Origin of the sequence: Vibrio sp. Scap24 (assembly GCF_013394185.1) — a bacterium.
Lineage (GTDB): Bacteria > Pseudomonadota > Gammaproteobacteria > Enterobacterales > Vibrionaceae > Vibrio > Vibrio pomeroyi.
In genome coordinates, this window is sequence record NZ_CP041332.1 from 57,672 (window position 1) to 115,342 (window position 57,671).

General features: G+C 42.9%; 60 protein-coding genes and 1 pseudogene (2 of these 61 cut by a window edge). 33 read left to right on the top strand and 28 right to left on the bottom strand.

Going from position 1 to position 57,671, the window contains the following annotated elements:
• Window positions 1-967, bottom strand: the 5' portion of a protein-coding gene (gene ccoN / locus FLM53_RS00260) for a cytochrome-c oxidase, cbb3-type subunit I (protein WP_050645360.1). It extends 461 nt beyond the left edge of the window; the window shows 967 of its 1,428 coding nt (coding positions 1-967); its start codon is at window positions 965-967; its stop codon lies off the left edge, out of view.
• Window positions 968-1,225: 258 nt separating this feature from the next.
• Between ccoN and FLM53_RS00265 the strand changes: the two genes are divergently transcribed.
• From FLM53_RS00265 to FLM53_RS00275, 3 genes are all read left to right on the top strand, one after another.
• A complete protein-coding gene (locus FLM53_RS00265; protein ID WP_176681178.1) occupies window positions 1,226-1,591 on the top strand; it encodes a hypothetical protein in 366 nt (121 codons plus the stop codon).
• A 115-nt stretch (window positions 1,592-1,706) separates the two neighbouring features.
• Window positions 1,707-2,891, top strand: a complete 1,185-nt coding sequence (locus FLM53_RS00270) for an FIST signal transduction protein (RefSeq protein ID WP_176681177.1) — start codon at window positions 1,707-1,709, stop codon at window positions 2,889-2,891.
• A complete protein-coding gene (locus FLM53_RS00275) occupies window positions 2,891-4,615 on the top strand; it encodes an ATP-binding protein (protein ID WP_176681176.1) in 1,725 nt (574 codons plus the stop codon). The genes FLM53_RS00270 and FLM53_RS00275 overlap by 1 nt, the downstream gene beginning before the upstream one ends.
• A 247-nt stretch (window positions 4,616-4,862) precedes the next feature.
• On the opposite strand, the gene FLM53_RS00280 is transcribed toward FLM53_RS00275, so the two are convergent.
• Window positions 4,863-5,135, bottom strand: coding sequence for a helix-turn-helix transcriptional regulator (locus FLM53_RS00280; protein ID WP_176681175.1), 273 nt, complete (start codon window positions 5,133-5,135; stop codon window positions 4,863-4,865).
• A 225-nt stretch (window positions 5,136-5,360) separates the two neighbouring features.
• On the opposite strand from FLM53_RS00280, the gene FLM53_RS00285 reads away from it, so the two are divergent.
• The gene (locus tag FLM53_RS00285) at window positions 5,361-5,546 is read left to right on the top strand and encodes a hypothetical protein (protein ID WP_176681174.1); all 186 of its coding nucleotides are present in this window, start codon (window positions 5,361-5,363) and stop codon (window positions 5,544-5,546) included.
• Window positions 5,547-5,552: 6 nt separating this feature from the next.
• Complete coding sequence (locus FLM53_RS00290) at window positions 5,553-6,161, top strand: hypothetical protein (protein WP_176681173.1); 609 nt, start codon at window positions 5,553-5,555, stop codon at window positions 6,159-6,161.
• A 543-nt stretch (window positions 6,162-6,704) separates the two neighbouring features.
• On the opposite strand, the gene FLM53_RS00295 is transcribed toward FLM53_RS00290, so the two are convergent.
• From FLM53_RS00295 to FLM53_RS00305, 3 genes are all read right to left on the bottom strand, one after another.
• Window positions 6,705-7,667, bottom strand: coding sequence for a DUF4062 domain-containing protein (locus tag FLM53_RS00295; protein WP_176681172.1), 963 nt, complete (start codon window positions 7,665-7,667; stop codon window positions 6,705-6,707).
• Window positions 7,668-7,713: 46 nt separating this feature from the next.
• A complete protein-coding gene (locus tag FLM53_RS00300) occupies window positions 7,714-7,962 on the bottom strand; it encodes a hypothetical protein (protein WP_176681171.1) in 249 nt (82 codons plus the stop codon).
• A 103-nt stretch (window positions 7,963-8,065) separates the two neighbouring features.
• Window positions 8,066-9,115 (bottom strand): hypothetical protein, encoded by a 1,050-nt coding sequence (locus FLM53_RS00305; RefSeq protein ID WP_176681170.1) that lies wholly within the window; start codon window positions 9,113-9,115, stop codon window positions 8,066-8,068.
• A gap of 225 nt (window positions 9,116-9,340) precedes the next feature.
• On the opposite strand from FLM53_RS00305, the gene FLM53_RS00310 reads away from it, so the two are divergent.
• From FLM53_RS00310 to FLM53_RS00395, 18 genes are all read left to right on the top strand, one after another.
• Complete coding sequence (locus tag FLM53_RS00310) at window positions 9,341-9,550, top strand: XRE family transcriptional regulator (protein ID WP_176681169.1); 210 nt, start codon at window positions 9,341-9,343, stop codon at window positions 9,548-9,550.
• Window positions 9,547-9,801: a hypothetical protein gene (locus tag FLM53_RS00315; RefSeq protein ID WP_176681168.1), complete on the top strand. Its 255-nt coding sequence runs from the start codon at window positions 9,547-9,549 to the stop codon at window positions 9,799-9,801. Before FLM53_RS00310 ends, FLM53_RS00315 begins: the two co-directional genes overlap by 4 nt.
• A complete protein-coding gene (locus FLM53_RS00320) occupies window positions 9,798-10,157 on the top strand; it encodes a hypothetical protein (protein WP_176681167.1) in 360 nt (119 codons plus the stop codon). The genes FLM53_RS00315 and FLM53_RS00320 overlap by 4 nt, the downstream gene beginning before the upstream one ends.
• A gap of 14 nt (window positions 10,158-10,171) precedes the next feature.
• Window positions 10,172-10,678, top strand: coding sequence for a hypothetical protein (locus FLM53_RS00325; protein ID WP_176681166.1), 507 nt, complete (start codon window positions 10,172-10,174; stop codon window positions 10,676-10,678).
• Between the two features lie 125 nt (window positions 10,679-10,803).
• A complete protein-coding gene (locus FLM53_RS00330; protein ID WP_176681165.1) occupies window positions 10,804-11,460 on the top strand; it encodes an ATP-binding protein in 657 nt (218 codons plus the stop codon).
• Between the two features lie 251 nt (window positions 11,461-11,711).
• Window positions 11,712-12,515 carry a major capsid protein P2 gene (locus tag FLM53_RS00335; RefSeq protein ID WP_176681164.1) on the top strand — a complete coding sequence of 268 codons (804 nt, stop codon included), beginning with the start codon at window positions 11,712-11,714 and terminating at the stop codon, window positions 12,513-12,515.
• Between the two features lie 11 nt (window positions 12,516-12,526).
• Window positions 12,527-12,805: a hypothetical protein gene (locus FLM53_RS00340; RefSeq protein ID WP_176681163.1), complete on the top strand. Its 279-nt coding sequence runs from the start codon at window positions 12,527-12,529 to the stop codon at window positions 12,803-12,805.
• Between the two features lie 9 nt (window positions 12,806-12,814).
• Window positions 12,815-12,967, top strand: a complete 153-nt coding sequence (locus tag FLM53_RS00345; protein WP_176681162.1) for a hypothetical protein — start codon at window positions 12,815-12,817, stop codon at window positions 12,965-12,967.
• The gene (locus tag FLM53_RS00350; RefSeq protein WP_176681161.1) at window positions 12,964-13,173 is read left to right on the top strand and encodes a hypothetical protein; all 210 of its coding nucleotides are present in this window, start codon (window positions 12,964-12,966) and stop codon (window positions 13,171-13,173) included. The genes FLM53_RS00345 and FLM53_RS00350 overlap by 4 nt, the downstream gene beginning before the upstream one ends.
• A 68-nt stretch (window positions 13,174-13,241) precedes the next feature.
• Window positions 13,242-13,586, top strand: coding sequence for a hypothetical protein (locus FLM53_RS00355; protein WP_256867712.1), 345 nt, complete (start codon window positions 13,242-13,244; stop codon window positions 13,584-13,586).
• The gene (locus FLM53_RS00360; protein WP_176681159.1) at window positions 13,579-14,274 is read left to right on the top strand and encodes a hypothetical protein; all 696 of its coding nucleotides are present in this window, start codon (window positions 13,579-13,581) and stop codon (window positions 14,272-14,274) included. Before FLM53_RS00355 ends, FLM53_RS00360 begins: the two co-directional genes overlap by 8 nt.
• A complete protein-coding gene (locus tag FLM53_RS00365; RefSeq protein WP_176681158.1) occupies window positions 14,271-14,876 on the top strand; it encodes a hypothetical protein in 606 nt (201 codons plus the stop codon). Before FLM53_RS00360 ends, FLM53_RS00365 begins: the two co-directional genes overlap by 4 nt.
• Entirely contained in the window at window positions 14,873-15,142 is a 270-nt protein-coding gene (locus tag FLM53_RS00370; RefSeq protein WP_176681157.1) for a hypothetical protein, read from the top strand. Before FLM53_RS00365 ends, FLM53_RS00370 begins: the two co-directional genes overlap by 4 nt.
• On the top strand, window positions 15,139-15,927 hold the full coding sequence (locus tag FLM53_RS00375) for a hypothetical protein (protein WP_176681156.1): 789 nt from the start codon (window positions 15,139-15,141) through the stop codon (window positions 15,925-15,927). The genes FLM53_RS00370 and FLM53_RS00375 overlap by 4 nt, the downstream gene beginning before the upstream one ends.
• Window positions 15,928-16,085: 158 nt before the next feature.
• Window positions 16,086-16,250 carry a phage tail assembly chaperone gene (locus FLM53_RS00380; protein ID WP_370780769.1) on the top strand — a complete coding sequence of 55 codons (165 nt, stop codon included), beginning with the start codon at window positions 16,086-16,088 and terminating at the stop codon, window positions 16,248-16,250.
• Window positions 16,251-16,267: 17 nt separating this feature from the next.
• The gene (locus tag FLM53_RS00385; RefSeq protein WP_176681155.1) at window positions 16,268-16,687 is read left to right on the top strand and encodes a virion protein; all 420 of its coding nucleotides are present in this window, start codon (window positions 16,268-16,270) and stop codon (window positions 16,685-16,687) included.
• 91 nt (window positions 16,688-16,778) lie between these two features.
• Complete coding sequence (locus tag FLM53_RS00390; protein ID WP_004739097.1) at window positions 16,779-17,000, top strand: hypothetical protein; 222 nt, start codon at window positions 16,779-16,781, stop codon at window positions 16,998-17,000.
• Entirely contained in the window at window positions 17,000-17,149 is a 150-nt protein-coding gene (locus tag FLM53_RS00395; protein WP_004739099.1) for a hypothetical protein, read from the top strand. Before FLM53_RS00390 ends, FLM53_RS00395 begins: the two co-directional genes overlap by 1 nt.
• A gap of 154 nt (window positions 17,150-17,303) precedes the next feature.
• Here FLM53_RS00395 and FLM53_RS00400 read toward each other — a convergent pair whose 3' ends face one another.
• The 3 genes and pseudogenes from FLM53_RS00400 to FLM53_RS00410 form a co-directional block, all read right to left on the bottom strand.
• Entirely contained in the window at window positions 17,304-17,744 is a 441-nt protein-coding gene (locus FLM53_RS00400) for a DUF3653 domain-containing protein (RefSeq protein WP_176681154.1), read from the bottom strand.
• Window positions 17,745-18,004: 260 nt separating this feature from the next.
• Complete coding sequence (locus tag FLM53_RS00405; RefSeq protein ID WP_102388154.1) at window positions 18,005-18,286, bottom strand: single-stranded DNA-binding protein; 282 nt, start codon at window positions 18,284-18,286, stop codon at window positions 18,005-18,007.
• Between the two features lie 8 nt (window positions 18,287-18,294).
• Window positions 18,295-18,841, bottom strand: a pseudogene (locus tag FLM53_RS00410) (phage/plasmid replication protein).
• Window positions 18,842-18,961: 120 nt separating this feature from the next.
• Here FLM53_RS00410 and FLM53_RS00415 point away from each other — a divergent pair.
• The gene (locus FLM53_RS00415; protein ID WP_032546585.1) at window positions 18,962-19,351 is read left to right on the top strand and encodes a helix-turn-helix transcriptional regulator; all 390 of its coding nucleotides are present in this window, start codon (window positions 18,962-18,964) and stop codon (window positions 19,349-19,351) included.
• Window positions 19,352-19,616: 265 nt separating this feature from the next.
• Here the strand turns inward: FLM53_RS00415 and FLM53_RS00420 are convergent, their stop codons facing one another.
• Complete coding sequence (locus FLM53_RS00420) at window positions 19,617-20,006, bottom strand: hypothetical protein (RefSeq protein WP_176681153.1); 390 nt, start codon at window positions 20,004-20,006, stop codon at window positions 19,617-19,619.
• 1,175 nt (window positions 20,007-21,181) lie between these two features.
• Here FLM53_RS00420 and FLM53_RS00425 point away from each other — a divergent pair.
• Together FLM53_RS00425 and FLM53_RS24120 are read left to right on the top strand one after the other, a co-directional pair.
• A complete protein-coding gene (locus tag FLM53_RS00425; protein ID WP_176681152.1) occupies window positions 21,182-21,781 on the top strand; it encodes a porin family protein in 600 nt (199 codons plus the stop codon).
• A gap of 338 nt (window positions 21,782-22,119) precedes the next feature.
• Window positions 22,120-22,722, top strand: coding sequence for a DUF2971 domain-containing protein (locus FLM53_RS24120; RefSeq protein WP_176681151.1), 603 nt, complete (start codon window positions 22,120-22,122; stop codon window positions 22,720-22,722).
• 85 nt (window positions 22,723-22,807) lie between these two features.
• On the opposite strand, the gene FLM53_RS00435 is transcribed toward FLM53_RS24120, so the two are convergent.
• From FLM53_RS00435 to matP, 4 genes are all read right to left on the bottom strand, one after another.
• On the bottom strand, window positions 22,808-24,028 hold the full coding sequence (locus FLM53_RS00435; RefSeq protein WP_176681150.1) for a hypothetical protein: 1,221 nt from the start codon (window positions 24,026-24,028) through the stop codon (window positions 22,808-22,810).
• A 144-nt stretch (window positions 24,029-24,172) separates the two neighbouring features.
• A complete protein-coding gene (locus FLM53_RS00440) occupies window positions 24,173-24,487 on the bottom strand; it encodes a hypothetical protein (protein ID WP_176681149.1) in 315 nt (104 codons plus the stop codon).
• 105 nt (window positions 24,488-24,592) lie between these two features.
• The gene (locus FLM53_RS00445; RefSeq protein WP_176681148.1) at window positions 24,593-24,901 is read right to left on the bottom strand and encodes a DUF3634 family protein; all 309 of its coding nucleotides are present in this window, start codon (window positions 24,899-24,901) and stop codon (window positions 24,593-24,595) included.
• Between the two features lie 25 nt (window positions 24,902-24,926).
• On the bottom strand, window positions 24,927-25,382 hold the full coding sequence (matP, locus tag FLM53_RS00450; protein ID WP_017630014.1) for a macrodomain Ter protein MatP: 456 nt from the start codon (window positions 25,380-25,382) through the stop codon (window positions 24,927-24,929).
• A gap of 189 nt (window positions 25,383-25,571) precedes the next feature.
• Between matP and FLM53_RS00455 the strand changes: the two genes are divergently transcribed.
• The gene (locus FLM53_RS00455) at window positions 25,572-27,224 is read left to right on the top strand and encodes a Lon protease family protein (protein WP_176681147.1); all 1,653 of its coding nucleotides are present in this window, start codon (window positions 25,572-25,574) and stop codon (window positions 27,222-27,224) included.
• A 70-nt stretch (window positions 27,225-27,294) separates the two neighbouring features.
• Window positions 27,295-27,810: a bifunctional 3-hydroxydecanoyl-ACP dehydratase/trans-2-decenoyl-ACP isomerase gene (fabA, locus tag FLM53_RS00460; RefSeq protein WP_017059675.1), complete on the top strand. Its 516-nt coding sequence runs from the start codon at window positions 27,295-27,297 to the stop codon at window positions 27,808-27,810.
• A gap of 270 nt (window positions 27,811-28,080) precedes the next feature.
• On the opposite strand, the gene rmf is transcribed toward fabA, so the two are convergent.
• The 9 genes from rmf to FLM53_RS00505 form a co-directional block, all read right to left on the bottom strand.
• Complete coding sequence (gene rmf / locus FLM53_RS00465; protein WP_010440780.1) at window positions 28,081-28,254, bottom strand: ribosome modulation factor; 174 nt, start codon at window positions 28,252-28,254, stop codon at window positions 28,081-28,083.
• 161 nt (window positions 28,255-28,415) lie between these two features.
• Window positions 28,416-30,122: a DUF3466 family protein gene (locus tag FLM53_RS00470; RefSeq protein ID WP_176681146.1), complete on the bottom strand. Its 1,707-nt coding sequence runs from the start codon at window positions 30,120-30,122 to the stop codon at window positions 28,416-28,418.
• A gap of 9 nt (window positions 30,123-30,131) precedes the next feature.
• Complete coding sequence (locus FLM53_RS00475; protein WP_176681145.1) at window positions 30,132-32,048, bottom strand: ABC transporter ATP-binding protein; 1,917 nt, start codon at window positions 32,046-32,048, stop codon at window positions 30,132-30,134.
• On the bottom strand, window positions 32,026-32,286 hold the full coding sequence (locus FLM53_RS00480) for a glutaredoxin family protein (RefSeq protein ID WP_019823251.1): 261 nt from the start codon (window positions 32,284-32,286) through the stop codon (window positions 32,026-32,028). The genes FLM53_RS00475 and FLM53_RS00480 overlap by 23 nt, the downstream gene beginning before the upstream one ends.
• Window positions 32,287-32,311: 25 nt before the next feature.
• Complete coding sequence (gene rlmKL, locus FLM53_RS00485) at window positions 32,312-34,432, bottom strand: bifunctional 23S rRNA (guanine(2069)-N(7))-methyltransferase RlmK/23S rRNA (guanine(2445)-N(2))-methyltransferase RlmL (RefSeq protein WP_176681144.1); 2,121 nt, start codon at window positions 34,430-34,432, stop codon at window positions 32,312-32,314.
• Between the two features lie 507 nt (window positions 34,433-34,939).
• Window positions 34,940-35,488, bottom strand: coding sequence for a cell division protein ZapC (locus tag FLM53_RS00490; RefSeq protein ID WP_050642973.1), 549 nt, complete (start codon window positions 35,486-35,488; stop codon window positions 34,940-34,942).
• A gap of 206 nt (window positions 35,489-35,694) precedes the next feature.
• A complete protein-coding gene (gene pyrD / locus FLM53_RS00495) occupies window positions 35,695-36,705 on the bottom strand; it encodes a quinone-dependent dihydroorotate dehydrogenase (RefSeq protein ID WP_123301690.1) in 1,011 nt (336 codons plus the stop codon).
• A gap of 312 nt (window positions 36,706-37,017) precedes the next feature.
• Entirely contained in the window at window positions 37,018-41,859 is a 4,842-nt protein-coding gene (locus tag FLM53_RS00500) for an NAD-glutamate dehydrogenase (protein WP_176681143.1), read from the bottom strand.
• Window positions 41,860-42,087: 228 nt separating this feature from the next.
• On the bottom strand, window positions 42,088-42,306 hold the full coding sequence (locus FLM53_RS00505; protein ID WP_086711486.1) for a DUF2835 domain-containing protein: 219 nt from the start codon (window positions 42,304-42,306) through the stop codon (window positions 42,088-42,090).
• Window positions 42,307-42,354: 48 nt separating this feature from the next.
• Between FLM53_RS00505 and FLM53_RS23965 the strand changes: the two genes are divergently transcribed.
• Window positions 42,355-42,480, top strand: coding sequence for a hypothetical protein (locus tag FLM53_RS23965; protein ID WP_256099361.1), 126 nt, complete (start codon window positions 42,355-42,357; stop codon window positions 42,478-42,480).
• Window positions 42,481-42,523: 43 nt separating this feature from the next.
• On the opposite strand, the gene pepN is transcribed toward FLM53_RS23965, so the two are convergent.
• The 5 genes from pepN to FLM53_RS00530 all read right to left on the bottom strand — a co-directional run bounded on the left by pepN (window position 42,524) and on the right by FLM53_RS00530 (window position 49,575).
• Entirely contained in the window at window positions 42,524-45,130 is a 2,607-nt protein-coding gene (gene pepN / locus FLM53_RS00510) for an aminopeptidase N (protein WP_176681142.1), read from the bottom strand.
• A gap of 218 nt (window positions 45,131-45,348) precedes the next feature.
• Window positions 45,349-46,032, bottom strand: a complete 684-nt coding sequence (locus FLM53_RS00515; protein ID WP_017630022.1) for a hypothetical protein — start codon at window positions 46,030-46,032, stop codon at window positions 45,349-45,351.
• Between the two features lie 318 nt (window positions 46,033-46,350).
• Window positions 46,351-48,345 carry a carboxy terminal-processing peptidase gene (prc, locus tag FLM53_RS00520; protein ID WP_176681141.1) on the bottom strand — a complete coding sequence of 665 codons (1,995 nt, stop codon included), beginning with the start codon at window positions 48,343-48,345 and terminating at the stop codon, window positions 46,351-46,353.
• 17 nt (window positions 48,346-48,362) lie between these two features.
• Window positions 48,363-48,986 (bottom strand): RNA chaperone ProQ, encoded by a 624-nt coding sequence (gene proQ / locus FLM53_RS00525; RefSeq protein ID WP_017057223.1) that lies wholly within the window; start codon window positions 48,984-48,986, stop codon window positions 48,363-48,365.
• Window positions 48,987-49,083: 97 nt separating this feature from the next.
• Window positions 49,084-49,575, bottom strand: coding sequence for a GAF domain-containing protein (locus FLM53_RS00530; protein ID WP_017630025.1), 492 nt, complete (start codon window positions 49,573-49,575; stop codon window positions 49,084-49,086).
• Window positions 49,576-49,664: 89 nt separating this feature from the next.
• On the opposite strand from FLM53_RS00530, the gene FLM53_RS00535 reads away from it, so the two are divergent.
• From FLM53_RS00535 to rsmF, 4 genes are all read left to right on the top strand, one after another.
• The gene (locus tag FLM53_RS00535; RefSeq protein ID WP_176681140.1) at window positions 49,665-51,461 is read left to right on the top strand and encodes an ABC transporter ATP-binding protein; all 1,797 of its coding nucleotides are present in this window, start codon (window positions 49,665-49,667) and stop codon (window positions 51,459-51,461) included.
• A 54-nt stretch (window positions 51,462-51,515) separates the two neighbouring features.
• Window positions 51,516-52,799 carry a paraquat-inducible protein A gene (locus FLM53_RS00540; protein ID WP_176681139.1) on the top strand — a complete coding sequence of 428 codons (1,284 nt, stop codon included), beginning with the start codon at window positions 51,516-51,518 and terminating at the stop codon, window positions 52,797-52,799.
• On the top strand, window positions 52,786-55,443 hold the full coding sequence (locus tag FLM53_RS00545; protein ID WP_176681138.1) for an MlaD family protein: 2,658 nt from the start codon (window positions 52,786-52,788) through the stop codon (window positions 55,441-55,443). The genes FLM53_RS00540 and FLM53_RS00545 overlap by 14 nt, the downstream gene beginning before the upstream one ends.
• Before the next feature lie 205 nt (window positions 55,444-55,648).
• Window positions 55,649-57,070 (top strand): 16S rRNA (cytosine(1407)-C(5))-methyltransferase RsmF, encoded by a 1,422-nt coding sequence (gene rsmF, locus FLM53_RS00550; RefSeq protein WP_176681137.1) that lies wholly within the window; start codon window positions 55,649-55,651, stop codon window positions 57,068-57,070.
• A gap of 348 nt (window positions 57,071-57,418) precedes the next feature.
• Here the strand turns inward: rsmF and FLM53_RS00555 are convergent, their stop codons facing one another.
• Window positions 57,419-57,671, bottom strand: partial view of a S1 RNA-binding domain-containing protein gene (locus FLM53_RS00555; RefSeq protein WP_080967362.1) — the 3' end only. It continues 656 nt past the right edge of the window; the window shows 253 of its 909 coding nt (coding positions 657-909); the start codon falls outside the window, past its right edge — the gene reads right to left on this strand; it ends in the stop codon at window positions 57,419-57,421.

The following is a 57,671-nucleotide window of genomic DNA, read 5'->3' on the forward strand; positions in this document are numbered from 1 at the left end:
TCGACATGCCGTAGAATGATAGAGAAACGATTAGGAAACGTAGGATTGGGTCATAGCGAAGCTTATGCCACGCACCAGATAGAGTCATAATACCGTTGATCATGCCACCCCAAGAAGGAGCAAACAGAACCAAAGACATAACCATACCTAGAGACTGAGTCCAGTCAGGAAGTGCAGTGTAGTGTAGGTGGTGAGGACCAGCCCAAATATACAGAGACACAAGAGCCCAGAAGTGAACGATCGACAAACGGTAAGAATAAACAGGGCGACCAGCTTGTTTAGGAACGAAGTAGTACATCATACCTAGGAAACCAGCTGTCAATAGGAAGCCTACCGCATTGTGTCCGTACCACCATTGCACCATTGCATCAATTGCACCTGAGTAAATCGAGTACGATTTAAACGCAGATACAGGAACAGCTAAGCTGTTAACGATGTGCAACACGGCAACCGTGATGATGAAGGCTCCGAAGAACCAGTTTGCTACGTAAATGTGCGATGTTTTACGCTTAATCATAGTTCCGAAGAACACGACCGCATAAGCTACCCACACAAGAGTAATAGCAATATCGATTGGCCATTCTAGTTCTGCGTATTCTTTACCAGAGGTCAAACCTAACGGTAAAGTAATTGCAGCGGACAGGATAATCGCTTGCCAACCCCAAAAGGTAAAGGCTACGAGAGGGCCACCAAAGAGACGCGTTTGACAGGTACGTTGCACAACATAATATGATGTTGCAAACAGCGCACTTGTACCGAACGCAAAAATAACCGCATTAGTATGCAGGGGACGTAAACGACTGTACGTCAACCACGGCGTATCAAAGTTTAGCTGTGGCCAAACTAATTGAGCGGCAATCAAAACACCAACGCCCATACCGACAATACCCCACAAAATTGTAACGAGGGTAAATTGACGGACGACCGTATAGTTGTAGTTTTGTTCAAGCTGCTTTTCTTGGCTCATTTGCATGCTTCCAATTTCTTATTTACTACACTTTACTTCCAACACGACTCACGTCGTAATGCCACCCAAATTAGAAAAGGAAATGCAGCCTATTCAGGGCTTTATTTCCACTTGCTGATTTTAAAAAAAAGTGGCATTTTCAACGCGACACTATACTTGAATTAACAAATCAATGACAGAGTAGTAACCTTACGCTTGGTCTGGAATTGGATTTTTATTTAAAAACTTTGAACTTTGTAACAAGGAGTAAAGATTATAATGGCGGCACAAAAGCTAACAAAAGGCAGGCTTGTTCAAATTATCGTCATGTTGGTTATTTTAATAGCTGCATTTACTTGGAGAACAGTAACATACGATAATAACGAAACAGTAAACTGTATAGTTTCAAAACCTTGTGAATTTAGTATTGATAATCATAATGTTTTAATTTCAGACGATAACCTAGGCTATTCGATCGAAACATCTAAAACTGGCAAGTTTATCATTAGCTACAATGAAAGCGGAATTTTGGAAGAGAAAGGGCCTTCAAATTGGCTGTTACAAACCGATGATAATAGCTCCTCAATAACAGTTACATTTCCACAACAGATAAGCACGTTTTCTGTAAACCTCTCTAAAGAGTAAGAGAGCGAAAACTTGGACACACCTCGGCGCTTTTGATAGAAATATGTACCAAATCAGTGAAACACAATGCATTAAAGTGTTATAAAGACAACATTAATAAAGTTTCCAGAAATCTATGAAATTTCTATCAAAAGTCTCTTATTCGCTAGACGATAAAATCGCGGTAGATGAGTTGCTCAATGGGGTCGAAAACCCTGACAATATTGCCTGTCTTATTTGTTACTGCACAGAAGAGTACTCCACGCTCGCAGTGCAGAGATATTTCGTAGATGCTCTCCCAAACACTCCTATTCATGGCTGTACCACTTGTCACGGTATCATGACCGAAACTGGGTTCCATTCAGGCCCAGTAATTGGCGTCCTTATCATTTACGATTCAGGCATCAACGCCTATGGTACGGGTATAGAACACTTTGGCGACTCTATAGAACAAAGCACCTTTAGCGCGATAGATAGAGCACTTAAAAACGCCAATCGTGAAGGTGAAATCCCCGATCTTATCTTGTTGCATTCCACACCAGGGAACGAAGAGAAGGTGATGGCAGCCATCGATAACAAGTTCGGTACCGAGGTACCCATTATCGGAGGCAGCGCGGCGGACAATCAGGTTTCTGGAAATTGGAGCATCTTTACCGAAGAATCACTCTCTATCAATGGTGTGTCTTTAACCGTCGTATTTGCATCCCAGTCTATCTATTCCTCATTCAGTGCTGGTCACACACCAACGCGTTATTCAGGTACCGTGACCAAAGTACGAAACAGAATATTATTAGAGATAGACCATAGGCCCGCAGTCACCGTTTATAACGAATGGACAAACTTCCATATAGGTGGCAGCGATGATGGCTATATCTTTGAAAAGTCGTCTGTTTATCCATTGGGCAGAAAGGTCGGTTCGTCTTATGACTACCCATATTTCAAACTATCTCACTCGATTAGAGAAACAGAGTGCAATGGGATCGAGCTCTTCACCGACATCAGTGAAGGCGACACCATCTACTTAATGCAGGGCTCCAAGCAACAGTTAATAAGCCGTGCCGCTAATATCATTCATTCTTCTTACTACAACGACATGGATCTTGAAGAGAAGCTCGGAGCAATCAACATATTTTGCGCAGGCCCAATGCTCAACCTAAAGCAAGACATGGACGAGGTTTGTGACCAAATAAATCAAGCACTTAATGGGCTTCCATACATATGCCCATTCACTTTTGGTGAACAAGGCAGACTCTCTGGTGGTGAGAACGCACACGGAAACTTAATGGTGTCGTCAGCAACGTTTTATAGGTTAAAGAAGTAATGGGATCGGAAGGTCAAGAAGCGCTGCAAGAAGCACGTATTGAACTGCAAAAACTGAAAGCCCGCGAGCGAAAGCTGGCTGAAGAGAATAGGGTAATCCTATCAACCATCTCTGCAATCAGTAAGGCGAGTAACATCTCCGAGATCTTCTCTAGTCTTGAGTTCGTGCTCAAAAAATACATTAAGTTTGATGACTTTATCGTGGTATCAAGGGTAGGGAACGAAGGTAGTTTCAAGACCCTGTTAACCAATAACAAAGTCTTCGAACAGATGAACTGGACAGATTGCGGTAAGCTATCTCGAGTCATCAATGGAGAATGCGCCATCCTTTTTGAACCCAAATCATTGGGTGAATTCAACTCTTTGCATCCCATTGTTCTCGACCAGATTAACTCCGTTCTGATTACCGGCATTGATAGCGGGCTCACACAGTCCGTGATCATCTTTATCCACTCCAATACCAAACATTTCAGCATTGAAACCAAAGCGACGCTTAACCGTTTTAGACCTCTGATTGAGCGTGCAGTTTTTGATATTGAAAACAAAGAAAAGCTTGAAGCCACAGTTCGAGAACGTACCGCCGAGTTAGTCACAGCAAGGAAAGATGCAGAAAGAGCCAACAAGGCTAAGTCTGAATTCCTAGCCATGATGAGCCATGAATTAAGAACTCCGTTGAACGCGATTATCGGCCTAATCGATACGTTGAAATCGACATCACTCAACGAAGAACAACAGTCTATACTGCTTAATATGAGTACATCGTCTGAGTTGCTGTTAGCGATCATCAGTGACGTATTGGACTTTTCAAAAATCGAGTCTGGATGTTTCTCGTTGTCACCTCAATGGAGTAACGTAAGAGACACTGTAACGTTTGTTTTATCTGAACAAAAGAAGATGGCAGACGATAAAGGACTAGCGCTAACCGTAACCAGCGACATCCCTGAAGGTGAACTTCATTATCTTGACCCAAGTCGTTTGGCGCAGATCTTATTTAATCTGATTGGCAACGCGATTAAGTTCACTGAGCAAGGACACGTTCATGTGTCTATCAAATACCAGCAAAGCTCATTCTATATAACGGTAGAAGACACCGGGATTGGCATTAGCTCACAGCAACTTGCTTCATTGTTCAGTCCATTTGTTCAAGCCGACAGCACAATCACACGACGATTTGGTGGCACTGGCTTAGGCTTGGCTATCACCAAACGACTTGTTGAACTGATGCGCGGACGTATATCTGTAGAGAGTGAGCCAGGAAAAGGCTCTAAGTTCGAAGTACAGTTACCAGTGCTCACCAGAGTAACGAACAATCTCACTGAAGGTGTACAAGATGACTGTACGCGAGATCTAAGAAGCAGATACTCAGTTTTAGTTGTGGAAGACAACCCGACGAACCAAATGGTGATTAAGTTAATCCTAACAAGACAAGGCCATGAAGTTTTCATCGCAAGTAATGGTGAAGAAGCGATTGGCTTTATTGAAAAAGGCAACGATTCAATAGACATTATCCTAATGGACGTGTCGATGCCTGTCATGGATGGATTAACCACAACCAAATACATGAGAGAAGCAAACATCCAAACACCAATCGTTGCGCTAACAGCACACACATCAGTAGAAGACAGGTTTTCATGTTTGGATGTTGGTATGAATGATTTCGTTACCAAGCCAGTTAGAACCAAAGAGATCACAGAAGCTATTGATCGATTAATGCTTGAGATCTAATAAACGTATTCTTAATCGAAGATTAGGAAATATGTTTATTAGGTATTTTATGGTAAATAGCTTTACTGTTAAATAGAACGCTAAATCAGACCAGAAATAAGAGGCAGGGCATCACATAAAGATACCTGCCTTATAAACACCAAAGTCAATTTAACATAATATACATAATACGCAGTGGGATAGGCAAAAAATAAAGGCATCTTTCTCAATTAAATCAATTAGATACCCTTACTTTTTGCCTATAAAATCACGCTCTTTTTTTATCTTCAATCACACGCTCAATAACTTCGATTGTACGTTGATTTTTAGACCTTTCGGCTAATATGGCTAACAAAGTAAGGTCTACGTCTAATCCTAAGATTTCAGCTACTTCACAAGCAAGATCATCACTCATTGTCTTACCATTTCGCCAGTTTTGAACAGTCGCGTGTCCTATACCAAGTAATTTAGCGACTTCTCTAGTGCTATGTACTTGTTTTAATTCACATAAACGATTCAATAATTCTAAGGTTGTTATCATTTATTCACCTCCTAAACGCAGTATATGACAAAACCAACGTGTATAAGCCCTCTATACACCAACGTTAGATTGTTCTTTAATACTCTTCGTCAAGTCGGGAGACTTTGCGAACATCCTTTAAAGCCCCCTTAATTGATTCGAAGCTTTTACGGGGGCTGTCTGTAAACAAGTGATGTTCCAAGGCTTTTAAGTATTGACCAGACTTATTAAAGAAGGATCAACACCATGTCAAATCAACGTAAAACCCCTGCTGAAATCATCCAAGATCGTATGGATGTATTACAAAAACACAGTGACGAATACCAAGCTAATCCATCACTCACGGACCAAGGTAAAGAAGCTGCTGCTCATTACTACCGTGGAGCGTTGATTGAGCTTTACCGCCTTAAAGAAACGCTAAAGGCGAGATAATCCCACATGAGCATGTACGACTTAACCAATAAACAGCGCAAAGACCGCCCCTTGGCGTGTCTGAATCGTGCTGTGTTGGATAAAATCGTACAGTGTCCATCAAGTTCAACTGCGTTTCTCACATCTAATGGCCGTGGCGTTCGTAAGAGCTTTGCTCGTGATATTGCGATAGTAATGAAAGCCCTAGTAAACGAAATGTGTCTAAGCTCGAATAAGATTGGTGTAGCTACAAAGGACGGCTTTGCTCTACGGTCTTGGGGCTACATTGCTGATATCTGCGATTTCCCTATCTGGCGTGTTAAACAGTGCGTTAAGTTCGCATTTAACAAAGGTTGGATCACATCCAAACAGCCTAGAGAAACCTACACAGGGAAAGACAACCTGCAAAAATGGCGCGGCCTAGCGTCTATCAAAAGAGTAACAGACGCATATTTTCACGATATCGGTATCTTTGAACAGTACAAAGAAGCTAAGACCGCGTCTAAACGTTGGCTTAAAACCTTTGCTAACCGCATTGGCCGTCCAGTGAAATACATTCAAACCCCAATTACACTGCTATGCAGACGCCGCAAAGAAGCGGCAGAAGCTAAGAACCTAGTCCCAATACCACAATAGCCTAAACTCTTTTCAATGCGCCTTAACTGGCGTTATTTGCGATCTATCAACGCAATTCATACTTTGAATTGGCTCATTATGGCCGTTCTCACCATTTATTTCACTCTAACATATCCACAAGTAGGTTGTTTTTTTAATCGCTTGAGGTTGGCATTCTCACGATCTTATTTCGGCTGTGCAAAAGTCGCGTATATATAGATCTAAACTACTCCTAGTTCTTACTACCATTCCCTACTCTATTTACTTAGCCCGCATAGTCTTCGACTAGAACCATGATATTAAGGATAGTAATGGTATTAATGCTTTTACCCCCTCGAAACTCGGGGATAAGTTAATGAAGCGGCCTTTCTTAGTCGCAAGCGACTTGCGGCCTTGTATGTCTGTGGACGAAACACAACAAAAGAATGGTGACTATACAGATTGGGGGGAGATGGACGTGATTCTAAGAGCCTATCGCTGCGCGATGATTCTAGCAGAAGGAAACTTGGATATTAAAAAGGCCACGCCCGTGTCGTGGCCTCTGGAGGGGCTATGTTTCAAGGTCTATTTATTCAATAGTTTCTGCTTTTCATGATGCGCTAATACTTGTTGACCTAGTTTCGTTAAAGAGAAGCGGCGATATTTTACCGATGCCACTTTTTCATTTACGACTAAGTCATGTATTTGTAGCCTCGGGCAAATGTTTTTATATACATACAAAGTTACGCTATCAGAAGACGGTGAATTGGTGATTCCGGTAATTAACGCTTCTTTTAACCACAAAAGTGCATCAAACAAGTTCAACTCTTCTCGGCCGTATGAGTCTGCTAGTTTGTCTGATAGCTTTACGTTTATAGACTTCAATAATTCTATTGTTTCATCGAATGACTGATTTGCGTTATGTTTAGGTTGATTCTTGAGCTTATCTTGAAGTCTAACCATTTCATTGTTCAATTCGTTGTTCTCTTGGGTGAGTCGATTAATCTCGTCTACCAATCCCTTTGTGTCGGGCACTTCGGCACCTGAAATCCATCCATTCAAGTTTCTAGATGCGGCAATATCAGGCAAGCTCTCTAATACACAAAGACGAATATCTTTCTCATCATCATAGAATGAAGACATGTTTGATAGGACTTTCTGTTTGAACTCTTTTAATTCAACGGGGTAATCCTTTTCAATTACTGAAGCCCCTTTGTTTTGTAACTTCTGATCTAGGGCTGATTCATTAATTACGACAGCAAACAGCGGTTTTCCACTTTCTAGGGCGTAATTATATTCAAGCTCCGTGTAACTAAGACCACTTTGAGGCTCTACACTGCCATAGCGACCTCCTAGAATTAACATATAAACGTCAGACTCATCTATCCACCGCTTAATAATATCCCACTGGCTTTGGTCTCCTGCAGTAAACAACTCCATACCAGCTGGAATATGCCCTGACTTTAAGATTGCAGAAACAGCAGCCTGTCTTTCATCCTTTAAATCTACATACGTTGAAGAAACAAAAACCTGTAATCTCTTTTTCATTAAATTCCCTTATCAAAATCAATTTTTCAACAAAACAACAACACCTCTAGGAAAGCATTTCCCTTGCGATGTTTTTATTACCTACATTTTGAACATAAACTTCAATTGAATAGCCTTGAGTTTGATTTCTATACGTTTCACCGCCCATCGAGTAAAAGTCCGGATGAACTATTACATCTCCGATCTCAGGCTCATCTGTATCTAGTAACTCAAAAATCACGTACTCACCTGTACCATCAATTTCAGCTGCATACATTCCAATTGAAGAGTTAATACCTGCTACTACTGCTTTCATTTAATTCTCCGATGAACTAATTATTAGTAAGTTAAACAACGATAACTTTCACAACAAACACAAAAAACTATTAGGTCGAAAACCTCGTTTGTTGAAGTTGTTACTATTTTTTAGGGTCAATTTTTTTCAATAGCTCCATAATCAACTCATGTGTATTTAGTGGATATGAATCATCAGTAACTCTTGAAAAATCTTTACTTGAAAACAAACGTTGTGCGACTTCAGCCTTAATTCTGTGTTGTTCCGGTTCTGGCAAGCTCGCAATGTAAGGCGATAGAGTTTTTAAATTCAGAGATGTTTGTAAGTGACTGTACTGTTGTTCTCTATGTTTAGCTGATTCTCTAGCTAAATAAGCGGCCGGAACGGATAGAATGGCAGCTAGAGCAACACGAAATATGCTTTGCTCCCACTGAAATGAAGCTTGAGTCGTTTCCCAAAAAGAATAAGCGACAATTAGAACAATAAAAAGCATGCATAGAAGGGAACCATACCTCAGTCTATTGGCAATTTTCTTTTCTTCTGATGAGTTAGATTCATAATCCCCAGATATAGCTCGCCCAGATACATGACCTAATATCCCATCAATTTGTTCTTTCTTAGAGTCAATCTCTGTAATTGCATCAGCATAAAATTCATTGATTTTCTCAGTTTGCTCGTATATCGAAGTTGCTAGTTTATCTGACTTTTCTTTTAGGTCGTCCATTCTAGCTTCATTTTGAGCGAACGAAGCTTTAATGTGTCTATCATACCTACTGTTATCTTCCTGAACCTTTAAAAGTCTATCCTCAAATTTGGCCAACAAATCTTCAGCATCATGAACATTTTTTGGTTGCATAACTTCACGCACGTAGATACATAAACTAATGATTTCATTGGCATTTTCTATCAGTTCTATAGGTAAATCGCTTAAGTACGTTACGCCGATCGCAAGCGTTTGTGCTGAGTGAATTAACTTCAAAGTTAGTTCTACACTGCTATTTGCTTTATTAAATTGTGATGCGTTAGAGTACTCTGTTAAGACCTTTTGATACGTTTGGGCGGCGCTTTTAACATTCTTTGGTTGCTCGTCATTATCAATATTACTCAATAAAATTCGAACCTTGTCCATTATTTTTAAAACTGTGCCTTCAGTATGTACAAAGACCTCATCCATTACTCTTTCTCCAGAATCGTAAAATTAAACAATACAATTTTAATGGTTTTATCGTAAAAAGAACAATGACTTATATGAGTATTGAGCGACATTCACCGCTTAAATGTGAATTACAACTGCACATTCATATAAAACAAGTACCTTACCTCTACTAAGCATGTATAATATCAATCGTTCGTAAAACCTCCGGCTTGTTTCTTTTAACGTCAGTTAAGGCAACGAGCTATGGAACCATCCAAATATAAGTACCCTATTACGGCTAAACTGATACGTGATGCACGTTTACGTTCTGGCCTACAACAGAAAGACTTCATTTCTCAAAACAACCTTGAAATCACTCAAGCTACCTTTTCGCGTTGGGAGACGGGACAGGCACAAGTGCCCGTTGATGTCCTACTCAAACTTGGGTTAGTTAGCGAGGCCATGGTCTTATGAGCCTCAAAAAACAGTTCAATCAAATAATCACCGGTATTAAGGAATCGCGCCGCGTTCTCGAGGATGCGTCCCCCGATTGGTCGAAAATATCCCCTCTTAAATTGGTCGGTACCGTCAAGGACTATGCCATCGCCAACTTCGAAGCCGCCCGTGAAATCTTCGACAGCAAAGTGGCCGCGCTCGAAAACCTACAGCAACAAATCGATGAACTACGCGAACAGCTCAAGCAGATTCAAGGAGAAGAACAATGATTCTAGGTTATGTGAAATGCACCGCCCCGAATTGCGATGAAGCGATGGAAGTTAGCCAGTGCAGCGGTAAACGTTCGGCCTACCTAAAGGGACGTTGTAACGTTTGTAAGTGTACGGAGCAGCGCAGCAATGCCAATACTCAAGACTATCTAAAGCAGTACAAGCCTTTAGAAGAGCTGAACCCTCCTGCCCCTGTTGAGCAAACCGAAGAAGTCGAAGTTCTGCAGGAAGCCCCAACCGAAACCCCACAACCCGAAACAGAACCGAAAGGCGTATCCAGTTTATTTTGCGCTGGCATCGGTGCATTTATTGGCCTAACCCTTGGTAAAGCCGTCACGATTTTAAGAGCTGTATAAGGACACCCTATCCCATGGACAAACCAAACACTGTAGAACTCGATCAACCTGTCATCGATGCAGAAGAAATTGAAACGCACACCGAGCAAGATAAAAACGACTTCCTAGAAGAACTGGAAACCGAGTTTGACCCGCAAGCCGCGTTAGACAAAGCAGACGAGAAAGCCGAAGCCGTGAACGCTCAGAAACTGGCACTCGAAGCCACAGAGCAAACCGTTCTGGTTGGAATGGGTATGGCCGACTTTGCCGTCAAAGAAATGCTTGATGAACGTCTAGAGATTGGTGAAGAGAACGCCCACGCATTAGCAAAAGCCGCAGCACCGGTGATTTTAAAATACAACGTTGCGCCCCCTCCCTGGGCAGTGAAATACAAGGAAGAGATTTCCTTGGGAATGGTCGCACTAGGTATTACCGCTTCCCTGTTCATGCAGTATCGCGGCCTCAAGAAAGCCGACCAACAAGCGGCCATAGATGCAATCAACGAAGCGCAGAAAGAAAAAGAGCAGCACACCGCGCATTAAGCCGTTAAGTGATATAAATCACACTTATTGCATATCTAAGCCGCTTGATATTAGGCATAGAAGGCACATAAAGCAGTAACACTAAGGCCGCCCACTTTCGGGCGGTCTTTTTATTAGGGTTAGATATGGAACCAATCAACAATAACAACACACTTGATAACCACCACGCCTACATTGTCGGTATGTCGGGTTCGGGTAAATCGTCCTTGGCTAAGAAATTACTCATATCTTCGACTGACCAAGTCGCCATTTATGATCCAAAGCGTGAATATGACGGCCAAATCGTGGGTCGTAAAATCCGTGTCTATGGCAACTTACGCACGTTCGCCAGTGCGCTGATGGCCGGACGAGAAACCAAGCAAGGTTTCAAGATAGTTTATCGCCCCTCAGAGCCTTCTGCGAAAGACTTCGACCTGTTTTGTCGTGTGGTGTGGAGCTGCGGCGATGGAAAGCACAAAAAGGCACTCAAGGTTATCTGTGAAGAAGTCGCGGAGAACTCGACAAGCTCAGGTAAAGCCACGGGCTACCATGGCAAGTTGCTGCGCCTTGGACGCTCTTACAACATTCACACCATTAACCTATTCCAACGTGGCCAAGAAGTACCTAAGACCATCATCGATAACTGTGAATATGGCTACATCATGCTAACCAAGACACCCAAGAGCCGCCGATACCTTGAAGACTTGACCGGAATATGTGCCATTGAACAGTCAAAATTAGTCAAGTTCGACTACTTCAAGCAATACGGCGTGGTCGTTGAAAAAGGCCGAATCCGTTGGTAAACGTGAAATAAATCACACTTAAGGCATATCTAAGGCACATAACCATTAGGTATCGAAGGCATATAAAGCAGTACCAATAAGACCGCCTAATGTTGGGCGGTTTTTTATAGGTATTTACAAATGGCAGGTTTTACACCAAAGAAACTCGCGGTTATTGCTTTCGTTGCGGCTGTTGCTGCGGCGGGTGTGGTTTGGGCGTCAAACAACGTTGACGCTGTTGAAGACACCATCGGTTAAGGGAGTTAATTACTATGTCGACTCCAACGAAACTTAATTCGTTTACTGGTGCGGATTACGGCGAAAAAGCCACACTGACCATTCCAATTGGTCCCACATATGAAGAGTTCTTTCTTCAAACCAACCTATCTGCAGCGCAGCTTCGCCGTGTGACGCTTTCGCTGAATGCAGATGAAATCATCGTGTTAGACGGTGAACTCATCAAAAAGCTAGAAGCGTATAAGGGACTGGCTCAAGTAGACGGATTCTTTACCATTCCACTGTCTGACATCACTGCGAAAACTAAAAACGGTGTGCGTTACACAGGTCTTGTGACAGAAGGCGGCGACAACATCACGCTAGAAGTCGAAATCGCTTCAACGACTCAAGCGAACGCGCCAAAGGTACAGCTGCAAGCATGGGCGACCGTGTCAGCTCGTCAGCCTGCCCGTGTCGTTGTGCCAAAAATCAAAAAGCAAACCATGCAAGCCAGTTCAACCGAGAATGAATTTCTCGATCTGGTTTCGGGCCCTCTTCAACTCGTGCGCCGCATGCACTTCTTAAGTGACGAAATCCATACGCTGCAAATCTACCGTGATTTTGTGAAAGTCTACGATGCAACGCGCGCACTGGAAGATATGCGAGCCAAGCGCAACCGCCGTTTCTGGCAAGCGGGTTGCTTCCACTTCGATCCAATCATGCGTGGTTTTTACATCGATGAGCTGTTCACAACCGCGCACAACTCAGAGCTGAAATTCACGGTAAAAACGAATAAGCCTGTTGGCTCGATTCCAATCATTGTTGAGTCAGTGGAAGTTGTTCGCCCTGATTTAGTGTAAGGGGGTGACTCTTGTCATTTTGGGAAGATTTAACCGATTTTGGCTCTGGGCTTTTGGATGATGTCGGAGAAGGTACGGGGAACTTGATTAAGGCCGCGACCACAAGCGACGCATCGAAAAATGCAGGGACAACACAGCAACCACAGCAGACCGTAAAAGATAACCACGGCAATGCAGTGACAGGGTCACGAAGCCAAGCCGGACAAACGGACAAAACGCTCTTGTATGTCGGTGGCGGTTTGGGTGTGGCCCTATTACTTACGGTGCTCGTTGTTGCTGTGAATAAGTAAGGAGGAAGTATGCCTTTAATTGTGCTTCTTCCTCTGGTTGCGGGTGGTGTTGGATTCGGAGCGGGCTTTTGGTCTGGCTCCGGTGCAACCAAATTATTAAAAGTCGCCGCTATCAGTGGCGGCTGTTATGTGGCTTATCGAGTCATTAAGGGGGGCAAATGATACCGGGTATTAGTGGAGGTCTGACGAACTCCGGCTCAATGCCAATTGATGCCGGAGGCGGTTCAGCGGGGCCAAGTGAAGCCACGGGAACTAACTCTATCGGGGGTATTCGAAACGGCTCGATCAACTTTGGGGGCGGTCCATCTTCTTGGCTGCCTTGGGTAGCAGTAATCGTTGGGGTGATGATGTGGCTAAAAAAATCTTAAGCATTCAATTCATCCCCTACACCCGAAGAGATATTGACTATCACCTTCGAGAGCTAAAGCAAGCGTTTGTGGGTTCCCCACAGGCCAAAGCCGAATGGCTTGAAATGGTGGAACGTATCAAGGCGGGTGAATCTGGGTTGTACCTGATAAAAGCGCGTGGCGTGTTACTTCGCTTTGTCGGACGTGTCATTGATGGGAGTTACCACATTAATGCGATGGTCGGAAAAGGCATGCAAGAAGCGGCGCCGCTTATCATCGAGCGATGCGAAGCCATGGGCTACGCCTCAATTAGCTATAACACCTATCGCAAAGGCATGGGACGAGTTTTAGCGTCATTCGGTTTTGAACTCGATGAACGCGTCTCTCAGGTAGAAAGTAGCTACATTCTGCATCTTGGGGGCTGTCATGGGTAAAGGCGGTAAAAGTTCAAGCGCGAACACAACCAACACGACCAATACAAGCGGCACAAGTGCAATCAGTGGCGACAACCTTGGGGTCGTTATATCTGGTGTGAACGGCAATATTGGCAATATCTCGATGACTGACCACGGCTCAGTAAAAGCCGCGTCAGAAATTGCGAAAAACGCCATGAATAGCAACAGTGCGGCGATGAGAGAAGCGTCACGGCTTGGCTCTGACGCGCTAAAAGCCAATGAGCGAGCCGTTGATAAGTCTCTAGACTTTGGCCGCGATGCCCTCAAGACGAATGAAAGCGTGAGTAAAGAAGCGCTTCGCTCTAATGAGAACGTCAGCAAAGAGGCTCTAAAATCGAATCAAGAGTCGCTCAAGCAGGCTCTGGGTTTTGGTAAAGAGTCTTTAGCCAAGGCGTTAGATTTTGGCCGTGATTCCGTCAAAGAAAACGGCGATATCAGCAAAAAGGCCATGGATAACATGCGACAGAACAGCGCAGATACCACGGCCGCAATTAAAGCGATGGCGACGCAATCGGGAGAGAACGCCCGCGCCGCTCTAGCCATGGCAGAAAATACCGCTTCACGCTCTCAAACAGGCAGTGCGGGCGAAATGTCTAAAGTTGCGATTGCAGTCGCGGTGGCGTGTGGTATCGGAATGGTCGCTATGGCCTTTAAGGGGGCGCAATGAAACAGCTAACCCTTAAGGCTAATGAAGAAAAACGTTTTGGTGTCGGCTCTGATAAGTGGCTCATCGTTCGTGAGTCCCAAGAGTACCTTTACGTTCGAAGTGACAACGGTGAAAACATCCGAGTCGATGCGGGAGATACATTAGATATCGAAAGCTTCAAAGAGCTTGAGATTATCAACCCTCACGCTTCATCGATTCGCGTGGTGTATCAGCTCACTAAACGCGATCTGAAAACCACACCACCCGCCCTTGTTAAGTTCAGCGAATCCATGGCCGTCAGTGAAATACGTTCAGTCGTCACGACTCGAACCGAAACGGCGCAACGATTCATTAGTCGCGACCACTTGGTGATTCAACCGAACCAAAAGAAACGCCTATTTAACGCCTCAGTGACACGGCTAGAGGCGATTATCCAAAACATTAGCGATTTGGAAGTGGAAGCCATGCTTGGTGATAGCCACGTTTCCGCTGTCGTGGGTTTACCGATTATAGGAGACAGAAAAGCTCCCGCAGGAATGACCGTTACAGGTGGTGGTGAACTTTGGGCGTATAACAACAGCAACACACCTTTAAAACTGGCAATGATGGAGGTTCATCGATGAGCCACCTTATGCCCCGTCGAGTGGTCGTGAAATGCGACCCACTCACGGAACATCTTAAAAACTTACAGCCTGAACAAGTAGACGCCCTACTCATGATGCAAGGCATTTACAGCAATCAGGTGTCATTAAGTGCGGCCGTTGTATCGATACAACGCCATATTTTCGAATCAGATAATGACGTTCACGAACTGGCGGATAGTGTGGCAGCAAATACGCTCCCTCGCCTACAGAACGTTGCACAAGAAATGGAGAAACAAACTCTATGAACACTAATTTTGCGGCAATCGGCCAACTGGTGACCGAAGCCCGAAACCTACTCGATAGCATCAAGGGCGGTGCTATTCGAACGATGCAAACTCAGTTTGATGCACTGATTAAAGCCAAAAAAGTGACTTTGGATAAGTTTGTTAGTGACCAATACGGACGTGTTAGTTCAGTGCTTAATGATGTGCATGGAGAGCTTCCGCATGTTTTGTTAACACGCAACCAACGAATGGAAACAGTCAACACTAAATCTATTCGCGGTTTTAAAACTATCTATTGCCAAGAGTTCGAAATTACGCGAGAAGCGACTTTGCATGGTCGTTCCCACAAAGACTACACAGGAAATGGTGTTGCTGAAGATTTTCGCAAAAACGTAATTGGATCTAATACGTATATTAACGGTTATTTCGACATCCTACGTATCAAGTTTAAGCGTAGTGACAGTACTCACCCTTCACGCCTCAATGATTTTTGGGCAAACGGAAATCATCAGGGAGCTATGACAGGCGCAGCCATCGTTAAAGTAATTGATGGTTCATTGAGTGGTTGGCCTACGCAAATTAGCCATGGCAATGGTTGGGAAACCCGTGGCCTACAAACTTCGGCAACATCACAGGCTTTAAATCTAGCGTCGGGTATTAGTCATGACGGTATTGTTCTTGGAGATAGAACAGTTGGTGGTGATGAAGGGGAAATCCTGATTTGTTTGTTTGGTGTCGCAAATGGTGTGATTGATTTTGACCGTTGGGGGCTTTGGCCTGAACTAGATAAAAGTTGGAGAGTGTAACTGTGATTGTATTAGTAGATGGAAAACAAACGGCTGTTGTAGGTGGTCTAATTACCAAAGCTCAAGCTGTTCAAATGCTCCTTGATGAGATTGATATATCACAAGTCACTTTACGCTTTTCTGACTTTAATGAAGTTCGTAAAGCTCGAGAACCACTAATGAAAGAAGCTGACGATCTTATTAACAAGGTATTAGATTTGAGTATCGATGCCACAACGTTCCGCCAATATCGCCAAGCACTACGCGATATTCCTCAAACGTTCACTAATCCGGAAGATGTGGTATGGCCTCAAAAACCATCATTACCGCAAGCGTCTGCATAATTGGGGGGCTTGCCTACATGACATATAGAAAGACACTACCGCGCGGGGTACGCAACAACAACCCGCTAAACATTCGTGAGTCTAAAGGTGATCGCACTCAGTGGGACGGTGAACACCTTCTCGACCTCGATAAAAGCTTCGAAGAGTTTAAGCACCCGACCTATGGTTTTCGCGCAGGTGCGCGGATCCTTCGCAGCTATTCAAGACAAGGTTTTCGAACCTTAAGCGAGATGATTAACCGCTTCGCACCATCGATTGAAAACGATACCGAGCTTTATATTGAACACGTTAGCAAGTGGACGGGGATCAGTCCTAATCAAGTAGTCGATGTAAACAACAATGAGCAACTAGCCAAGCTCTTACATGCGATGAGTCGTAAAGAAGTCGGCAATTATTACGGCTTGAGCATGGCGCGTGAAGGGGTTGCCATGGCATGACGAAAGCAGATTTCAAGAACATAGCATTAACCGTGGTAGGTGGCGTTCTCGCCGCCTACACCATCAAGTTTTTAAAAGGAAACAAACTACTATGAAGAAGTTTTTGAAAGATAACCTTTGCATTGACCTTGACCAACCTTCAACGAAGAAAGGCATTGCTTTAGTTGGTGCGGGTATTGCCCTAGCCTCTGGTCACCCTGAATTTCTGACCGCTACGGTGACAGATACTGGGGTTCAATATGGCGGTCTTATTGGTACGGTTGTGCCGTTCGCCGTGGGACTATGGGAAGCCTTTCGCAAAGAGTGGGATTAATGGAATATCAGACTATTTTAGTGTTTGCGCTTAGTTCGCTTTTTTCTGGAATCGGTGTAGGTATGACATTAAAAACAGATGTGAAGTGGCTAAGAGTCATGCTTGAAAAAATGGATGAGCGTGTCACAAGGTTAGAGAACAAATCATGAGGCGTTCTTATATCGTTATGGTTCCTGTCCTCTTGTTCAGTTCACTTTGCGTCTATGCCAGTACTAGGCGTAAAGCTGAACTAAAAGACTTTGACCCGAGTAAATTACCCGAACACAAAACGAAAAAGATCCCGAACTTACAGAACCTACTCGATCAACTATAAAGCTCGTTTCTACGAGCTTTATTTTTTAGGGTTCGCTTAATCTCTTGCTGCTTAAGCTTAAAACGTCTCTTTTTTTTTCGTCTGAACTGAACCACATTAGAGGCGGTTTCAAGGCTCATTTTAATATCTAACTCCATTAGGTCATAAGCTGACAGCTCACGCCCCCCAGGTGTGTAGAGAACATCCCCACGAATCTTAAAGCCTCTCCATGACCTTGAAGTCGGTAGATAGCCACGGTGCATAACTAGAAGCAATCGAATCACTGACAAAGGCCAGTTCCCTTTAGTTTGCCAGTTCTTGACGGTTTGAGGCGTTACGCCAAAAAAAGCGGCCGCTTCATCACGCCCGTCAAAATGCCATAGCAGCAGATCATTAACTTGATTGATGTACAGGCCGTTATTGAATAGCTCTTCTTTTATCTTATTTTTCATGTGATCTAAGTCTCATTTTTTATAAATGGACGAAAATCATATTTTTCTAGTAGTTCAGTCTCAATCAACATAAGAGCTTCATATATATAAATATTTACATTTGTGAGAGACCTATCACCGCGATATTTGAGCTGTACTGATTATTTAAACATTAGTGCAACAAATTTTACATAAGAAGCCATAATACGCACTTAGGCTAGTTTGATTTTGAGGTGCTTTCTGGGCTCATACAGAGCTTCTGAGCGTTAGTTTTGTGTACTCTATAATTCGACTTCTAGCGGTACGATGATTTTTCCATACTTTTTAAGCTCAACGCTATTAAAGTTATTCACTACGTAAGATGAGCTGTGGAATGTATAAAGCCCAGCTTCGTAAGGCTCTTGGCCTTCGTCTAACTGAACTTTGGTTAACGTTGGGAATCGACCTTCCAAAAACACATAGGCGTCCTGCTCATAAATAGTTCTAGATGGTTTTCCGTCTCTACCTGGCATAACTCTAGATGTGGTTTTCACATCTTCTTTGAACACTTCGATTTTCAACATACAGACTCCTAAGCGTAAGCTCTGAACGGTAAAATATTGGTTTCTGCAACAACTGGCATTTTGTACCAAGACGGAACTTCAAGCGGTTTTACTTCTATCACTTCAGAGCGTTTTAATGTCGGACACATACGGCTCACATCGAACTTCTGACCGATATCGATACCAATCATTTTTAAGCGCGCTTTGTGTTGGTAGAACTGTGTTTCCATCGGCTGATTGGCGATGAGAAAAGCGAGTGTTTTTGGTAAATGGTGGAAGATCATAAGTAGCTAAAACATGGTTATAAACTGCAACACATTCATCCAATGTTTGAAGACCAAAAAGATTATCAATGCGTTGCCAACGCGATGGATTTCCCTCAACATGAACCCGTGTTCCATCACAGCGGATCGTCAATTTCGTACTAAAAGATCCCTCTAGTATTTTTTGATTTACGGACGGTGGCAGCCTTTCACCTGTTTCTAATTCGACTCTTTCAATCACATGACGTCCCACGAAAGGTAAATTCCCTTCGTGATGGTCTTGTTGCATGAAAAGTTGGTCGATAAAGAACAATGGAAAACCCTGTCAAGTACGTTTTCTTATAACCTACAGGACAATAAAGCGTATTTCAACACGGTGGTACGAAATACGGGTGGTATACTTATAACAAAGCGTACTCATAAGGATATTTTGATGTTGAAAGATGTAATTAAGTCGGCTCGCATAGACTGTGGCTATACGCAGGAAGAAATCGCAAAGCGCGTAAAAGTAGCAAAGCAAACCTACTTGAAATGGGAAAATGGAGAGACTGAACCTAAAGCAACTCAGATCAAATTACTCGCTGAGCACCTGAAGATCACGCCTAACGAAATTTGCTCTGGAGCTCTCAATAAGAAAATGGACTTGGAAGAGTTCATCATCCAAATGGCTCTTTCTAGAGTGCCAAATGAAGTCGTGACAATGTATACGTGGAAAACGATTCCTGATCATGAAGCGTTTTTTGAAGATATGAAAAATTTAAGCCGAGATGACTACGACGCAAGCGTCGTTACAGTCAGCGAAACCGAGAAGTTATTGCGATAAATTCCGGAATTCCGGAGTTAGTTGGGGTGTAACAGGAACCCCAACCTCTTTTCGTTCAACCTGCTTCTCATTTCTCCTCGCTCAGTATCGCTCATCGAAATTCGTCACAGGTTTCAATTTTGGGGAGAAACGGAAAATATTTTTCCAAGAGTACACTATTAAAGATAGTGTACCTTGATGCTAGTGAACCACCGACTGACGCGCTTCGCTTGTCCACTCATTTGATCTCTACAAGCAAGCTTATAGCAGAACAAATCGAGCTTACTCAAAGCGACTTTTCAATTAAACCTGCAACAACTAATTTAGCTATATCTATACCAAATCCAAAAAAACGCGGTTCTTCGATATTCTGATCGCATTGTAGGCTCGCAATCTCAATCGATAATTGTTCACGTCCATAAGCAGTAAAGCAGGCACCAATCACACCATCATCATTAATGTGTTTATATTGAATAAAGTTAAGTTCCGTTAACCTAAGTACAACATCAACTACATAAAAATGATTTTCAGGTTTCTTACTGCTATCAAAAAAAGAGCTAACCGTTTCATTGATAGATCGAACATCTAAACTAGTATCAAATGGATCTTCGTGTTTAATATGATCGAAAATGACTAAGGTTGTCATATTAAATAATTGATGCTTCGAGTTATTCATAACCTGCTCCTTTGTTAGTCTCCAGTACTAACATTGGGATACTGTACAAAAAAACAAGTGTGTAGATAGACATAAATTATATACGTATTATGCAAATTATATTACGGGCTTCAATCGTAAAACGATTCTCACGATGAGCATTAAAAAAGGCCAGCAAGCTGACCTTTCTAATTGAGCATATCCCTCGCCCACGTTTGATTTCATTCAGGCTTTCAGCAAACCTCTCAACATAATTCAGCCCCATAATACGCAGTGGCGTATGGTTAATTCTAAGGCCATTGTTATCATCGTTTCTCCTTAAACCGTTACATTTGGTAATGTCAGCTTCTTAAATTCGCCAGTATTCTCTATGAGGCGTTGAAGCTAATAATTATATGTCTGACCAACGTCTATCTCATTCTGAACACAAACTTTATCATCGAGGACATCTGTTCTGAATGTTCTAACTTATGGCAGCTTCTGTTTACACCTATAACTCGCGGTACTGTACGCGAATCTTGTGTACATCGCTCTTGGTTTTGTTCCAGATTTCGCACACGCGACCGTGTTTCTTAATAACTCCACACGCAAAGTTCTACTCTTAATCCAGTTAAATTTTCTCACGAACTATCGTTCTGCAGCGTCCAACCACCAAAGCCGGTTCAAATTAATCCTGAACCTCGATCGATACGTTGAACGCCAACAACAAAAAAAGAAACTCTATTTCTAAAACTAATTACTCAGATCAAAAATTGCTTACTAAACCCTCATTACAAACGAACTAAGAAAGCTGGCTACTTCTTCTCAAAGAACTAATAAGTACTCGAGAAAAACCAACGTATTCTTTAGCAAACTTATATGAAGACTGTGTTAACTACCAAGCTCTATCAACCAGCATCATTTGTGATCAATAGCTTCCTAGTTTTGCTAAGCCTTTTTGTTAATAACAAGCCTAGTTAAGTAACTCCATTTCGACCTAAGCTTGCGGTCTAAGTTAAAGAAGTTACAACGCAACACGAATCCTATTCGCACTTTCTAGACGAACATAGCTTGTCTTACAACTGAGATGCTGACATATCTATTACCAGCAAGTCTTTAAAATCAGATGTTTAGACATATTTCACATTAACTAGTATGTCTTTTGTTTGTTAACATCTTCTGGAATTAAAAATAACTCATTATCTAAAAGGCTTAATATGAAAATCAGTATGATCGCCCTATCCTTTTTCACCGCTCTTAGTATCAGCTCACACGCGTTTGCAAGTGACAACGAGAACTCTCCTAGGAAAAATGGTCATTTTTATGCAGGTGTTGACGTCGGCTTTTATAATGAAACGGAATTAGAATACCGTGATAGCGCAATTGAAGATTCATCTGATCTATCAGACTTCAGCTACAACTTAGTTGGTGGCTACGAATTCAATACCCACGATGTTGTTAAACTGGGATTAGAGGCCGAGTACCGCAAAATCGGAAAAGTTAACTATAGCGATGTAATGGATGTTGAAGGACAAGCTTTCTTTGTAAATATTAAGCCTAAGTTTATTGTTAAAGGTGACGTATTAGATCTGTATGTGTCTCTATTAGCTGGCGTTGGTTCTATGGATATGGAAGCAAAAGCGTTCGGAATGTCAGGTTCGGAATCTGAAGCGGCTTATCAGGTTGGCGGTGAGCTTGGTGCGATCATTACAGACCATATCGATATTCATCTTGGTTACCGAAATGCACGTGTTGAAATAGACTCCGTCGATGTTTCATCTCAAACGGCTTACATCGGTGCAAGGTACCATTTCTAATCTAGATTCAATCGTAAGCTTTATTTCAAATCAAGCCGTTCTTTTGAGTTCGGCTTTTAAACGTTCACTTTCCCCCACTCGAGTTCGACTTTATAGAGTAACTTTCGCTATGAATAAAGTTACGTTGTATCTTATTCGAAAAGTCTGAGAGATTTATAGCCTAGTTCCACACAGTAAAACAAAGACTTAAACAGACCACCATTTAGTGTTTAAATTTTGACCTATCAAACAGTTATATGAATAAATTAAGTGATTGAGCAATCAAATGCTATGCATTCAGGCTTCTATTGTGGGTTAAAGTGTTAACATCAGGCAATTTTGTAAACTAGGTGTTTGATATGTTGCCTAAACTTTATAAGTTCAGATCGCTCCACGATAGAAACATACAGTCTATATCTGAGTGCTCGTTATGGTTTGATTACGCTAAAACCTTTAATAACCCTTTTGAATTCAATCTACTACGCGACACAAGACTTCAGAATAATTTCAAGGTTATGTGCTTCTCTCAATCGAATAACCACCCAATACTTTGGTCTCAATACGGCGACAATTTTAAAGGTATGTGTATCGAGTATGACCTCAATCACTATAACGGAGATCTGAACCTCAACTGCTTTAAGGTCCAATATGAAGATGATCCGAGCATATTCAGCTTAGAATCATTAGGTGAGTCAAGAACTGCAAAACTGGGAACGGACATATTCAAAGTTAAACATTCGAACTGGTGTTACGAAAAAGAATTTCGTTGGGTGTTGTCCGATGAAGAGATCATCGGAAATAAGTTGTATCTAAATAAAGAGTGTTTAAGCGCGGTTATCCTTTCAGAGCATGCCCCTGCAGACAGGAAGCTCAAGGTCCTGATGACATGTCAAAGCCTTGGAATCCCCGTTAAACAGGCTGTAGCCAAGCGAGATTCATGTACATTCGAAGTCGTCAGTTAGACTTAAACTATGTAAATCAGAGTACGCAAAAGTGCCAGTGCAACAAAAAGAGAGCCACACTTTCAATGCGGCTCTCTTCTCTTAACTACATAGTATTCGTCAACTTGCCCAACACTCGATCTTGCATTTTTTCGATCGTTGCCAAAGACATTTGAACGGTAGAAAACCAGTAAGGCAGGTGCTTGACGTTAAATAACTCGCTGTTATCTAAAGCTTCGAAAATAGAGAACTTTCTTCCCTGGGCCAGAGCCGCGCCATAGATTGTTCTCTCAAGTACAGGAATGTCATTCACTTCCTCAAGAAGTGCCCTCTTAATAAATTGATTACTAGGGCTCCAATCTATGAATTCAACGAGCTTCTTAAGCAGTTTAAGTTCTAACTGCTCTACCATGGACTCAAGAAACTGAGTGTTGGGGAGAATTTCAGTACAAGCATAATATTCATCATGCTTGTCACTTGCATCTCGGTACCCGATCATGGTTTTCACCAATGCATCTTCAAAAGTCGAAGAAAAATGGTTGCAAATCAAAAATAAAGGTAGAACTCTCAGAACACCAAGTAGAATCCCTACATTGGGTTCTTTAACCGATGTTTCTTGAAGACGAATTCGTGTTGCATTGGAGGTAACGACTAAGTGTTGCCACACCTTTGGCGTGATGTGTTTGATGTTGCCATCGTTCCACTTAATCAATTGCTGGCTCATTAACAGAGGGAATAATAAGCGACAATTCTCAATGCCAATTTGGCGTGCTGCCACTTTAGGATCGAGAATAACTTTAGATTTTTTACCGTACTTTTCAGTGAACTCACGGTTAGAAACAAATTCGACTAAACTTGAGCTTAACGGCCTACTTTTCGCCGATATTTCATGGAGCTTAGAAAAGTTTAAAGATGGTGAATAAGCTACACTAGCGAACTGATTGTAGTCTGGTAATTCTGAAAACAATGAACTGATTAAGGTTCCTTGCAACTTTTCTAACATCAGTGCCGACGCCGCATCGCTGACATCGTCAATCACATACCGCAATGTCTGTTGTTTAGCAGCCACCTTCTCGCGACGTGCATTCACCCTGTCTTGTTCGCAACGTAATAAAATACGTTGATTATGAGAAATACGGTCGGCTTCATCGAAAATAACACTATCACAATATCTATTTTCTAAACTTAACAACGTATCAACCGTAGATTGCTCAAGCTTATATTGGGATGATATTAACCACTTTGTAAAACGAGCCTCGACGTTGATCGAAACTTTCCTAGAGATTTCTATGACTTCAGGGGAATAACTTTTATTTGCTAACAACAACCGTGACTTTCCTTTGCCCTAAGCTTTCTTTTGTCGGCATATCCTGCCTTGATAATAAAACTAATATTAATAGAAATTAGAGATTGGTTCACGAAATTGTTTGAAGAAAATTAAGGATATTTAGTTATAGTGCATTATATCTGGCTAACCTGTAACTTGAATTCGAATGTACTTCTCTGGAAAGCTGTATTTGAACTTTTTGTTCCTTGGTAAGTGCTTCTTTGCCTGTTTACAAACTTTGCTATCTCCCGATGTCCTCACGTTTTTGATTCTTGTAGAACCCTTAGAGTGCTTCATCTCAATCATAAGGTCACAATAACCATTCATATCAACATGACTCTTATTAAGCCCTTTGATGATGGTGGTTTTGATCTTCTTTGCAACAGGATTAATCAATGAATCGTCGGACAATGCGGCGGTTGGGGATAAAAAACACAACAAGAATACAAGATATTTCATACTGTTCTCTCTTAGTAGAAGTTAAGAACAGTATGCTGGAGTTTAAGGCAGGCTGGGAATGAACTTTGTATGAAGATTTACTACGTAAGACGTAGTGATCGACAATTACGCCTTCTTTGAGCCTTTAGATTTAAAGCCATTATGCGGAAACACATTGCGAATGCGCTGTTGAACGCTTTTTGGTACGTCTTTAGTGAATTTTAGATTGTAACCTGAGCGCTTCGCATACACTTTTAACTCACCTTTAAAAGCATTGTTGTGACCAATCTCTTGAAGGTTATGCTTAAAATTCGGTGGTAGATGACCTTTAACTTGCTCGATCGCCCCATCGTTGAATTTAATTTTTAGTACTGGTCTATCAATTGCGACCAACCAAAAAACCAACGCTGCACCAATTAAGATTACGTACATCATAGTGTCACCATTAAAGTTTATGATTTTATTTATCGTCAGAAAGGAGTTTACTCAGGTCTTCTTTGAGACTGGTCACTGTCTTGCTAGCTTGTTCACTACGAGATGCTTCGCTAACTAAGTATTCGATGGCATCAGATAGCGTACAACCCAACTCGTTCGCTCTTTGGGAAAGTTTTTCCCATACACGATAATCAAGATCGATTGATTTCTTCTTAGTGTGAACTTGTTCAGCATTGAAGTGACGCTTGCGCTTGGCTCTGATGGCTTGTTTAAGCTTGTTATCGAGCTCTGGAGACATGTTATTAGATATCCACTCAAGAACGCCTGTCGGCTGGTGTTCGAGCTTCAATAACGCTTGGATAGCAACATCAGCTTCACTTGAATCGATATGGCAGGTGATCGATTCACCTTCTTTCCATTTTTTGACCAGATAGTTCCATTTCCAACCACATTCCAAGTTTTCAAGTTGCTGATATTTCATGTCTAATCTCGAGAGTTAATCCTAGTGACAGCGTAACCCATAATGGGCTATTTAACAATTATTGTCTTGAAAGAATAGACCAAGATCATACTTATATTAGCTTAGTGATTAGTAACTACAACATAGAGCTACAAGCGAGATCGGTTTTTCTATATACTCCCTACCTCATTATCATAATCAGAAACTTAAATGACTCAAGTAGATTGGCGACATGTTACGCCTCAGTACGACGAATATAGCGCTCAATTAGAGCAATTCCCTGACATCTCGCCTTTCCCGTTTTCAGACATTCAACATAGATTCAATGACGCGCTAACGCGCTTTGTCCGCTTATCTAACCTTTCGCGTGTTTTACTCGTAAACGCTCCGGACAACTCGATCTACCGTCAAATGATTGTTGAATCTTTGGTTACGGCTTTAGATGACCACACTCTACCGGTTATAAAAACTGAGTCTTTAAATGCTGCTTCTCTGTTTGACCAAGTTCAATCAAAAGACGGCAAAGTCATTGCGACAAAACCTGGCTTACTGGCTAGAGCAAACAATGGTTATCTGATCGTTTCAGCAAACTTGATCTTGGCGAACCCAGGAAGCTGGTTACTGCTGAAATCTGCACTTCTTGGTGAAGCCGTAGAGCCAATCAACAGCAACCCTGAACACCTGAATCAATCCCCGACTTTACCTCTTACCTACAACATTAAATTGGTTGTGGTTGGAGACCGAGCGCAATTAGGTGACCTTGATTATCTAGACAGCGATATTCAAACGGGCTTTTGTCTATTCAGTGAAATAGAACAAGACGTTAAAATTTCAGAAGAGACTTTAGTTCAATACCTTGGGTATCTTAAGTGGCTTCAACAGCGTTATGATCTTCCAAATATTACGCAACAAGCGCTGACTGGAATTCTCACTGCTGGTGCAAGAGAAACTGAAGATCAAAGCTATATCCCGCTTTGTCCCATTTGGCACAATGCGTTATTGAACGAAGCTCTTATTGAAGCCAACAATGGTGAGATTGATATTCACCATATCCAACAAGCTCAGCAGCACAAATACAACCGCGAATCGTACCTACCAGAGCGCGCCCTTGATGATATTAGAGATGGCCAAGTCATTATCGAAACTGAAGGTGAACAAGTTGGTCAAGTTAATGGTCTGACTGTCATCGATGTACCGGGACACCCGATATCGTATGGTGAACCTGCACGAATTTCATGTGTTATTCACTTTGGTGACGGTGATATTGCCGATGTGGAACGAAAAGCCGAACTTGGTGGTAACCTTCATGCGAAAGGTATGATGATCATGCAAGCGTTCGTAAGTAGTGCGCTGAACCTTGAAGATCCCCTGCCGTATGCTGCTTCAGTGGTGTTTGAACAATCCTACTGCGAAGTGGATGGCGATAGTGCTTCTCTTGCGGAGCTATGTTCTCTGGTGAGTGCTTTGTCTGAATACCCAATCAATCAACAGATTGCAGTAACAGGCGCAGTAGACCAATTTGGTCGTGTACAAGCTGTTGGCGGACTTAACGAGAAAATCGAAGGCTTCTATCATGTATGTAAGCATCAAGGCTTAACAGGCGAACAAGGCGTGATCCTTCCAAGATCGAACCTTAAGCATCTTGCGCTAAAACCTGACCTGATTGAAAGCATCAAAAATGAAGAATTCCATATTTGGTCTGTATCTAATGTAGATGAAGCTATTCCTCTCATTATGAACAAGCCATTTAGAGACGACGAACAAGAAAGCGTTCTGAGCAAAATCGCGGAACGTATTGAAAACTTTGAAAGACATGAGCACCCTATTGGAATTGTTGGACGCATTAAAAACTGGTTTGTCTAGTACTGATCGGACTTGTTTAGCGTACACCTGTTCACTAATATGCACCTATCAAAAATCGGAGTAATTGATAATGCAAAACAAACGTGATTCTTACACTCGCGAAGAGCTTCTAGCATCAAGCCAAGGCGAACTATGGCCACAAGGCCCTCAACTACCAGCACCGAACATGTTGATGATGGACCGCATCACTAAAATGTCTGAAACTGAAGGTGACTACGGTAAAGGTTTAGTTCTTGCTGAGCTGGATATTACTCCTGACCTTTGGTTCTTCGACTGTCACTTCCCAGGTGACCCTGTAATGCCTGGCTGTCTAGGCCTTGATGCAATGTGGCAGCTTGTTGGCTTCTATCTTGGTTGGGTTGGTGGCGAAGGTAAAGGTCGTGCTCTAGGTGTTGGTGAAGTGAAATTCACAGGTCAAATTCTGCCTACTGCAAAAAAAGTAACTTACGAGATCCACATGAAGCGTGTTGTTAACCGTCGCCTAGTTATGGGCCTTGCAGATGGTCGCGTACTGGTTGATGGTAAAGAGATCTATGTTGCTAAAGATTTGAAAGTTGGCCTTTTCCAAGATACGTCAGCATTCTAATTAAATATTAGATTTTTAATAAAGCAGCCCATGACTGCTTTATTTTTACCTCAATACATTTAGTTATAGTGCGTTAAGGTGTGTTGCTACTTAAGGAATAGAATTAATATCAGTCCACCAGCTATACTTATCTAGAGAGCTCTCTAAGAGTGACCAGACCGTATCCAACACATATCGGCTCTAACACTCTTTTTGTCTCTCAGAAACTAACAAGGCTCCAATTGTTGCAATCAACAATGGAGCCCTGACCTTGAATTCGTTGTGCCCTATCTATTTATAGAGACCTGCATTTCTATCATCTTTGGCGTCTCGCCAACCACCTAACCAATAAGACCGAGAATCCATTTGGCTATATGGGCAAGCTTCTTGCGACCTACCATTTAAACCAGCTTTGTAACCTTGAGATTGTGCTCGTTCTAGTCGATCACGCTTTTGTCTCTTCATAGTGCAGTCCTCATACGGGTGTTCCATTTACTAACATACAATGATTACAACTTTGCGGAGTTTTTGTGACTCCAACTTTAAGAATCGATCAATTTTTCACTTTTCTCAAGGTGAAAAAAAGCCCGAGTTCAGAATTGTGAACTCGGGCTCAAGAGATAAAATTATTTGAATTTTCTGCGGAACCCTAATAGACCAAGTACAGTCAAAGTTAACCAACCTAGGCTACCGCCTTGGCGATCAACTTTCTCTGTATCAGTGCTACGCGTCTGGATATCAGCTTTGCTAGCACCAGCAATTGGGATTAGCTTAACTGCAACAACTTCTTCTACTGCGTTAGATGCAGCACCACCACAGTAAGAGTTATGTGCCGTTGTATCATACGCTTGAGTTGTTCCGCCTACTGTACATTTGATAGCAGTAGCAGAAATCACACCCGCATCATTGATGTCAGAAGCATCAATAATTCGGAACTTGTTGTTATCTCCAGAAACGTTACCGTCATTTGTTAGATCATCTAACCACCATGCCTGGCCGTTAAAGATGTCAACACGACGTTCGTCAGTCGATGTTGAAACATTGTAAGGATAGATAAAGCCACGATGTCTACGCTCACTGCCATCCACTTCACGAGTTGTCTCAGCGTCAATCTGACCAACAAACTCATTGAAGTTGTTCACGGCTTTTGCTTCACCACTCGAACCACCAAAGAAGATACCACCAGATAAGTACGTTGCAGTTGGAGTTGCTGCAGATGCGTCAGTCACAACAAAAATCTTGTTGCCTGCACTACCGCTCTCTGGCACATAACCATTACGTTTAGAATAGCCTACAGCAAACAAGTTATCGTTGATGTCAGTTGCTACAGAGTTACTGTATCTAGCATCATCATTCGATGAACCAGACTTAACCTCTGCACCGCTAATCTGTGTAGTAGTCCATGTTGCACTAGTAAGGTCTAGTGAGTCACTCACAAAAACACTTGCATTCATGTCTTGCAGATCACCATTACCATCAGCAGTGTTATAACCTACACCATAGAAAAGAGAACCTGACTCGACAATTGAACGCATACTGCCTTGGGCAAAGTACTCATCTTGTTGAGCATTCCCACTTCTAATCCAATCAATTTCTTTTGTTGTAGTGCCGTCCCAGATTGCTGCTTTGGAGCTGAACGCCTTGTATGGCTTAGATGTGTCCGTTGTCCCTTGGTCTACCGACACACTACCGACATTATAAACCTTGTTATTGCTAGCCGTTATTGCTTTCCAAGCACGAGACTCTGACGATGCCGTAAGAGAAACAGTTGTAACTGCGTTATAACGAATGTCGTTACCGTTTGACTCAATACCAAGTGGTGCACCAGAATCATCAAGTGCAGTAATCGATACATTAAAAGAGCTAATAGAACTACCATTTTCAATGAACGCTTTCGCATTCACATAGCTTAGGTCACTTTCTTTGCTCCAAGTAGCCCATCGATTGTCTGCCCAACTTTCACAAGTAGAGTATCTCAACTCACGATAACAATAGTTTTCGAAATCATCACGCTCTTGAATGTATTGGAACGGAGCATCCATAGCAAACGGAACTTCTTCGCGATAACCGATACCATCAACGGCATTGCGAGTTTCACCAGCAAGTTTAAATGTACTGTCCGCACAGTTAGTCGCTGCAGAATCAAAACACCCTAATGCAAGGTCATTCGTTCCATCGGTAGCAGATCCAGGTTGAATCGCTACACCAAAGATCTCAGACGCACCTGTAATCGAAGGCGTGACTTCAACTACCTTGTAAAGCGCAGCGTTGGCGTTAGTTGCAGCAAAAACTAATGCTGCAACTGTTGTTAATTTAAATTTAGTACAAGTCATTATTACTTCTTAACTTTCCTGTTGTAGTGCCTCGAGCTCTTCCCAGCGCTCAAAAGCAACTTCAAGCTCCTGCTCTGCTGCAGATAGCTTATCTAATACTGGTTGTGTCTGCTCTACAGATTTTGAAAAGAAGCTTGGATCGTTGACTTCTTCCTGAAGAGTTTCAATTTGAGTTTCCAATTCTTCTAAACGCATTGGTAGCGCTTCTAGTTCTCGTTGTAGCTTATACGATAACTTCTTAGGTTTAGCCTTAACTGGCGCAGTTTTGGGAGTTTCCTCAACTACTTTCTCAGGCTTTGATGGCTTTTCAACCTGTCGGTACTCTAATGCCTGCTTTCTTTGCTGCTGAGCATCGTGGTAACCACCAACAAATTCTTCAATAACGCCATTACCTTCGAAGATCCAACTTGTCATCACTGTGTTATCAACAAACTGACGATCGTGGCTCACTAAAAGAAGCGTGCCCTGATAGTTGGCAAGCAAATCTTCCAAAAGTTCCAAAGTTTCTATATCTAGATCGTTAGTTGGCTCATCGAGAATCAACAAGTTGTTCGATTTTAGGAAAATACGAGCCAATAACAGACGGTTTTTCTCACCACCAGATAGCGCTTTTACCGGAGTGCGAGCACGTTTAGGAGAGAATAAGAAATCTTGAAGATAGCTTAGTGCATGACGCTCGCGGCCACCAACAGTCACTTCTTGCTTACCATCAGCAAGGTTATCAATCACCGACTTCTCTGGGTCTAGGATTTCACGGTATTGGTCGAAGTAAGCCACTTCAAGCTTAGTACCGCAATGTAGACGACCTGAGTCTGGCTTAAGTTGATCAAGCAGCAGTTTAAGTACCGTACTCTTACCACAGCCATTGGGGCCAATTAGAGCGATACGATCGCCACGCATGATATTGAAACTAAAGTCTTTAACAATCTCTTTGCCTTCAAAACCAAAGTTAAGATTTTCGGCTTCGAATACAATCTTGCCAGAACGCTGACCATCATCGATTTGGATAACAGCTTTGCCCTGCACTTCACGACGGTTCAAACGTTCTTCACGCAGCTTCTTAAGCGCACGCACACGGCCTTCGTTACGAGTACGACGAGCCTTGATGCCCTGACGAATCCAAACTTCCTCTTGAGCAAGCTTCTTATCGAATTCAGCGTTTTGCATTTCTTCAACACGAAGCGCTTCTTCTTTCTCAACAAGGTAGTTTTCGTAATCACCCGGGAATGAGCTCAATTTACCGCGATCAAGATCGACAATACGCGTAGCCATCGACTTAATGAATGCACGGTCGTGCGAAATAAAGATGATTGAACCGCGGAAGTCTTTCAGGAAGCCCTCTAGCCATTCAATGGTTGCAACATCCAAGTGGTTAGTCGGTTCGTCGAGTAGAAGCACGTCAGGGTCACATACAAGCGCACGAGCAAGTGCTGCTTTACGTTGCCAACCACCAGACAAATCTGTCAGCTTGGTCTCAGCAGTCAGCTTAAGCGCTGCCAATACGTTACTTACACGATCTTCAAAACGCCATGCATTAGCATGATCGAGTTGTTCTTGAACGCGAGTAAGACGGTTTAGATTCTTTTCACTTGGGTCTGTCGCGATGAGATCCAGAAGATCATGATAGATCTTCAGCTGTTCGCCGATTTCAGCAAGGCCACCAGCAACGTAGTCATAAACTGTACCTTGCTCATTACGCGGTGGATCTTGCTCCAGACGAGACACAACCACATCTTGCGTGATTTGCATCTTGCCGTCGTCCATGATGATGTTTCCAGATAGGATTTTCATCAATGTCGACTTACCAGCGCCATTGCGCCCTACTAAACATACACGTTCGTTTTCTTGCAGCGCGAAATCCGCACGATCTAATAATGGGTGATCGCCAAACGCTAATTGCCCATTATGAATTGTAAGTAATGCCATTCTTCTTTAACCAATCATTAAGTTCTAACAAGCCAAATGGCCAGTTAAGCTCTGAGCTTTGAGAAAGGTCAGAGCTTTCAAATTTGAGCACCGGAATAGTGACCCCGTAACGGGAAAAGAGCTCATCATCAAATGCAATGTCGACAACGTTGACGTGATGGCTAATGTTTAACTGTTCCGTGAGTTGGAATGCCATCTCACATAGATGGCACCCTTCTGTACTGTAGAGAGTCAGCACTATATATCCTTATACAATCTCTTAACTACTTATGTGTAATCAACCAGCAGTTATGAATGTGCTTATTGCGAGAGAAGTCCAAAGGAAGTGTCTTAGCTGAGATGTTCTGAGCCTTAAGACCTAACTCATCGAGAGCTTCCAAGTCCATTTTGAAGTGACGCTTGTTGTTAGAGAACACAATCGTGCCTTCTTCACGAAGAAGACGCTTAAGGTTTTCCATCAACTGAATGTGATCACGTTGAACATCGAAAGATTGATCCATACGCTTAGAGTTTGAGAACGTAGGTGGATCAATAAAGATCAGATCGTAAGAGCCCTGCTCTTTAGCCAACCATTGTAGGCAGTCAGCTTGAACAAACTGATGTTGACGACCAACACGGCCATTAAGCTCCATGTTCTCTTTAGCCCACTCTAGATAGGTATTAGACATATCTACTGTTGTCGTAGAACGCGCGCCACCCACAGCAGCATGAACAGAGGCACTACCTGTGTAAGCAAACAAGTTTAGGAAATCTTTACCTGCGGCCATCTCACCGATACGACGACGAGTGATCTTATGATCTAGGAACAAGCCGGTATCTAGGTAATCGTGAAGGTTAACAATCAGCTTAACGCCGTATTCGTTCACTTCTAGGTTCGATGAGTCCTGAGCCAATTTCTGGTATTGAGAGCGACCTTTCTGCTTCTGACGAACTTTAAGCACAACGTTGTTTGCTTCAACGCCCGTTACTTGAATAGAAGCACGAATAATATCGGTCAGACGACGTTTAGCCTTCTCTTCCGGTACATCTTTCGGCGCTGCGTATTCTTGAATCACAAGGTGACCTGGGTATACATCAATCGCTACATTGTATTCTGGTAAGTCAGCATCGTAGATACGATAACAATCTAATTGCTCTTTCTTAGCCCACTTGCCAATTTTACCGATGTTCTTTTTAAGACGGTTCGCGAAATCAGGTGCAATCAATTGTTCTTGCTCGCCTGTTGGGCGCTCTGACATCGGACGATCTGAAATTGAGTAGTTCTTTTGGTGACACGGTAACGCACCGTTGTTCAATTTGAACTGTTTGTCTGCACGCATGCGTAAGCAGCTTAGTAGCTCGTCTGAGCTAGAGAAGATAGATGCGTTGCAACCACCAAATTCAGCTTTAAGTTGCGCACCGAATGCGGTGTAAAGTGCAATTAGACCAGGCTCAGTTCCTAGACGCTCACCATAAGGTGGGTTAGAAACAATCACGCCATCAGTAAATTCTGTAGGGCGTTTAAGTTTTGCTGCATCACCTACTTCGAATTCAATCAGATCTTCAACACCGGCACGACGAGCATTGTCGCGCGCTGTTTTGATCATGCGTTCATCGTTGTCGTAGCCATAGAACTTACATTCTACTTTCTTAACGCCACGACGGCCTTGAACATTCGCTTCTGCTTTAACTTCAGCCCAAAGCTCAGGTTCGAAATCTTCTAGTGATTCAAAACACCACTTCTGACGTTTAACACCCGGTGCTAGGTTTGCAGCCATCATTGCAGCTTCAATCACTAACGTACCTGAACCACACATAGGATCTAAGAAAGGTTTCGTTGCATCCCAACCACTACGAAGAAGGATTGCAGCAGCTAGTGTTTCACGCAACGGAGCACGACCTGATTCTGGGCGGTAACCACGTTGGTGGAGACCGCTGCCCACCATATCAACACCAAGAATCGCTTTATCACGGTGTAGACGAACGTGAATACGAACATCTGGGTTCTCTTTGCTGATAGAAGGACGAGGCAAGGACTTCTTCTCGAAACAATCAACAACGGCATCTTTTACTTTCATCGCACCGTATTGGCTGTTGCGGATTTCGTTGTTCGTACCATTGAAGTCAACAACAAAACGCTTAGAGCTATGGAATTGATTTACCCAGTTAACCGCAGTGGTTGAAAGGTACAAATCCATGTCGTCCATACAAGTGAATTCAGAAAGGACACGTACAAATCGAGAAGCCAAACGGCTCCACAAACAACAACGATAAATTTGCTCATTGGTCGCTTTGAATTTAACACCTGCTTGAACAGGTTTTGCGTTTGTAATCCCTAGTTGGGTTAGTTCTTCAACTAATAAATTCTCAAGGCCGTTTGAGGTAACCGCTAGATATTGATTCATAGTGTTCTTTTATTGATAAAAATGAGCTCGATTATACCTGAATTTGTAACTAGAGCATCACACTAAACGCGTCTTTTCATTGAATCTTTCGACTAACTGGCTAGCAAATGCACAGTCTTGAAGCGATCGCTTACCCGCATCCCCTTAGAACATAAGACCTATCAAACCAACTTCATTTCTGACCACTTATTAACCAAAGTAGCAATGTGAATTTATATTCACCCTAAAATTGGTATATACCAAAGGTAATTTATGGGTGAAACTTAGCTACAAAAGACCAAAAACAGGGAATAAAGATGGTAAATTTACTCTTCTGGCGATGAAAATGGGCAGGAATTAAGGTGAAAAAATAGTCGTAAGTTCACTATTTAAATGGTTAAGCAGTGATGTATTTATCAGGGTGAGGTTTTTTAGGCACAAAAAAATCGGCTATTAAGCCGATTCTGAGGAAGATTTATACGTTTGTGTGCTGCGATGCGTGGTAGAAATGATGTACTAGATTGGAGGTTAACCCACCATCGCTATGTGTGTCTGATGAAGGATAGCGTTCGCGTCTATCATTCTATCGTGCATCACCTTAATTGAGTCTCCAAATCGAAGCCCTTTTGAAGGCGTTAATAGGAACTCTTCTAGGTCGACAAATGCACATAGGCTCGCACACTCTCCCACTTCTAATACAATGAAATACCCTAAGCTATGCTCGTTATTCATTTGTACAATATCCCCTTCTTGAGGATATTCATGACCAGTGCCTTGTGAGTCGAAGAACCAACTCTTAGGCTGTACAGGCTTATGGAAGCGCTTTGCTGCCACACAATAAAGTGCCAGTTCAGCTTGGCGAGGCTCAGACAGTTCTAAGCCAGAAATTTGCTCTTTGAAGGTTTGGTATGAAGATGCGTCATCAACGGTGAATTCATTATCTCTAAACGCGCAGTCCACCAGCTTATTGCGGACCAGATTCGTTTTGAAAATCATATCCTCTCCGAGGTTTAGCATTAATGAACATTGCTGCTCATCGTAATACCAACTCCATGTATCGCTAGGTTTAAGCATCATTTCGTCTCACACTGTTGAACCATTCCATTAGGTAAAACGCAAAATTACCTTCAATTACAGTAATTTTACTGAGCAATAGGCAAAAAAAAAGAGGAAATGAATTCCTCTTTCTTGTCGCTTTTTTCTACAACTCAGTGAGTTACAGTGTCTCTTTTATTAAGACGATGCCAGATTGTCGCTTTTCAGAAATAAAAGCGTCTTGTCGTTTAAAGATTCTTAACGATGTCGCCTACAAGGCCTGGACCTTTGTAAATGAAACCAGAGTAAACTTGTACAAGCTTAGCGCCTGCCATCATCTTCTCTTTTGCAGCAACATACGAATCAACACCACCTACCCCGATGATCGGCAGTTGGTCACCAAGCTCTTGATAAAGTTTACGAACAACTTCAGTACTGCGAGATTGAACTGGACGCCCGCTTAGGCCACCCGCTTCGTCGCAGTGCTTCATGCCTTCAACGATTGAACGATCCAATGTTGTATTTGTTGCGATCACACCATCGATCTTATTTTTGATCAATGATTCACAAATTTGGCTGATTTCATCGTCACTTAGATCCGGAGCAATCTTAAGAGCAAGAGGAACATATTTACCATGCTTCTCTTCTAGTTCAGATTGTTTCGTTTTCAGTTCAGACAATAGATCGTCTAGTGCTTCGCCGTATTGAAGAGAACGAAGTCCTGGAGTGTTTGGTGAAGAGATGTTCACAGCAATGTAACCAGCGTATTGATATACCTTCTCCATACAGATCAAGTAATCTTCAGCGCCCTTTTCAATTGGTGTGTCTTTGTTCTTACCGATGTTGATGCCTAAGATGCCGTCGTAGTTCGACTTCTTAACATTCTCAACAAGGTTATCTACGCCTAGGTTATTAAAGCCCATGCGGTTGATGATGCCTTCTGCTTCAACAAGACGGAACAAACGAGGTTTGTCGTTACCCGCTTGCGGACGCGGAGTAACAGTCCCTACTTCTACGAAACCAAAACCCATTGCGCCAAATGCATCAATACATTCGCCGTTTTTGTCTAGGCCGGCAGCAAGGCCAACTGGGTTTTTAAAAGTAAGACCCATGCACTCTACAGGTCGGTGAGGTAATTGTTGGCGATACAAAAGATCAATAGGTGTGCCTGTGAAGCGTTTGAAATTTTGAATTGCAAGATCATGTGCCTTTTCGGCATCAAGTTGGAAAAAGCCAGTTCTGGCTAGACGGTAAAGCATTGTGCCTCCGATAGAAAAAAGCCCCGTGTAAACGGGGCGATATTATTTACTTATTTACCCAACTATTCAATCTATTACTGACTGTAAGGGTAAGATAATCGAGTTTGCTAACGAATGAGGTTCATTATTAAGCAAACGTTACCGTTTCAAGCTTTGATTATCTATTGGGAATGCTCCTTATACCTCTTCTGCCACCAGCTAACTAATACAGTGAGACTTGTATGAATAGTTAATTTATCGAAAATTGTTTAGCCGGACGAAAAAGGCAGACCTAATGGCCTGCCCTTATGGTTTTGCGTTCTTATCTAACGATTAGTCTTTCGACATGCAGTTTAGATTAAGTAGCATCAATTCACGTAACGCGACTGAGAACTTAGCAAACTCATGAACAGAACCCACTTTGAATTCATTCAAGATGCTTTCCCAACGATGTAGAGAAACTGAGTTGCTTTCCATCCAGTCATCCAGCGCTTTAATGACATCTAAGTCTGAACCACAACCGCAGTTAAGTACTTGACCAGTTAGCTGACGTTGCTGCCAATCCAGATCTTCTCTGAATGCTGCACGTGCCAGCGCTTGCCAGTTATTATCTACCGCTTGGCCATTGATTTGTTTCAGGAACCAGTGCAGAGACAAACGGTCGCCAAGGTTGAAGTAAAGCTTAGACGCTTGCTGTACTGTTTTACCCGTTTCACGAGCCACTGTAGATATATCCAGTGCTGAGTACAAGCTAGACAAACGAGCCACTGAATTCGCCAGTTCTGCTGTTACACCCTGGTCAATCCATACCTGAGCCATTGCTTGATGCTCTTCTACTTCTGAAGCTACTAGGTTTTCATCCAGTTTCTCAGTAATAGCAACCACATCACCTTGGTACAGTTCAATCAATGCGTTCACTGACTGTTTACCAGTACGGTTTCTTAGCAACCAACGCGCTAAACGACGCAGCGTTCGGCGCACGTGGTAAAGCAACTCGTATTGAGCTTCAGAACTTGAGATATTGTCCAGTTCACGAATGCTCTTAAGCACTTTGCCCAAGCCGTAGATCTCACGAGATGCCGCGTAAGCATTCGCAATATCAACAATGTTTGCGCCCGTCTCTTCTTGCAAACGAGTCACGAAGTTACAACCCATCTCGTTAACCATTTGGTTTGCAAGGGCTGTCGCAATAATCTCAGCACGCAGTGGATGGTTATCCATGTGTTGAGAATAGTTACGGCGTAACTCGGTTGGAAAGTATTGCATTAACTGTTGAGCATGGAACTCATCATTCGCAATATCATCGCTCACAAGATCTTCTTTCAGCACCATTTTACCGTAAGCGATCAATACTGACAGCTCAGGTCTTGTTAGTGCTTGGCCTTGCTTCTCACGTTCTAGAAGAGTTTCGTCATCTGGGATGTATTCCAAACCACGATCCAAATACCCTGCTTTCTCCATTGTGTGGATGAAGCGGATTTGCTCTTTCACTAAACCAACACCTTGATGCTCAGTAACAGAGATGGACTCAGCTTGGCAGTACGCATCATCTAATACGATTTCGCCAACTTCGTCTTCCATTGACTCAAGCACTTGGTTACGTTGCTTAACAGTAAGATCACCGTTCGACACTAAGCCATTCAAGAAGATCTTAATGTTTACTTCGTTATCCGAACAGTCAACACCACCAACGTTATCAACGAAGTCCGTATTCACTCGGCCGCCAGTAAGAGCGTATTCGATACGACCCAGTTGAGTCATACCCAAGTTACCGCCTTCACCAACTACCTTAGCTTTCAGGTCTCGGCCATCGATACGTAGAACGTCATTTGCACGGTCACCTACATCAGTATGAGTCTCGTTTGAAGACTTAACGTAAGTACCGATACCGCCGTTCCAAAGTAGATCAACCTGCATAGACAAGATCGCTTTGATCAAGTCATTCGGCGCCATTGATGCTTTCTTGGTACCCAGCATTTTCTGAATTTCAGGCGTTAGAGAGATAGACTTCGCTCGACGAGAGAAGATGCCACCACCTTGAGAAATCAGGTCTTTATTGTAATCTTCCCAGCTTGAACGAGGTAGATTAAACAGACGATCACGCTCTACCCAGCTTGTTGCTGAATCTGGATTCGGGTCAATGAAGATGTGCATGTGGTTAAACGCCGCTTGCATACGAATATGCTTAGATAGCAGCATACCGTTACCAAACACGTCACCCGCCATATCACCGACACCGATCGCAGTGAAATCTGTCGTTTGGCAGTTGATGCCCATTTCACGGAAGTGACGCTTAACCGATTCCCAGCCACCTTTCGCGGTGATACCCATCGCTTTGTGGTCGTAACCGTTAGAGCCACCCGATGCAAACGCATCACCTAGCCAGAAGTTGTATTCATCAGATACTGAGTTCGCTAGATCTGAGAATGTCGCTGTACCTTTATCGGCTGCAACAACCAAATACGGATCATCTTCATCGTGACGAACAACGCTCTTAGGTGGGATAACCTCACCTTCGATGATGTTGTCTGATACATCTAGTAGTGCACGAATGAAGCGCTTGTAACAGCGTTGACCTTCCGCAAAGATTTCATCACGGCCAGACATCATGTGTTGACGCTTACAAACGAAACCACCTTTAGCACCAACAGGAACAATCACGGTGTTTTTAACTTGTTGTGCTTTAACTAAGCCTAGAATCTCAGTACGGAAATCCTCTTGACGGTCAGACCAACGTAAACCACCACGTGCTACTTTACCGCCACGTAGATGCACACCTTCAATGTCTGGTGCGTATACGAAAATCTCAAACGCAGGAACCGGCGCTGGGATATCTGGAATCTCGCTTGGTCTCATTTTCAGAGCCAACCAAGGTTTAGACTGCTTGTTCTGATCTACTTGGTAGTAGTTAGTACGAAGCGTTGCAGTGATCATTTCCATGTAGCGACGAATGATACGATCATCATCCAAGCTTTCTACATGATCCAACTGTTCAGTGATCTTCTTAATAAGATCTTGTTGGCCTTTCGCGCTGCCCTTCAGTTTCGGGTCAAAACGCTTACCGAATAAGCTCACTAACCCTTTTGCTAGATCTGGGTAATGAGACAATGTGTCTTCAATGTATTGTTGACTGAATGGGAAACCCACTTGACGCATGTAACGAGCATAAGCACGTAAGATTGAGATTTCACGGCCAGACAGACCAGCGCCAAGTACCAAGCGGTTGAAACCATCGCTGTCTAACTCACCCGCCCAAATTGCTGCGAAGGCTTGTTGGAAAAGATCGCGAGCTTCACGAAGATCAATTGTCTTGTCGCTCTTGTGCAGCATAGAGAAATCAAGGATCCAATATGTCACACCATTAGTTTTACGCACTTCATATGGAGATTCACCAATAACGCGCAAGCCAAAGTTTTCAAGCATTGGCATCACATCAGAAAGGTGAATTGGCTCATCACTGTGGTAGAACAACTTCAAACGAACTGCTTTAGAATCTGCCGCTTCTTCTTGCGGACGGTAGAAAAGCATACCCAGTTTGTTGTCTTCGCTTAGTGCTTCTAAACGCTCGATGTCCGCTACGGCAGAACCTGGCATCATGTCTTCTTTGTACGAACGTGGGAATGCACGCATGTACTCTTTCGACAATGGAAGCCCTTTGCTCTCACCGAAGTTTGCAATGATTGATTCAGACAGGCGGTCATCCCACGTAGACGATACTTCCATTAAATTTTGCTCAATTGTTTTCACGTCCACATCCATGTTGTTGTTATCAACACGAACAATATAGTGCGTTCTCGCCAGTGGGCTTTCAGAGAAGTAAGTTGTAAATTCGACTTCTTCTTCACAACCAAAGTACTGCTTCAAGATGCGTTGTGTTTGGCGGCGAAGTTCAGTGTTGTAACGATCTTTTGTTACGTAAACCATACAGCTGAAGAAACGGCCAAACGGGTCTTTGCGAACAAACAAACGCAGAAGATCACGATCTTGCATTTGAACTACGCCTGTACCCACTTCAAGTAACTCTTCTTCTCGAGCTTGAAGCAGTTCATCACGTGGGTAGTTTTCAAGAATATTGTGCAGAGCTTTGTAAGAGTACGAACCCTCACGGTAACCACTCGCGTCTAAGATGCGTTCTACTTTCTCACGAACTAGAGGAATCGTTTCAACGGTTTGGTTATAAACGGCAGAAGTGTAGAGACCAGTGAAGCGGTGCTCACCAATTACTTTGCCGTTCTTATCGAATTTCTTAATACCGATGTAGTCATTGTATGCTGGGCGGTGAATGCGTGAAGCCGTGTTGCCCTTAGTTACGATAAGTACATACGGTTTTTTCGCTTCTAAACGTGCCGAGTCAGAAAATTCAGACAGCTTAACGTTACGTACACGATCTGAATTCGCGAACAAACCAAGGCCTTGCTCCTTAGTCGGTTGCAGTTCAGTGTCACCATTTACAGAGACAAGGTCGTATTCCTTGTAACCCATAAACGTAAAGTTGTGCTCGCCTAACCAGCGAAGGAAAGCCAGCGTTTCATCGAAGCGTTGAGCGTCTACCGGAATTGTCTCTTTTTGCTTTTCAACTTGGTTGGTGACTTCTTTCAGTCTTTCAACCATTTTTAGCCAGTCGTTAACAACAAGGCCAGTATCAGTAAAGATATCCAGCAGTTCTGTTTTAAGTGCTGTCATCTCTGCTTTGCTGCTAAGACGGTCAACCTCAATATGGAAAAGCGACTGGAACACACCTTCATCGTTACTAACACCGACAACACTTCCTGAGTCAGAACGAGAAATTTGAGTTGGGTTGTGAAGCATAAGGTGAGAAGAGAGGTCGAGGCGAGTCAGTGCCATTTTTACAGAATCAACGAGGAATGGGCTATCTGGTACCACTATCTCAACGATAGTGTGAGTAGACTGCCAGCCTTGACGACTTACTGTCGGGTTAAAAACACGAACAGAAATTTCGTCGGCTTTCTTTTCATTGATGTGATGCCATAAGCTAACTACAGCACCGTATAAATCGGATTCGTTTCTCTGAGTTAGGTCGTCGTGAGAAACGTTACTAAACAAGTGTTGAGCAAGTTGAGTTACGAGAGGTCGATGAGCAAGGTCAAGTTTGTCTTGAATCAGCTTGTAAACTTTTTCAAGTAAAACTGGAACCACAGTTTCACGTGCGGTCATAGTCACACTCCACAATTAGAATTATATTTTATTATTAGGGGGATCACTTAATCTGGTGTTTGAATCGTGCCGTTGAGCGCTTTTCTACTAACGAGTTAAGCAAAGGTAATGCATTCATTTATTGTAAAAGCATTATTGAGAAATAGTTAATTGTTTTGGAGGTGGTAAGAGGTGAAATGTTTGATTATGTGATTAAGATTCCTTTTAACTCACTAGGCACGCCAAGGTTTACAGAGCTTCCAACTTAATAAACTTATTTTTTTGGTCAGTTGTCAGTCTAAACTGCCCTCTAACCCCTATTTGTGTAAGAAATGGTCTGAACCGAGTTGCAGGTAACTGTAAACGTAATCCGGTTGTTGTTATCACTTGAACTTTACTTGCCGCACCAGAATAACTGGCCAAAAACTGCTGATATGAGATGTTAAGTTGGAAAATATAGTGATTCATACGATACCTGTATAAATATACAGTGCCGGTATTTTTTGGCACTTAACGATGTCTGACGGTGAAACTGAGCTTGAAACTGAGCTTGAAACTACTCTAGCTTATCGAAAATTCGATGAAGCAGAAACAAAAAATCAGTGGCAGATGCTCTCTGCCACTGATGACTTTTCTTTATAAATAAACAGTTATAAGTAAACCGTTAACCTTGAGAACGCTTAACTTAAGCTTCTAGTGCTTTTGTTACTTTCTCAAATAAGTCTTTTGCTAAATTATCCATGTTCTTCAATGTCTCAAGTTCCTGCTTGATAAGAGCTTGGCGCTCATCATCGTACTTACGGAATTTAAGAAGTGGATCAATCAGACGTGAAGCAACTTGCGGGTTACTGCTGTTTAACTCACGTAAGATCTCACCTGCAAACGCATACCCCTGACCAGACTTGTCATGGAACTGTACCGGGTTCATGTTTAAGAATGAACCAACCAAGTTACGTGTACGGTTCGGGTTCTTCAAACTAAACGCTTGATGTGACATAGATTCTTTGATCACTTCAAGCGCATTTGAACTTGGGTTCGTACCTTGCAGAGCAAACCACTTATCCATAACAAGACCGTCGTGTTTCCACTTGTCACTGTAGTCTCCCATCAGAGTTTCACGACATGCCAGTTGTGCGCTGTTTGCCGCACCCATCGCTGCCATTGTGTCTGTCATGTTGTTTGCTTGCTGGTACATGGCAACAACCAAATCGTTGCCCTGCTCTGTATGTGCTAAGTAACTTAGGCAAACTTTACGCAAAGTGCGCTTACCAATCGAATCGTGATCGATTGTGTATTCCACCAGTGCATTACTGTGATAAACCGCAGCCAGTTCGTCTTCAAGTTCTGTAGCTAGTGTTACCTTCATTGAGTTAAGCGCAGATGCGACCGCATCAATATCAACACGCTCATACCAACCTGATACTTCGTTATGGCTTGGCAATGAAAGCATCTCTGCGATAAAGGCAGGTTCTAGCGAATCACTCAGTAGTACGCCACGGAAAGCATCAACAACAGAATCAGAAAGTGCAAACGCTTCGCCTTGTTGAACTTTTTCAACATTGCTGCGGATGTACTTAGCCAATAGCATTTGACCTGCATCCCAACGAGAGAACTCATTGCGGGCATTCACCATCAAGAAGATAAGTTCTTCATCTGAGTAGTCGTACTCCAATTTCACTGGCGCAGAGAATTCACGAAGTAGTGATGGGATTGGTTGTTCAGAAACGTTTTCAAACACGAAAGTTTGTTCCGCTTCTTTCACATCTAATACGTTATGAACTGGCTTTCCGTTACATTGTAACTCAACCACATCACCTGATGCTGTGTACAGTTCGACATCTAGAGGGATATGCAGAGCCTGCTTCTCAGTTTGCTCATGCGTTGGTGCCGTTACTTGACGAGTTGTTAACGTGTATTGTTTCTTATCTGCATCGTAGTGACTTTCAACAGACAGCGTTGGCGTGCCAGACTGGCTGTACCACAAACGGAACTGAGACAGATCAACACCCGATGCGTCCTCCATTGCTGCTACGAAATCTTCACATGTTGCTGCCGTACCATCGTGACGTTCGAAGTACAGCTTCATGCCTTTTTGGAAACCATCTTCGCCTAACAATGTGTGGATCATACGGATCACTTCACTGCCCTTTTCGTACACTGTCAAAGTATAGAAGTTATTCATTTCTATCACTTTTTCTGGACGAATTGGATGAGACATTGGGCTAGCATCTTCTGCGAATTGTGGACCGCGAATGATACGTACATTGTTGATACGGTTTACCGCGCGAGAACCAAGATCAGACGAGAACTCTTGGTCACGGAATACCGTTAAGCCTTCTTTCAAACTTAACTGGAACCAATCACGACAAGTCACTCGGTTACCTGTCCAGTTATGGAAATATTCATGACCGATTACTGCTTCAATACCTAGGTAATCTGTATCCGTTGCTGTTTGGTCGTTTGCTAGAACAAACTTAGAGTTAAATACGTTTAGACCTTTGTTTTCCATCGCACCCATGTTGAAGAAATCAACGGCTACGATCATGTAGATGTCTAAGTCGTATTCAAGATTGAAACGTTCTTCGTCCCACTTCATTGAATTAATCAAAGAAACCATCGCGTGGTTTGCACGGTCTAGATTGCCTTTATCAACAAAGATTTCTAGGTCAACTTTGCGACCCGATTGTGTAGTGTATGCGTCACGAAGTACATCAAAGTCACCAGCAACTAAAGCAAACAAGTACGCTGGTTTTGGATGTGGGTCTTGCCACTTAACCCAATGACGACCATTTTCAGCTTCACCTTCATCTACACGGTTACCATTACTTAATAAGAATGGGTTCTCTGCTTTGTCTGCGATTACCGTTGTAGTGAATTTCGCCAACACATCTGGGCGATCCATGTAGTAAGTAATACGACGGAAACCTTCGGCTTCACACTGAGTACAGAATGCGCCACCCGACTTGTACAAGCCTTCAAGTGCGCTATTCCCTTCAGGGTTAACTTCAGTAACGATGGTTAGCGTAAATTCTTTTGGAAGGTCATTTAGCGTAAGTTGAGTTTCAGACTGCTCGTACTGAGTCCATTCGTTGCCTTCAACCAAAACAGAAACCAACTTCAAGCCTTCACCATCAAGTACTAATGTCGTGCTGTCTTTCTCCTGCTTAACACTAGAAACAGCCGTAACAATGGATGCTGAGTCGTACAAATCGAAAGTAAGATCGATTTCAGAAATCGTGTGAGATGGTGATTGATAATCTTTACGATACTTGGCTTGAGGTGTATGTGCCATGACGGGTTCCTTTTGATCGTTATACGTAATTATTTTTTAACTGTATATATCTAAAGGTTGAGCGCCAATAAAACAAGGGGAATATTAAAAAAAGGAGGCATTGTAGGAAAATGCCTCCATGTTTTGCTATTTTATCAATCAAATCAGACAGGAACGCCTAAGAAATGAACTGTGCACAATATTATCAACGAGTACGACTTTACTGCTAAAACTCTCCATTATCGAATGCGATTGAGCACCGCAAACATATCTCCCTCTTCACCTTGCAGCGTTAACACATCGCTGTTCAGTGTATATCGAGTGCCGTGTTCACCGTTTTCATAAAGTAACACTAGTTGGTCGCCTTCGGTGTAATACACCCCGCGACGAATGACTTCACCACCTTCTTCATCGGAAACTCGGAACATGAATATGAAGTCTGGTTGAAGGACTAAATCCATTTTTTGAATGTTACTTGCACGTAAATCGCTTCCAGACAGTTCGGCGCTTGACCAAATTCCCGCCAATGCATTTGGCAGGGCCTTGGTGAACATAACACCGTTAAGATTCAACATGTTGTGATTACTGCTGTACGCGTAAACCTGAGGCTCTGAGGTGTTCAAACCCAAAATAATCGTGTCTTCGTTGGCGTTATACAAACCTTCCCAATGATCGACACTGTAGTCTTTCTTTTGGATATCGATAGTGAATGAGTAGTTTGAATCAAGAGTGAGCTTGATCGCTCTAAAGTTTTCAGTACCTTGCTCTGGATCAGGATTCATCAAATACCAATCGCCGAGCAGTAAAGGAAGGTCAAAATGGGATAGATTACTATCACTTTTTGATTGTTGGCTACTCGAAGCGACCTCGCTCCCAAAAGCCACAAAACTTAAACAAGATAAAAATAGTAGAATCCATTTCATAAGCGTCCCCTCGTTTTCTTTAAGCTTAGGCACGTAATGAATAGAAAGCGAAAAAATTTGATCCAAGTCACTAAATTTTAAGTGCGAAGTAACTTAAATGTCATTATCAATCGAAAAATAATACTTAAGTTTAGTTATTTTTACGGTGCACTTCACAGCCGAAAATCAAATAACAGTGGTTCTGGAACAAGTTAAAAAACAAGCATACCTTTAACATGACTTCATTCTAGGCAAGAACACAGGTACAAAAAAAGCGAGCCTAGGCTCGCTTTTCAAATAGTACATCTTTAAACAATCACCTAATAACAGGTATTTTGTTTATTTCTTGATCATATCCAGCATGATAGCAACCGATTCATCAAGATAAGCATCCGGGGCTTCGTAGTCTTTGGGAATATCATCCAACGTTTTAAATGCCTCTAACTTAGCGGCTTTTTGACGTTGGTTAATACGCTCTAGACGAAGCGCATCCGCATCATCACTCTCTTGTTGACGAACCTTTTCATTCAAAGAAAGGTCGTTGTCGTCTTTATCTGCCTTATATTTTTCAATATCTTGCGCGATAAAGCCAAATTCCATGTCTGTTGCGATACGAGCTTGGTGTTTAGTCGTCAACGCTGCGATTTGCTCATCGTTACGCTGTAACACTGAATACTTCGCTTTGTCGATGCTATCCCAAGGAAGAGCGTTATCTTCAACACTTTCACCAGTATCTGCAGGATCAATCGGCGTTGGGTAAGCAATATCAGGCACTACGCCCTTGTTTTGCGTACTACCACCATTGATTCGGTAGAATTTCTGGATTGTGTATTGAACGTAGCCCAACTCTTTATCGAACAAATCATAAATATGATTCAAAGAGCGATGCTGTTGCACCGTACCTTTACCGAAAGAGTTTTCACCCAAGATGATTGCACGACCGTAATCTTGCATCGCTGCTGCAAAGATTTCAGATGCTGAAGCACTGTAGCGATTCACCAATACCGTTAACGGGCCTTGGTAACTGATTTGACCATCAGTATCGCTGTTCACTTTGACACGACCGTAGCTATCACGAACCTGAACAACAGGTCCCTCTTTGATAAACAAACCAGAGAGTTCAGTTGCTTCAGTCAGTGCACCACCACCGTTGTTTCGAAGGTCAACAATAATACCTTCAACACCTTGCTCTTTAAGCTCAGTGATCAGTTTATCGGTATCTTTAGAAAGTCCAACATAGAAACTTGGTACTTCTAGTACACCAATCTTCTTGCCGTCTTTCTCGATCACTTCTGATTTAACAGCGCGGTCTTCTAAACGAATCTTATCGCGAACAATTGTGACAACGTGACTTTTTGCATCTTTACCATCAGGCAAGATCTGTAGCTTAACTTTGGTCCCTTTCGGGCCTTTGATAAGTTGTACTACATCGTCTAAACGCCAGCCGATAACATCAACAATCTCTTCGCCATCTTGACCAACGCCGACAATGCGATCGCCATCACTCAATTGTTTGCTGTTTGACGCAGGGCCACCAGCAACTAAAGAACGAATAACGGTGTAGTCGTCTGTCATCTGCAGCACAGCACCAATACCTTCTAGAGATAGATTCATCTCAGATTGGAATTGTTCTGCATTTCTTGGAGAAAGGTAACTGGTGTGCGGATCAACTTCACGCGCGAATGCGTTCATGTAGATCTGGAAAGCATCTTCGTTATGCGATTGCGTAATACGCTTCATCGCATTGTTGTAACGCTTTTCCAAAACTTCTTGAATCTCTGGCCACTCTTTACCAGTAAGTTTTAGATTCAACGCATCGTATTTAACGCGTTTTCTCCAAAGCTCATTCACTTCAGCGATATCTTTTGGCCATTCTGCTTCACTGCGATTGAGCTCAATACTTTCATCGGTATCAAACTTAATCTCAGTATCTAGCAAAGACAATGCATATTGAAAACGTTCAAAACGCTTCTGCATAGACAAATTATAAACATCGAATGCAATCTGGTTATTGCCCGATTTCAGCTGATCATCAATTTGTTTAGATGACGCAGAGAAAGAGTCAATATCAGCTTGAGTGAAGATATTACGATTATAATCCAGCATCTCTAAGTAACGATTAAAGATAGCTTGAGAGAAATCATCGTTGAGATTGAAGTGTTTATAGTGAGAACGAGTAAATCGAGAAGTAACACGTTTACTAGCAGTTTCGTGTTGGACCTCAGGAGCGAGTAGAGGTAAATCGTCCTGATCTAATTTGGCTTCGAGAGCCTGAGCTGAAGCTGCTAGCCAAAAGCTAGCAGCAATCAGTGTCAATTTTGAACGGCATTTCATGCGTAGGAGTATCTCCTTTAAGCGCGCAAGTGCTCCGCTTTAACAACCATTTGTAGGCCGTTTGCTAACTGAACACGCACATCTTCCTTATTGATTTCAACAATGGTCGCAGCCATGTTTCCTTTACCCATGTTCACATTTACTTCTTTGCCAGCGATGAATTCGTCAGCGTTCAAAGCACGTGTTTCTACAGGCTTTTCTACTTTTGGTGCTTTAGGCGCTTGACGACGAGGCTGTTGAGCTTTCTTCGCCTTAGGTTTCGCTTTGCCTTCTTCACGAGCTTTTTGTGCTTGTTCTTTACGACGAGCCTGAACTTTCGCTTTGCTTTCAGCAAGTGTAGCTTTAGCGTGTTCAACGTGCTCTTCTTCTAGTGTGCCACACGCGTTGCCGTCTAGGTCAACACGTTCTGCGCCAGCTTTTACGCCGTGCAGGTAACGCCATGATGATGTGTACTGTCTTAACGCTGCACGAAGCTGAGTCTTACTTACTTTTTCGTCTTCATTTAGACGTTCAGCAAGATCTTGAAAAATACCAATTTTAAGTGGCTTCGCTTCACCTTCTAGAGTAAAGCATTTAGGGAAACATTCAGCAATATATGCGATAACTTCTTTGCTGTTTTTTAACTTTTCAGTGTTTTCCATGTGGGTTCCTGGTTTTTGCGGTTTTCCGCGAGCATTAAGAAAATATTTTTACGTATTATAGAGAGATGCTTGGGAAAAACCACAGTAAGAGAATAATTTATGCCTTGTTCGCGTGCGAATTAAGCAGCTTTTCCACTTCTGCCATGAAAAATGTCAATCCGTCCTCGTCAATTTGAGAAAAACGGCCAACATTTGGGCTATCGATATCAAGAACACCCGCTATTTTTCCACCAATAGAGAACGGAATTACGATTTCTGAGTTACTTGCAGCGTCACAAGCGATGTGACCTTCGAACTCATGAACATCATGAATGCGCTGAACTGTATTCGTCGCAACCGCAGTTCCGCACACTCCACGCCCTACCGGAATTCGCACACAAGCAGGTTGACCTTGGAAAGGACCCAGTACAAGTTCGTCTTTTTCCTTAGCTTGATCCTGCTTCATTAAATAGAAACCCGCCCAATTCAGATCATCCAATTCCATGAATAATAAAGAACTGATATTAGCAAGATTAGCAGTTAGATCGGTTTCTGATTCAATTAATGCAACGGCTTGTTTGGTTAAGCGTTGGTAATGTTCTATTTTCATATTAACTTCCAATTAAATTGAGACTTCCATTATCAAGAGAACGCAGTAGAATGCGGCCATCAAACTAAATAGGACTTATTCTCATTACAATGAACAATTCAGAAGACACTATTAGCCGTTCTTGGTTAATAACTCAAGTAAAAAAACACAAGTCCAAATTACTGTTTGCTAACATTATCGCCATACTTGCAACTCTCATCAGTGTCCCTATCCCGTTGCTCATGCCATTAATGGTTGATGAAGTATTACTTGATAAGCCGGCTTCTGGCTTAGATATGATGAACCACCTACTTCCAACATCGTTGCAGACACCCACTGGCTATATCGCACTGACTTTGCTGTTAGTCATTCTCATGCGTACCGTTAGCCAAGCGTTGAACATTCTACAAGGGCGTCAATTTACGCTCGTCTCCAAAACAATCACCTATCAAATGCGTAGCAAGATGATAGATAAGCTTGGCCGTATTAGTATTAGACAATATGAGACCAAAGGCAGCGGCGGTATCAATGCCCACCTAATAACAGACATAGAGACAATCGATAAGTTCATTGGCTCAACGCTCTCTAAGTTCCTCATCAGCTTCTTAACTGTGTTCGGCACTGCGATCGTGTTGTTATGGTTAGAGTGGCGTTTAGGACTGTTCATTCTACTGGTCAATCCTGTTGTTATTTATTTCTCTCGTAAACTAGGCAGCAAGGTTAAGCACCTTAAAAAGTACGAGAACCAATCTTTCGAACGTTTTCAGAATCGCTTAGTTGAAACCTTAGATGGTATTTATCAGCTACGTGCGGCCAACAAAGAGCGTATCTTCCTAGATGAATTGAAGGTTCAAGCGAACCAAGTAAGAATCGATGCCGACAAATACGCATGGCAGTCTGAAGCTGCTGGACGTGTTTCGTTTCTGCTCTTTCTATTAGGCTTTGAACTTTTCCGCGCAGTCGCGATGTTAATGGTGCTATTCAGTGACTTAACCATCGGTCAGATCTTTGCGGTATTCGGTTACTTATGGTTTATGTTGGGCCCGGTTCAAGAGCTGCTAGGGATTCAATTCTCTTGGTATAGCGCGAAGGCGGCACTACAACGAATCAATGATCTTCTGAAGTTAGAAGAAGAGCATCGCCCAGTAAGTAAGGTGAACCCTTTCAATGAAAACCAAGAAGTGACGGTAGACATCGAAAACGTTACATTCTCTTACACATTAGAAAACACTGTTTTAAATAGCCTATCGCTGCACATCCCTGCTGGGAAAAAGGTCGCTCTGGTGGGTGCAAGTGGTGGCGGTAAATCGACATTAATCCAATTGCTGATTGGGGTTTATCAAGCCGATTCAGGTTGTATACGCTATAACGGCGAAAAAACTGATGACATCAGCTTTGATATTATCCGTAATGAAATTGCCGTTGTTTTACAACAACCTATACTCTTTAACGACACATTGAGGCATAATCTGACCCTTGGCGCTGAATACGATGAAATGTCGCTATGGCGTGCGCTTGAAGTCTCTCAAATGCAAGATGTTATTAAGCAACTGAGTAATGGCTTGGATACACAAATTGGTAGGAACGGGGTTCGGCTGTCTGGCGGTCAACGACAACGTCTAGCAATAGCCCGCATGGTGCTGAGCAATCCTAAGTTTGTTATTCTTGACGAAGCGACCTCCGCACTGGATACAGCCACAGAGTCGGCACTGCATAAAGCTCTAAGCGAGTTTTTGAAAGATCGCACAACTTTGATAGTGGCTCATCGATTATCAGCGGTGAAACAAGCCGATCTAATCTATGTTTTAGAAGATGGGCAAGTCACACAGACGGGAACACATGGTGAATTGGTTGAACAACAAGGACTTTATCAAACACTCTACGGCAGTGTGCAATCGCACGCCTGATGTTTGTGGTTCTGAGTCTTTAAGTCGGGCATCAAGCCTGACTAACATTTCAACTTGGGAGGTCGCGTGACCTCCCCATCTGTTACCAACCCTTTATCAACTAAGCATCAATGCGATAGCAGCTCAGTACGCCTTTGTCAGGGCTGCGAACTCGCCGTTGATAAAATGGACATCCCCTTAGGGAAATCCGCTTATTGCCCAAGATGTGGCACTCAGCTTTACAGAGGCGGCACCCCTAGCCTGTCTGGGAACCTCGCAATCGCCGTCACTTGTTTGTTGCTCTTTATCCCTTCTCACTTTTTCGATTTCATTAGCATCCGCCTAATTGGGGTGATGATACCTGCAACACTGCCATCTGGTGTCTTTACCTTAATGGGTGAAGGCTTCCCGCTACTTGGCTTGTTGATCTTATTCTGTAGTTCCATCGCACCTTTGCTGGTTTGTAGTTCTGTACTTATAAGCCACCTATCACTTCGCTTCGGACTCTTTACGCCGTTTCGCTATTCGTTAGCCATTATTCAAACTCTGAAGCATTGGATGATGTTGGATGTATTCTTAGTGAGCGTTGCTATCTCGTGCTTTAAGCTACAAGACTATTCAGACATCTTTGTTGGTCCCGGTTTGATTGGACTCATTCTGCTACAACTATTTAGCGTGCTATTAGTTAGCCGCATTAGTGTAAGGCGTTATTGGGAAGCGTGGGCTAAAGAATCTGATTACGTGTTTGCCGAAACCAAGAACGTTCATTGTCATAACTGTCACCTATCTCAACCAGAAGGCGATAGTTGCGTTCGTTGTCATCACGACCTCTATCACCGCAAGCCATACTCGATTCAAAAGACATGGGCATTGTTGTTTGCCGCGTCAGTAGCCATTGTGCCAGCCAACGTTATTCCTATTTCTATTCTTATTACTAACGGACAAAGGCTCGAAGATACAATTATCTCCGGTGTTGCGTCTCTGATTAACAGCGATATGTATGGTATTGCGATAATCATCTTCGTGGCGAGTATTGTCGTCCCAGTAGCCAAAATCCTTGGGCTTGCTTACATCTTGATTTGTATCCAGATGAAGCGAGCGCTCTACCACAGACAACGAATGACCGTCTATTTCATCGTGAAATGGGTAGGAAAATGGTCTGTGATGGATCTGTTCGTTATTTCGATCATGATGACATTGGTCGACCGTGGACAAATTTTAAACTTCACACCAGGTTATGGTGCAGTCGCTTTTGGCGTTGTTGTTGTTCTGACGATGCTGGCCGCGGAAAGCTTAGATCCTAGGCTAATTTGGGATAACTATACCTCTAAAGATGAGTCAGTGAATGAACAACAATAACCAATCACAAACGTCATATTCACCAGAAGTTAGGAAAAACAAAGGCATCTCACCTTTGTGGATTCTGCCAATACTTACCGTCGCTCTCGCCGGTTGGTTGGTAATGAAGTCGGTTCACGATGCTGGGCAACGTGTGCAGATTTACTTCTCGGATGCGGCAGGGTTAATCGCAGGACGCACCACCATTCGCTACCAAGGTTTAGAGGTAGGTATGGTTCGTGACATCACGCTGTCCAAAGACCTGTCCAATATTTACGTTGATGCTGATATCTACCCTGAAGCTAAAAAGCTGCTTTCGAAAGGTACACGCTTCTGGTTGGTTAAACCGACAGCAAGCTTGTCGGGCATCTCTGGTTTAGACGCGTTGGTTTCGGGTAACTACATTGCCATTCACCCTAGTGAAACGAAACAAGAACCAGAAACGGTTTTCCAAGCCTTGGAATCATCCCCTTCTGACTTACTCGCTTCTGAAGGTCTGAATATCTCACTGACGACCAAAGACCTAGGTGGCGTGTCGGTTGGCTCTCAAATCGTTTATCGCAAAATCCCAATTGGTGAAGTCTATAACTACCAGCTTAACGAAAACGGTAAGTCAGTGACGATCCAAGCAGCAATTAAAGACGAATACAGCCACATCATCACCGACCAAAGCCGTTTTTGGAATGTGAGTGGCTTAGGGGCAAGTATTGGGTTTTCAGGTGTTGATGTTCGCTTAGAAAGTCTCAGCGCCCTATTAGGTGGTTCTATCGCTGTAGACTCGCCAGGAGACGGTCAGCCGGTAGAAATGAACACCAAATTCAAGCTCTACCCTGATCTGAAAACCGCAGGTCGTGGTATTTCAATTAAGATTGCGGTTCCTGATGACAATAAGATCAGTGCGACGGGCGCTCCAATCATGTATCGCGGTATCGAAATCGGTCAAATTACCGATTTATCGTTAAGCGAAGGTCGTGAGCACGTGGTTGCTTCAGCGGCAATTCAACCTGCATTCAGTGACTTCTTAAACAGTGGCAGTAAATTCGTTCTTGAAGAAGCAGAGCTATCGCTGACGGGCATGAAGAACATCGCCAACTTGGTCACAGGTAACTTCTTAACATTAGTACCTGGTGAAGGTGAAAAAGCACGCCGCTTTACTGCGATTCGTCAAACCGAATACAGCCAAGAGCAAGAAAAGTCTGTAGCAATTCGTCTAACTTCAAACAATTCATTCGGCTTGGATGTCGGTACCCAACTGCTTTACAAAGGTATTGCGGTCGGCTCTATCATCAAAGTGGGCTTGGTAGACGGTGTAGGTACGGGCAGCGACAAACACGAAGTCTTCATGGATGCGTTGATCGACAACGAATACGCGCACCTTATCAAAAGTAACAACCGTTTCTTCGTTACTGGCAGCGCAACCGCTGAGTTAACCGAGTCAGGTTTGAGTGTGACCGTTCCACCGGCTAAACAGCTTCTAACAGGCTCGATTAGCTTTGTAAGTGAAGGCAAAGATCAAGCAAGAGGTAATTACCAACTGTTCCAAAGTAAATCACTGGCTGAGATAGCGAAGTTCAACCAATCAGGTTCTAAAACGCTGTCGTTGTTTGCAAGTGAATTACCTTCGATCTCTAAAGGCAGTCCACTACTCTACCGTAACCTTCAAGTGGGTAGCATTTCAGATTTCCAACTGGCTGATGGTGGCGTGAGAATTAAAGTTACGATTGAAAACCGCTACACGCACTTAATCAATAAGCACACAGTTTTCTGGAACCGTTCAGGTGTTGAAGTGGATGCGTCGTTATCGGGAATCAGCATCAAAGCGGCACCTGTCAAAACACTGATTCAAGGTGGTATCGCGTTTGATTCACTGCCGGGTATCGACAACAAACTGGGCGATGTGTGGAAGCTTTATAACGATTCGAAATCAGCTCGTAAATTCGGTCGTGCGATCACTATCACCTCTTCTGGCGACCAAGAAGTCAGCAAAGGCATGCCGATCAAATACCAAGGTGTGACAGTGGGTGAAGTCACTTTGGTTATTCCGATCTTTACCAAGGGTGGTATCGAAATCACGGCTCGTATCCTGCCGGAATATGTTGAGAAAATTGCCGTCGCGGATAGCCACTTCTGGGTAGCCGAACCAGAAATTGGTTTGAACGGGATTAAGAATGTTTCATCGCTAATTTCTAAGCACATTAAAGTTGAACCGGGGGACGGAAGTAAAACCACGGCATTCAAGTTGAGCAGCGGTCCGGTACAACCTGAAGGCAAGATATTCACCCTACAAAGTGAAAGTCGCGGTTCAGTGTCAGAAGGCACACCAGTGCTGTTCCGAGAGTTAGAGATTGGCTCTGTGATTGATGTACAGCTTGGCGAGTTTGCAGACCGTATTATCTCTACCATTCAGATAAAGCCAGAGTTCGCTTACCTGATTCGCTCAAACAGCGTGTTCTGGAATGTGTCTGGTGTTGATGTGTCTATAGGCTTGTCTGGCGCGAACATTAAAGCAGGTACTGTCGATAGCCTAATTCGTGGTGGCATTACCTTCTCAACACCACCAACCGATGAACTGCAACCGTTGGCAAAAGAAGATCAGTCTTTCTACTTATATCCTAAAGCTGAAGACGAGTGGAAATCGTGGAGAACCGCAATCCCTCGCCCTTAGACGCCCAGGTACTTAAATACTTAGGCACTTAAAGCACTTAAAGCAACTAGCCATTGGCTTCTGTTTTCTGAGCAGATAACCAAAGATTCACTTCTAAAATGCAGCCATTAAGGCTGCATTTTTATTGTTTCAAGCAAATTTGGTTTAGGACAATCTCATTTTGCTTTAAACTGCGCGCATTAATGCTATAAATCGAGATACCCTTTTGCACGCTAACGTATATATCCCAGAAGAATTCCTAACTCACATTGAAGGCATCATGCCAAGCCATCTAGACATGGCTTCGTTTGTCGCTTCTTGTCAAAAGCCACTTCGTAAAAGTATTCGAGTAAACACACTGAAGATCAGTGTTGAAGACTTCCTCGTGCGTGCAAACGATAAAGGCTGGGAACTGGAGCCTGTGCCTTGGTGTGAAACAGGCTTTTGGATTACAGCAGACGAAAGTGAAGCGCCTTTAGGAAACACTGCAGAGCACATGTCTGGCCTATTCTACATCCAAGAAGCCAGTTCAATGATGCCACCTTCTGCACTATTCCAAGGTGAAGAAAATTACCAAGCAGTGCTAGATACGGCTGCCGCTCCGGGTTCTAAAACCACACAGATCGCAGCACTCATGAATAACCGTGGCGTGTTGGTTGCAAATGAATACGCAGCGAGCCGAGTAAAAGTACTTCACGCCAACATCGAACGTTGTGGTGTGCGTAATGCTGCACTGAGTAACTTTGATGGTCGTGTATTCGGTGGATGGCTACCAGAACAATTCGATGCTGTGTTGTTAGACGCACCCTGCTCTGGCGAAGGCACAATTCGTAAAGACGCCGACGCAATGAAGAACTGGACTTATCAGTCAGTAGTCGACATTGCAGACACCCAAAAAGATCTAATCGAGAGTGCATTCCACGCTCTTAAGCCTAACGGAGTTCTGGTTTACTCAACGTGTACGTTAAGCACGGAAGAGAACCAACAAGTGTGTCATCACCTAAAAGAAACCTTTGGTGACGCGGTTGAATTCGAATCTCTTGAATCACTGTTTGAAGACGCAAAAGCGACAACAACAGAAGAAGGCTTTCTACACATATTCCCTCAGGTTTATGACTCTGAAGGCTTCTTCGTTGCGCGTATTCGTAAGCTAGCATCGGTGACTCCGCCAGAAGTGAAAAAGCGCTTAGGTAAATTCCCATTCGAGAAAGCTTCAAAGAAAGCGCAACAAGAAGTGGCTGAACAACTTTCAAGTGCGTTAGATATCGAATTACCAAGCGATACTCAAGTATGGACTCGCGACAAAGATGTATGGCTATTCCCTGAAGCGTTAGAGCCGATGATTGGTGAGTTCCGTTTCTCTCGTATGGGCATCAAGATCGCAGAAACCCATAAAAAGGGCTACCGCTGGCAACACCAAGTGGCGACTACACTCGCGACAGGCAACGAAAACAACGTTGTTGAACTGACTATCGAAGATGCGCGTGAATGGTTCATGGGACGAGATGTTCGCCCTGAAGGTCTATCAGGTAAAGGCGAAGTACTGGTTAAATACAACGATGCGATCATTGGCCTTGGTAAATGGGTTGGCAACCGAGTTAAGAACGGTTTACCACGTGAGCTAGTGCGCGATAAGAACCTGTTCTAGCTTCTAGCTTCTAGCTTCTAGCACATACTCTATCCCTGAACAGAGCTATACAGACGAATAAACAAAAAGCCCAAACAACGCAGGTTGTTGGGGCTTTTTCTATTCAATCTGTTTTTTGGGGAGACTAACTCAGTCAACGCAAATAAAAAGGTTGATGAATCAACGCTTAATTATAAAAACATCAATTCAAGTCACTATTTGTGTTATCAAAAATCGCATATCAGATAAATTAAACTAGACTTCAGTCTATTAGATAAACAATTAAAACGATTAGCGTAGGCTCTTCGGAGCCCTTTCCCCTAAGCCCAAACAGGAAGGTTTGGGCTTCTTTTTGACCGACAGACTCGCTTATTTAGTTAAGCGAATGCCTTCTTTGTCGATCGAGATTTTGCCAGACTTGTACAAACCACCAATGGTCTTTTTGAACGTACCTTTACTGGTTCTGAATGCAGAGAAAATCGCATCCGGTGAAGACTTGTCGTTCAATGGCAAGAAGCCACCTTTCTTTTCAAGCAAATCTAGAATCTTAGTGCTTAGATCATCCATCTTAGCCACACCAATCTTCTGAAGAGACAGGTCAATCTTACCGTCTTCTTCACGA

Coding starts and splice junctions, on each gene's coding strand:
- FLM53_RS00265 (WP_176681178.1), top strand. CDS start 1,226: ATGGCGGCACAAAAGCTAACAAAAGGCAGGCTTGTTCAAATTATCGTC.
- FLM53_RS00270 (WP_176681177.1), top strand. CDS start 1,707: ATGAAATTTCTATCAAAAGTCTCTTATTCGCTAGACGATAAAATCGCG.
- FLM53_RS00275 (WP_176681176.1), top strand. CDS start 2,891: ATGGGATCGGAAGGTCAAGAAGCGCTGCAAGAAGCACGTATTGAACTG.
- FLM53_RS00280 (WP_176681175.1), bottom strand. CDS start 5,135: ATGATAACAACCTTAGAATTATTGAATCGTTTATGTGAATTAAAACAA.
- FLM53_RS00285 (WP_176681174.1), top strand. CDS start 5,361: ATGTCAAATCAACGTAAAACCCCTGCTGAAATCATCCAAGATCGTATG.
- FLM53_RS00290 (WP_176681173.1), top strand. CDS start 5,553: ATGAGCATGTACGACTTAACCAATAAACAGCGCAAAGACCGCCCCTTG.
- FLM53_RS00295 (WP_176681172.1), bottom strand. CDS start 7,667: ATGAAAAAGAGATTACAGGTTTTTGTTTCTTCAACGTATGTAGATTTA.
- FLM53_RS00300 (WP_176681171.1), bottom strand. CDS start 7,962: ATGAAAGCAGTAGTAGCAGGTATTAACTCTTCAATTGGAATGTATGCA.
- FLM53_RS00305 (WP_176681170.1), bottom strand. CDS start 9,115: ATGGATGAGGTCTTTGTACATACTGAAGGCACAGTTTTAAAAATAATG.
- FLM53_RS00310 (WP_176681169.1), top strand. CDS start 9,341: ATGGAACCATCCAAATATAAGTACCCTATTACGGCTAAACTGATACGT.
- FLM53_RS00315 (WP_176681168.1), top strand. CDS start 9,547: ATGAGCCTCAAAAAACAGTTCAATCAAATAATCACCGGTATTAAGGAA.
- FLM53_RS00320 (WP_176681167.1), top strand. CDS start 9,798: ATGATTCTAGGTTATGTGAAATGCACCGCCCCGAATTGCGATGAAGCG.
- FLM53_RS00325 (WP_176681166.1), top strand. CDS start 10,172: ATGGACAAACCAAACACTGTAGAACTCGATCAACCTGTCATCGATGCA.
- FLM53_RS00330 (WP_176681165.1), top strand. CDS start 10,804: ATGGAACCAATCAACAATAACAACACACTTGATAACCACCACGCCTAC.
- FLM53_RS00335 (WP_176681164.1), top strand. CDS start 11,712: ATGTCGACTCCAACGAAACTTAATTCGTTTACTGGTGCGGATTACGGC.
- FLM53_RS00345 (WP_176681162.1), top strand. CDS start 12,815: ATGCCTTTAATTGTGCTTCTTCCTCTGGTTGCGGGTGGTGTTGGATTC.
- FLM53_RS00350 (WP_176681161.1), top strand. CDS start 12,964: ATGATACCGGGTATTAGTGGAGGTCTGACGAACTCCGGCTCAATGCCA.
- FLM53_RS00360 (WP_176681159.1), top strand. CDS start 13,579: ATGGGTAAAGGCGGTAAAAGTTCAAGCGCGAACACAACCAACACGACC.
- FLM53_RS00365 (WP_176681158.1), top strand. CDS start 14,271: ATGAAACAGCTAACCCTTAAGGCTAATGAAGAAAAACGTTTTGGTGTC.
- FLM53_RS00370 (WP_176681157.1), top strand. CDS start 14,873: ATGAGCCACCTTATGCCCCGTCGAGTGGTCGTGAAATGCGACCCACTC.
- FLM53_RS00375 (WP_176681156.1), top strand. CDS start 15,139: ATGAACACTAATTTTGCGGCAATCGGCCAACTGGTGACCGAAGCCCGA.
- FLM53_RS00380 (WP_370780769.1), top strand. CDS start 16,086: ATGAAAGAAGCTGACGATCTTATTAACAAGGTATTAGATTTGAGTATC.
- FLM53_RS00385 (WP_176681155.1), top strand. CDS start 16,268: ATGACATATAGAAAGACACTACCGCGCGGGGTACGCAACAACAACCCG.
- FLM53_RS00390 (WP_004739097.1), top strand. CDS start 16,779: ATGAAGAAGTTTTTGAAAGATAACCTTTGCATTGACCTTGACCAACCT.
- FLM53_RS00395 (WP_004739099.1), top strand. CDS start 17,000: ATGGAATATCAGACTATTTTAGTGTTTGCGCTTAGTTCGCTTTTTTCT.
- FLM53_RS00400 (WP_176681154.1), bottom strand. CDS start 17,744: ATGAAAAATAAGATAAAAGAAGAGCTATTCAATAACGGCCTGTACATC.
- FLM53_RS00405 (WP_102388154.1), bottom strand. CDS start 18,286: ATGTTGAAAATCGAAGTGTTCAAAGAAGATGTGAAAACCACATCTAGA.
- FLM53_RS00415 (WP_032546585.1), top strand. CDS start 18,962: ATGTTGAAAGATGTAATTAAGTCGGCTCGCATAGACTGTGGCTATACG.
- FLM53_RS00420 (WP_176681153.1), bottom strand. CDS start 20,006: ATGAATAACTCGAAGCATCAATTATTTAATATGACAACCTTAGTCATT.
- FLM53_RS00425 (WP_176681152.1), top strand. CDS start 21,182: ATGAAAATCAGTATGATCGCCCTATCCTTTTTCACCGCTCTTAGTATC.
- FLM53_RS24120 (WP_176681151.1), top strand. CDS start 22,120: ATGTTGCCTAAACTTTATAAGTTCAGATCGCTCCACGATAGAAACATA.
- FLM53_RS00440 (WP_176681149.1), bottom strand. CDS start 24,487: ATGAAATATCTTGTATTCTTGTTGTGTTTTTTATCCCCAACCGCCGCA.
- FLM53_RS00445 (WP_176681148.1), bottom strand. CDS start 24,901: ATGATGTACGTAATCTTAATTGGTGCAGCGTTGGTTTTTTGGTTGGTC.
- matP (WP_017630014.1), bottom strand. CDS start 25,382: ATGAAATATCAGCAACTTGAAAACTTGGAATGTGGTTGGAAATGGAAC.
- FLM53_RS00455 (WP_176681147.1), top strand. CDS start 25,572: ATGACTCAAGTAGATTGGCGACATGTTACGCCTCAGTACGACGAATAT.
- fabA (WP_017059675.1), top strand. CDS start 27,295: ATGCAAAACAAACGTGATTCTTACACTCGCGAAGAGCTTCTAGCATCA.
- rmf (WP_010440780.1), bottom strand. CDS start 28,254: ATGAAGAGACAAAAGCGTGATCGACTAGAACGAGCACAATCTCAAGGT.
- FLM53_RS00470 (WP_176681146.1), bottom strand. CDS start 30,122: ATGACTTGTACTAAATTTAAATTAACAACAGTTGCAGCATTAGTTTTT.
- FLM53_RS00475 (WP_176681145.1), bottom strand. CDS start 32,048: ATGGCATTACTTACAATTCATAATGGGCAATTAGCGTTTGGCGATCAC.
- rlmKL (WP_176681144.1), bottom strand. CDS start 34,432: ATGAATCAATATCTAGCGGTTACCTCAAACGGCCTTGAGAATTTATTA.
- FLM53_RS00490 (WP_050642973.1), bottom strand. CDS start 35,488: ATGATGCTTAAACCTAGCGATACATGGAGTTGGTATTACGATGAGCAG.
- pyrD (WP_123301690.1), bottom strand. CDS start 36,705: ATGCTTTACCGTCTAGCCAGAACTGGCTTTTTCCAACTTGATGCCGAA.
- FLM53_RS00500 (WP_176681143.1), bottom strand. CDS start 41,859: ATGACCGCACGTGAAACTGTGGTTCCAGTTTTACTTGAAAAAGTTTAC.
- FLM53_RS00505 (WP_086711486.1), bottom strand. CDS start 42,306: ATGAATCACTATATTTTCCAACTTAACATCTCATATCAGCAGTTTTTG.
- FLM53_RS23965 (WP_256099361.1), top strand. CDS start 42,355: ATGTCTGACGGTGAAACTGAGCTTGAAACTGAGCTTGAAACTACTCTA.
- pepN (WP_176681142.1), bottom strand. CDS start 45,130: ATGGCACATACACCTCAAGCCAAGTATCGTAAAGATTATCAATCACCA.
- FLM53_RS00515 (WP_017630022.1), bottom strand. CDS start 46,032: ATGAAATGGATTCTACTATTTTTATCTTGTTTAAGTTTTGTGGCTTTT.
- prc (WP_176681141.1), bottom strand. CDS start 48,345: ATGAAATGCCGTTCAAAATTGACACTGATTGCTGCTAGCTTTTGGCTA.
- proQ (WP_017057223.1), bottom strand. CDS start 48,986: ATGGAAAACACTGAAAAGTTAAAAAACAGCAAAGAAGTTATCGCATAT.
- FLM53_RS00530 (WP_017630025.1), bottom strand. CDS start 49,575: ATGAAAATAGAACATTACCAACGCTTAACCAAACAAGCCGTTGCATTA.
- FLM53_RS00535 (WP_176681140.1), top strand. CDS start 49,665: ATGAACAATTCAGAAGACACTATTAGCCGTTCTTGGTTAATAACTCAA.
- FLM53_RS00545 (WP_176681138.1), top strand. CDS start 52,786: ATGAACAACAATAACCAATCACAAACGTCATATTCACCAGAAGTTAGG.